Here is a 57,671-nt window from a genome sequence, read left to right as displayed (position 1 = left end):
ACCATTTCCACGAAGATCTAGAACTAAATCTGTCATTCCTTTAGTTAGTAATTTATTTAGAGAAGACTTAAACTCAATATAGGTGTTACGGGCAAAACGATCTAACTTTATATAACCAATACTATCGTTTAGCATATATGCAACATCAACACTTTTAATATTTACCTTACCACGATTAATGGTAATGTCAAAAATACTATCGTTGGTTTTTCTGTAAACTTGTAAGTTTACTTTGGTGTTTGGCTTCCCTTTTAAAGCTTTCATTATTTGGGAAGTTTGTAATTTCTTTCCGTACAGCGTATCCTTATCTGCAAGCAAAATTCTGTCACCTGCTTTAATACCAGCCTCAATACTTGGTCCGCCTTTAATAGGTTCAATAACTGTTATGGTATCACCAATCATTCTAAATTGAACACCAATACCAACAAAATTACCTTGCATGTTTTCGGTAACCAATTGTAAGTTTTCCTTTGGAATATATACTGAATGTGGGTCTAATTTACCTAACATTTCGGCAATCGCTCCATCTAGTAATTCATCAGTATTTACATCATCAACATAATCACTTTGAATATAGTCTATCAAGCGTTTTATTTTACGTTCGCTTGATGAGCTTTTTCCAATAAGGTTACTTGAATTTCCGTTGCTAAAAAAGGTTCCGATAAGAATACCGAAAATTACAGCAATAGATAAATATATAGGTAAATTATTCTTGTTCATAAGGTAAATACGTCAATTCAACACCTGCTTTTTCTAAAAAATCCAACCCTGATCGGTCTTTGTAAGCACTAGCATATACTACACGTTTTATTCCTGCTTGATGTATTAATTTACTACATTGCTGGCAAGGCGAAAGTGTAATATATAAGGTAGCACCTTTACATGATTGTGTTGAAGAAGCTACTTTTAAAATAGCATTGGCTTCGGCATGTAATACATACCATTTGGTGTATCCTTCTTCATCTTCACAATAATTTTCAAAACCAGAAGGAGTACCATTATAACCATCAGAAATAATCATTCGATCTTTAACAATTAAGGCACCTACTTTTTTACGAATACAGTGAGAAAGTTGTCCCCATTCATTTGCCATTTTTAAATAGGCAATGTCGTATTTTAATTGTTTTTTCTTCAAAATTTTCAGTGTGGTTTTTCTTAGATAAGCTAAGGTAGTTAGATTTGAGTTAGTTAGGCGTTAATTTTTTACCAAAAAACTCGGTCAAACATCATTTGTAAGGCAAACCCGATAACGATAGAAGACATGATTAAAATCCAATCGCGACGGTTTACACTAAAGATTGATTGTACTAAAGCACCAATTAATAAAATTCCTAATACAATAATAATTTGTGCTACTTCTACACCTAATGCAAATTCTAATAAAGGTAAAAATTTATCAGAAGTTTTTCCAATCATAATTTTAAAATAGTTGGAAAAACCAAGTCCGTGAATTAATCCGAAAAATAAAGCAAAAAATAAATTCTGATTTTCTTTTCCTACTGATGCCTTTTTAGCAGTTAATACATTCATTAATCCAGTAATAAAAATGGTTAATGGAATTAAAAATTCAATTAAATCTGCTCGGACATTTAATATTCCATAAGCTGAAAGTGCTAAGGTTATCGAGTGTCCAATAGTAAATAAAGTGATTAACCATAAAACTTTTGTCCACTGCTTAAATTGATATACAACAGCTAATACAATTAAGAATAAAATATGGTCATAGGCTTTAAAATCTAGTACATGAAACAAGCCTGTTTTAAAGTAGAAGATAAAATCGTTCATTCGGGGTTTTTAAATTTTTATTTGTCGATCTATTTGTTGGTCTAAAGATATAAAAGTTTCGGTTCTCGAAACCCCTTTTATGGTTTGAATATCCTTATTTAACAAATGCATTAAGTCTTCATTGTTTTTACACAGTATTTTAATGAAAATAGCATAGTTACCAGTAGTGTAGTGACTTTCTACAATCTCAGGAATTTCTTTTAAACGTTTAATTGCTGAAGAGTATAGGCTAGAAGAATCTAAAAAAACACCAACAAAAGCAGTAGTAGTGTACCCTAATGCTTTTGGGTTTAATATCATTTTATAACCATCAATTAAATCCGATTCGTCTAACTTTCGTAATCGTTGATGAATGGCAGCACCAGATATACCCACTTCTCGAGCAATGCTTAAAATAGGTGTACGTGCATCTTTAACAAGGCGTTTGATAATGATTTTATCAATTCCGTCAATTTTTAATTTTCTAACCATGAAACAAAAATAAGGAAAGTTAGTTAGAGTTCATTTTTTCAATATTCTGTACCTTTACAGTTATGTATGCGTTGGTAGATTGTAATAACTTTTATGCTTCTTGCGAACGGGTTTTTAATCCGAATTTGCAAGGAAAACCAGTAGCTATTTTAAGTAATAATGATGGTTGTGTTATTTCAATGAGTGATGAAGCAAAAAAGTTACAGCTTCCGTTTGGGGCACCAATTTTTAAGTGGGATCAGTTCTGTAAAAACAACAATATCTCGGTACTGTCCTCAAACTATCCACTATATGGTGATATGAGTGCTAGGGTGATGAAGATTTTAGAACAATTTTCTCCAGATGTAGAAGTATACTCTATTGATGAAGCTTTTTTACAATTCAAAGGTTTTGATGAGTATGATTTTAATTCCTACGGGAAAGAAATTAGAGAAAGACTATTGAAGTGGACGGGGATTCCAACCTGTGTAGGAATTGCACCAACAAAAGCGTTAAGTAAAGTAGCCAATAAAATAGCTCGTAAATTTCCAAAAGAAACAGGCGGAGTATATGTAATAAATTCCGAAGAAAAAAGAGTCAAAGCGTTGCAGTGGACTCCTATAGAAAGTGTTTGGGGAATTGGCAGAGGTATACAGAAGAGGTTGCTCGCCAAAGGATGTAAAAAAGCATACGATTTTACCCAGTTAGATGATAATTGGGTATTGAAAAATCTTTCTATAACAGGCTGGAAGTTAAAAAAAGATTTAGAAGGAGAGTCTAAAATAGAATTAGATGAATCTACTAATAAGAAAGCAATAGCAACAACCCGAAGTTTTGAATATACATTTTCTGACTTAGATAATATTAAAGAAAGAATTTCAACCTTTGCAGTGAGTTGTGCAGAAAAATTACGCAAACAAAACTCTAGTTGTCATATGGTGATTGTTTTGCTACGAAGTGATTATCATAAAAAAGATACTGAACAACATCGAGTAAGTAAAACAGTTGTGTTTCCATATCCAACAAACTCCACATTAACGATAAGTAAAAGTGCAGTACAAGCGGTAACAACTATATTTAAAGAAGGAATAAAGTATAAAAGAGCAGGAGTAATTGTAACAGGATTGGTTCCTTCAGATAATTATCAGATAGATATGTTTGCAAGCGAAAATCCGAAGCATACCTCTTTAATGAGTGCGATTGATAAAATTAATCAAACTTATAAAGCAGATAAGATTAAATTAGCCAATCAAGATTTACAACGTACTTGGAAGATGCGTCAAGAACGATTATCGCCCAAATACACTACAAATATTAACGATATTATTAAGGTAAAATAAGTTTAGTTAAATAACAAACAATAAGATGTTACGAAAATTAAAGCCAGTAAAAGCATCAGAGGCATTGACTTTTTTCTTACCAAAAGAGTTAAATGAAAGCAAAGGAGCTATTTTAATGGATACAGGTATTTCTGCAGGGTTTCCTTCACCTGCTGATGATTTCAGGGAAACGCGTATTTCGTTAGATGAAGAACTTATTAGAAATAAAGAAGCTACCTTTTTTGCAAGAGTAAGCGGACAGTCGATGATTGGTGCAGGTTTAGATGATAATGATTTATTGGTAATTGATAGAAGTATTCCTCCAACCAATAATAAAATTGCAGTATGTTTTTTAGATGGTGAGTTTACCGTAAAACGTCTGCGAGTAGAAGGTAGTGAAGTTTGGCTACAACCTGAAAATCCAGATTATCCAATTATAAAAATTACCGAAGAAAACAACTTTATTATTTGGGGAGTTGTAACTAATGTGATTAAGAAGGTGTAGCAGAGAACCAAGACCGCTTTGCTGTTAGACAGAAGAATCAAGACTTTTTTAGAAAGATCAAAGAGTCAATCTGAATTTTGTATGAAGAATCTCAAAATAAAAAAATCCAGCTATTTGCTGGATTTTTTGTCTTTATTCTAAAAATCTTGTGTCTTAAAAAAGATTAACAAAACTCTTTGTAAGCAGCGGCTAAATTCTGAGCAATAGCTTGTGCAGAACGTCCTTCAATATGATGACGCTCTAACATGTGTACTAAATTACCATCTTTAAATAAAGCAATTGCAGGAGATGATGGAGGGAAAGGAATCATATATTCTCTTGCCTTCGCTGTAGATTCTTTCTCTACACCTGCAAAAACTGTAGTTAAGTTCGTAGGAGTTTTATCTGCTCCTAAAGAAGCAATAGCACCAGGTCTTGCAGTACCTGCAGCACACCCACAAACAGAGTTTACCATTACTAACGTAGTTCCTTCTTTGGCTAAAGCATTGTCAACATCTTCAGCAGTATATAAAGCTTCAAAACCAGCATCGATTAATTGATCGCGCATTGGTTTTACTAATTCTTCTGGATACATATTTTTGAATTAAAAATTTAAGGCAAAGATACTTCTTTTCATGCCAACAATCAACTCGAAATAAGTATGGAGATAGATAGGTAATGTTTTATCTTTGTAGCCTCTAAAAAACAAACAATGGGAAAATTTGCAAAATGGCTTGGAGCTGGAGCTGGCTTTACATTAGGAGGGCCAATAGGAGCAATAATTGGGTTTGCTGTAGGAAGTCTTATTGATGGAATTTCTGTAGAAGATTTTGTACAAGAGCAGCAAGAATATCAAAAAAAGACTGGAGGTCAACCAAGAAGAGGGAGAGCTACATCAGGTGACTTTGAAATAAGTTTATTAATATTAGCATCAGTAGTTATAAAATCTGATGGAAAAATAGATAAGCGAGAGTTAGATTATGTTCGTGCTTACTTTGTAAAAATGTATGGTAAAGAACGAGCAAATCACGCATTCAAACTATTTAATGGAATTATAAAAAAACAAATATCTACACGCCAAGTTTGCTTACAAATACGTCAGTATATGTCGCATGCTACGCGATTACAATTATTACATTTTTTGTTTGGAATAGCAAAAGCAGATGGGCAAGTAACTAGTGTAGAGGAAGAAGAAATTAGAAAAATAGCAAGCTATTTATATATCAACGAATATGATTACTCATCAATAAAAGCAATGTTTTATGATGAGTCTGATGGAGCTTATAAAATGCTAGAGATAACGAAAGAATCGACTAACGATGAAGTAAAAAAAGCCTACAGAAGAATGGCTAAAAAACATCACCCAGATAAGTTACAAAACTTAGGAGAAGAGCATAAAAAAGGAGCTAAAGATAAGTTTCAAAAAATACAGGCTGCTTATGAACAAATTAAAAAAGAACGTGGGATTAGTTAATATGTTCATATAAAATTAAGAATTATGTAAAAAACACCTCAATTTTGAGGTGTTTTTTTATATCTCAAATTCAACAATTACAAGAAAATACGTAATTTCGCACATTCAATTAATAAACCGACAAAATGAGTAAGAAGTTTACTGAATACAAAGGATTGGATTTACCAAAAGTAGCAGAAGAAATATTAAACTATTGGGAGGAAAACAACATCTTTGAAAAAAGTATTACTACACGTGAAGGAAACGAACCATTTGTGTTTTTTGAAGGACCACCTTCAGCAAACGGTTTACCAGGAATTCACCACGTAATGGCACGTGCCATTAAAGATATTTTTTGTCGTTATAAAACCCAAAAAGGATACCAAGTTAAGCGTAAAGCAGGTTGGGATACGCATGGTTTACCTGTAGAATTGGGAGTTGAAAAAGAATTAGGAATCACTAAAGAAGATATCGGAACCAAAATTACGGTTGAAGAATATAACGAAGCATGTAAAAAAGCTGTAATGCGTTATACCGATATTTGGAATGACCTAACTCAAAAAATGGGATATTGGGTAGATATGGAAGATCCATATATAACCTATAAACCAAAATATATGGAATCGGTTTGGTGGTTGTTAAAACAAATCTATAATAAGGATTTGTTATATAAAGGGTATACAATCCAGCCATATTCACCAAAAGCAGGAACAGGATTAAGTTCGCATGAGTTAAATCAACCAGGAACGTATCAAGACGTTACAGATACTACAGTAGTAGCTCAGTTTAAAACGATAAAAGAAACATTACCAGACTTTTTACAAGTTGATGGAGATGTACACTTTTTAGCTTGGACAACTACACCATGGACACTTCCATCGAATACAGCATTAACGGTTGGGCCAAAAATAGAATACGTTTTAGTTAAAACATTCAACCAATATACATTTGAGCCAATTCAAGTGGTGTTGGCTAAAAACTTAGTATCAAAACAATTTGCTGGGAAGAAGTTTAATCAAGTTGAAGATGTAGAGGAATTAGCAAATTATGCTGAAGGAGATAAGCAAATTCCATATGCAATTGTAAAAGAATTTATAGGAAAAGATTTAGTAGGTATTAAATACGAGCAATTATTACCATTTGCTTTACCATATCAAAATCCAGAAAACGCTTTTAGAGTAATTTCAGGAGATTTTGTAACTACCGAAGATGGTACAGGTATCGTACATACAGCCCCAACATTTGGTGCTGATGATGCTTTAGTTGCAAAACAAGCAACTCCAGAAGTGCCGCCAATGTTGGTGTTAGATGAAAATGAGAATCCAGTTCCATTAGTAGATTTACAAGGGAAATTTCGCCCAGAAATGGGAGAATATGCAGGTAAATATGTAAAGAATGAATACTATACAGATGGGGAGGCTCCAGAAAAATCGGTAGATGTAGAATTGGCAATTCAACTAAAAACAGAAAACAAAGCCTTTAAGGTTGAAAAATATGTGCACAGTTATCCAAACTGTTGGCGTACGGATAAACCAATTTTATACTATCCATTAGATTCTTGGTTTATTAAGGTAACCGATGTAAAGGATAAAATGTTCGATTTAAACGAAACTATTAACTGGAAGCCAAAATCAACAGGAGAAGGACGTTTTGGTAACTGGTTAAAAAATGCGAATGATTGGAACTTATCACGTTCTCGTTTTTGGGGAATTCCATTACCAATTTGGCGTACTGAAGACGGAACAGAGCAAATCTGTATCGGTTCTGTAGCTGAATTAAAAGAAGAGATTCAAAAGTCAGTTAATGCTGGCGTAATGTCTGAAGATATTTTTGCTGATTTTGAAGTAGGAAATATGTCAGAAGATAACTATGATAAAATTGACTTACACAAAAATGTAGTCGATAAAATTATTTTAGTTTCTGCCTCAGGAAAACCAATGAAGCGTGAAAGCGATTTAATTGATGTATGGTTCGATTCTGGTTCTATGCCATATGCACAATGGCATTACCCATTTGAAAACAAAGAATTAATTGATAATAAAGAAAGTTATCCAGCGAATTTTATTGCAGAGGGAGTAGACCAAACTCGTGGATGGTTCTATACGTTACATGCTATTGGAACTATGGTGTTTGATTCTGTAGCTTATAAAAATGTAGTGTCTAATGGATTGGTGTTAGATAAGAACGGACAAAAAATGTCAAAGCGTTTAGGAAATGCTGTTGATCCGTTTACTACGTTATCAGAATATGGTCCAGATGCTACACGTTGGTATATGATATCAAATGCAAATCCTTGGGATAACTTAAAATTTGATTTAGCAGGAATAGAAGAAGTAAAACGTAAGTTCTTCGGAACTTTATATAATACCTATTCATTCTTCTCTTTATATGCAAACATTGATAACTTCACCTATAGTGAAGCTGAAATAGCTATTAATGAAAGACCGGAGATAGACCGTTGGATTTTATCTGAATTAAACACGTTAGTTCAAAAGGTAGATAAATTCTATGCAGAATACGAACCAACCAAGGCAACTAGAGCTATTTCTGATTTTGTACAAGATCATTTAAGTAACTGGTATGTACGTTTATGTAGAAGACGTTTCTGGAAAGGAGAATATGCGCAAGATAAAATTTCAGCATATCAAACGTTATACACTTGTATGTTAACGGTAGCTAAATTAGGTTCTCCAGTAGCACCTTTCTTTATGGATCGTTTGTATAAAGATTTAATAAAAGCTACAGGAAAAGAAAGTTTTGAAAGCGTACATATAGCAGAGTTTCCTAAATATAATGCTGATTTAGTAGATAAGTCGTTAGAGCGTAAAATGGAAAATGCACAAACAATATCTTCGTTAGTACTATCTTTAAGAGCTAAAGAAAAAATTAAAGTACGTCAACCGTTACAAAAAATTATGATCCCTGTATTGGATGCAACGCAGAAGGAAGAAATTTTAGCAGTAGCAGACTTAATAAAATCAGAAGTTAATGTTAAGGAGATAGAGTTATTAGACGATGCTTCAGGGATTTTAGTAAAACAAATCAAACCAAATTTTAAAGCTTTAGGGCCTAAGTTTGGTAAAGATATGAAGTTGATAGCTAATAAGATACAAGGATTTACACAAGATGATATCATCAAAATAGAAAAAGAAGGTGAAATTTCTGTGGAAATTAACGATAAATTGATTACTTTAGGAACCGCTGATGTGGAGATTTCATCGAAAGATATCGAAGGGTGGTTAGTAGCCAATGCAGAAGGGTTAACAGTTGCTTTAGATGTTACAATAAACGACGAATTACGCAAAGAAGGTGTGGCAAGAGAATTAGTTAATAGAATTCAAAACGCACGAAAAGACACAGGTTTAGAAGTAACCGATAAAATAAAATTAACCATTTTACAAGCTGATGATTTAAGAGAATCGGTATTGGCAAATGAAAACTACATTAAAGCAGAAACATTAACAAATGAATTAGTTTTTGTTGATGATTTAAAAAATGGTACAGAAATTGAGTTTGATGCCATTAAAAGTAGAATGTTAATTGAAAAAATATAGCATTATGGATGATGTTAAAATAAGATATTCAGATAGTGATTTACTAGAGTTTAAGGAAATCATTCAAAAGAAAATTGAAAAAGCTGAAGAAGACTTAAGATTGTTACAAGCATCGTATAAAAACGGTTCAGATAATGGAACCGATGATACATCGCCAACATTTAAATCTTTTGAAGAAGGTTCAGATACAATGGCTAAAGAAGCAAATATGCAGCTAGCTATTCGTCAAGAAAAGTTTATTCGTGATTTAAAAAATGCCTTAGTTCGTATTGAAAATAAAACGTACGGTATTTGTAGAGTTACAGGTAAGCTAATTCAAAAAGAACGCTTAAAGCTAGTGCCACACGCTACTTTAAGTATCGAAGCAAAACGAAAACAATAACTTTTAAAGTTAAAATAAATAGAGCCTCTTTTAGAGGCTTTTTTTGTATGAAAAAATATCTATTATTATATACCCTAATAAGTGTTCAATTTCTTTACTGTCAAGAAAAAATAATACAGAAGAGAAAAATGTTAGTAAACGAACTCGAAGTAGTTACTTACGGGTTAGACGATATTGTAATAGAAAATTCAAAGAGTAACGAGCTAGAAGTAATTTTACTTGATGAAAATCCACATACACATAATATATTGTTCAAAAAAGAAGGAGAAGTTTTTACAATAGCATTTGAGTTAAATATTCCAACACTAAAAAATGAAGTTTTTCGAAAATATATAACAAGAAGATTAGAAAGAGCTAGAGCGGTTATAAAAGTTCCTAAAAATAAACATATAAGCATACATGGAAAAACCATAGGAGTTAATTCAAAAAGTTACGCTGGAGATTTAGATGTTTATATTGAAAGAGGAAATATAAAACTGAATATTATTGAAAGGAGCGTAAATGTGCGTCTTTTTCAAGGAAATGTATTTGCGAAAATAACTTCAAAAAGTATGTTAGACTTAAAAACTAATAACGGAACCATTTTTATAAATGGAGAGAAAAAAGAATCTCCATTCTCTCAAGAAAACTTATCAACTTCTAAAAAACTTACCATAAATTCAATTCATGCCAACATAAACATAGAATTAGAGTAATTAACAAAATTTTATAATAATTACACGTAACAAAACATAAGTTATTTTGTCTAATGGTTAATTAAAAACTAAGAAATGAACAAAAGCATACTAACCGCAGCCATTGCAGCATTATTATTAATAAGCTGTAACTCCACAAAAAAAACAACAAACGATTTAGCAGTTCAAACCCCGATAGTAACAACCTTAGATTTAACAAAGGTTGATAATGATAAAGTACCGGTAACTGTTAACCCAGGTAGATTTACAGTTGAAAAAGTAACATATAGGTTACCAAGAGTAGTCCAAGGAACTTATTCTGTAAGTGATTTTGGTAAATATGTAGATAGTTTTAAGGCTTTAGATTATGAAGGAAACGAATTAGAAGCTACAAAAGTTGATACCAATACATGGGAAATTACCAATGCCCAAAAATTAGATAAAGTAACCTATTTGGTAAACGATACTTTTGATATGGAAGTTTCAGGAGGAATTGGAGGAGATACCCCATTTTCACCAGCAGGAACCAATATAGAATCTACTAATTATGTATTAAATCTTCACGGGTTTGTAGGGTATTTTGATTCTTTAAAAAATAATCAATATAAATTAGATGTTGTTTCGCCTACTAATTTTAAAAGAACTTCAGCATTACAAGAAGTAGGAACAAAAACAAGCGAAGATGGTTCAACTTTAACTTCAAGCTATTTTGCTCCACGTTATTTTGATATTACAGACAACCCGATGTTTTACGGAGAACTAGATGTAGAAGAGTTCAAAGTAGGTGATATTAAAATTGTATTAAGTGTATACTCTCCAAACAAAAAGCATTCAGCAGAAAAGCTTAAAAAAGTTATGGAGAAAATGATGCAAGCACAAAAAGCATACTTAGGAAGTGTTAACAGTACTGCTCGTTACGATATTTATTTATATCTATCCGATGGAACTGAAAAAGCACCTAAAGGATTTGGAGCTTTAGAACATCACACATCAACAGTAGTAGTATTACCAGAAGCAATGCCAGATGAAGCATTAGCAAAAAGTATGATAGATGTAGTATCTCATGAGTTTTTTCATATTGTAACTCCGTTAAGTGTACATTCAGAAGACGTACATTATTTCGATTACAATCAACCAACATTCTCAAAACACTTATGGATGTATGAAGGAATTACAGAATACTTTGCTACATTATTTCAAGTAAATCAAGGTTTAGTAACAGAAGACGAGTTTTACAGTAAAATTATGGGTAAAATTAAAACTGCATCTTCTATGAACGACTCTATGAGTTTTACTAAAATGAGTGAAAATGTATTAGACGAGCCTTATGCTTCTCAGTACTATAATGTTTATCAAAAGGGAGCTTTAATCGGTATGTGTATTGATATTTTAATGCGTGAAGAAAGTAATGGAAATAGAGGCGTGTTGTCATTAATGAAAGAATTATCATTAAAATATGGAAAAAATAAACCATTTGAGGATGATAAATTAATTGAAGAAATTACTGAAATGACATACCCTTCAATAGGAGCGTTTTTGAATACACACGTAGTAGAAGGTACACCAATTAATTATAATGAGTTTTTTGCAAAGGCAGGATTAGTGTTGAATGAATCAAAGGTAAAAACAAATTATATTCAAAATGATGGAGCTATGATTGTTAGAGCAGACCAAGCGACAAAAACAATCAGATTTTCAGAAGCAGTAAAAGATAATAGCTTTTGGGCTGAAAATGGAGCACAACCTAACGATGCAATTAAAGAGGTTGATGGAGTAGCAGTAACAAAGGAAAGTGCAAACCAGATTTTTACGAAAATGTTTATGTGGCAACCAGGAAACGAAGTTGAAGTAAAACTAGAAAGAGATGGTAAAGAGGTAATTATTAAAACAACTTTAACTCAATCATACACAAAAGGAACTAGTTTAAAAGATGATCCTAATGCAACACAAAAGCAAAAAGAATTAAGAAAAGCTTGGTTAAAAGGGTAGTTTCCTTTTTTAATCAATAATTTTAAGACCAATATGTCTCAAAGACTATTGGTCTTTTTCTTTCTATAAATCAGAAGAAAAACATAAAAATAGTTTTCTTATTTTTGTTTCCATTAAATAAAAAAAATGTCTAAAAAACACATCGCAATACTTACCGTAATTTTGGCAATTTTAATTGATCAAATCAGTAAAATTTATATCAAAACACATTTCCAATTAGGAGAAGAAGTTATTGTTTTCAATGATTGGTTTAGAATTCATTTTACAGAAAATAACGGAATGGCGTGGGGCTTTGAATTTGGTGGTAAAGCAGGTAAGTTATTCTTAACTTTATTTAGAGTTGTTGCCGTTACAGGTATTGTGTATTGGTTATGGCAATCTATCAAGAAAAAAGCGCATACAGCCGTTATTATTGCGATAGCGCTAATTTTAGCAGGAGCAGTAGGTAATATTATCGATTCTGTTTTTTATGGTGTAATTTTCGATTCTTCTTATCATAATGTTGCTACATTTTTTTCAGATAACCCATATGGAGAATTGTTTCACGGAAAAGTAGTAGACATGCTATATTTTCCTATTTATGAAGGAGAAAGTTTTACCTTTTTCAATGCTATTTTTAACGGAGCAGACTCTTGGATAACTATAGGAGTAGCTTTACTGTTTTTATTTAATAAGCAAGCATTTCCTAAAGAAGAAAAAGAAACAAAACCAGCTTCATAAAAACACTTTAAATACTTTTCCTATATTTATAGAAAAAGAAATTAATGCGTTTACTAAAATATTTTGCTGTTTTTGCTCTAGGGTTTTTAATTGCTAAATTCTGGTACGGAAAAAAGGAAAAAAAATATGAGCAAGAAGAAATTCAGGTGGTTTTAAACGGAATTCAGAATCTAAGTAAGTTAGTGGTTTCAGAAGGGGATTTTTCTGAAATGTATAGCTTTACTGATGCAAAAAAGTATTTCTATGGATACGTTACCTTTGAAAAGAAAGCAATGCTCTCAGTAAACGCTAAGGTTGAGGTGGGGTATGATTTATCGGAACTAGAAATTCAAATAGATAGTGTTGGTAAACAAATTATCATCAATAAAATTCCTAAAGAAGAAGTTCTAATTTCTCCCGACATTAAATATTTCGATTTACAACAGAGTCAGTTCAATACCTTCTCTAAACAAGAGCTAAATAAGCTGAATGCTAAAGCTATTGAAAAGATTAAATCGACAATAACAGTTTCTCGACTACAAAAAGATGCTAAAACTCGTTTATTTGAAGAATTATCAAAAATTTACCAACTCTCTAAAATTTATAATTGGAAAGTTGTGGATAATACTAATTCTGGTGTTTTTGAACCTTTACTATTGAAAAATTAAAGATTAGTGAGGTAATTTCTTACTTAATACACCATAAATAAAAGCTCCTATAAGAGCTCCTAAGAGCACAATAATCATTGGGAGTATTCCTTGTCCAATCAAAACAAAAATGGGAGCAGGACAAGCGCCTGCTAATGCCCAGCCTAATCCGAAGATAGTACCACCAACTAAAGTTCTAATAAAACCTTTCTTTTTCTCTTTGATGTTAATTTGGTTTCCTAAGTAATCTTTAATTTTTCCACTTTTAAAAAAATACATAAATACAGCAGAGATAGTTACAGCAGAACCAATAATACCATACATGTGGAAAGATTGAAACTTGAACATTTCATAAATTCGATACCAAGAAACCGCTTCAGATTTAGACAAAATAATTCCGAAAACTATACCTATAACTAAAAACTTAAAATTCTTCATTTTAACCAAATATTAAAGGGAATAGTACCCAAATCATAATTAAACCACCAATAAAAAAACCAATTACAGCAATTAAAGAAGGTAATTGAAAGCTGCTTAACCCTGTAATAGCATGCCCAGAAGTACAACCATCAGCATAACGAGTTCCAAAACCAATTAAAATTCCTGCAATTAATAAAATAGCAAAGCCTTTTAGGGTTAACATATTATCAATACTAAAGATTTCATTTGGTACATATGTTTTTCCTGCATCAGCAAACCCAAAATCAGCTAATTCATTTATAGTTGTAGGATTTAAGTCAACTCCTGATGTAGCAGATAAATAATTAATAGCGATATAACCTCCAATTAATAAACCAACTAAAAAGAAAATCGACCAGTCACGTTCTTTCCAATCTTTCTTAAAATAATCAGAAACTCTACCTGCACCAACCATGGTACACATAGTTTCTAAGTTCGTTGATACCCCAAAATTTTTTCCGAAGTAAAAAAACAAAAAAAGTACTATGGCAATAAGCGGCCCAGATACATACCAAGGCCATGGTTGTAATATAAAATCCATTATAATATGTTTTTTAAATAAGTGATAACGGTTTTTGTTGCTCCCACATTTTTTGAAATGTAATTGTGGTTAACTTTCCCCATTTGCTCTCTTAGTTTTTTGCCTGATTTCAATAAAGCAAAATTACTAGAAAATTCGTTAGTATTTGTAACGGTCTTTGCACCTCCTATTTCAAGTAAATCAATTGCTTCTTGAAACTTATTGTATTTATTACCACCAAAAATAACTGGAACACCATATGTCGCTGGTTCTAAAATATTGTGTAAACCAGTAGCGAGTCCACCACCTACGTAAGCTACATCAGCATAAGAGTAAATTTTGGTAAGCAACCCAATTGTGTCAATTATAAAAACTTGATAATTGGATAGTAGTTTTCCTTCTTTTTCAGAAAAAAGAATCGTTTTCTTATTGATTAAGCTCTGTAGTTCTTTAATCTGTTTTTGGTTGATGTTGTGTGGAGCAATAATAAACTTTTCGTCATCAGTAGCGTTATTATTAATGTAATTGATAATCAATTCTTCATCTTCTTTCCAAGTGCTTCCTGCAATTACGGTATACTGACTGTTTTTAAACTCAGAAATAAAACCTAAAGAGTTGTCTTGTTGTAAAATATCGTATACACGATCAAATCGAGTATCACCAGCAATAGTTACATTGTAAAAATCAATAGAATTTAATAGTTTTTTAGATGTTTCGTTTTGCACAAAAAAGTGATTAAACGCCGTCAATTTTTCACGCATAAAACCTCCATACCACTTAAAGAAGGGTTGTTTTTTTCTGAAAATTCCTGAAATTAAAATTGTAGGAACATCATGCTTTTTTAATTCAGAAAGGAGGTTAGGCCAAAACTCATATTTAATCATAATAGCCATGTCAGGATGCACTAGTTTGATGAATTTTTTAACGTTCGATTTAGTGTCTAAAGGTAAATAGCATATGACATCAGCTAGTGGATAATTTTTTCTTATCTCATATCCCGAAGGAGAAAAAAAGGTTACTACAGTTTTATAATCTGAATAGTGCTGTTTTAATTCTTCAATAATAGGTCTACCTTGCTCAAACTCACCTAAAGAAGCAGCATGAAACCAAATTACTTTATCGGTTTTGGAAATACTGTTGAGTTTAGAAAAAGTATCTTTTCTCCCTTCATAAAACAGCTTTATTTTTTTGTTGAATAAAGCTACAAATGGAAGTAAGATAGATACTATGGCAAGAAGTAAATTGTATAAAAAATTCATTATGCGAATTTATGAAATAAAAAAATCAGTGAAGTTACTCACTGATTTTTTTATTCTATGTTGAAATATGTTATTATTCCATTTCAAAATCTTCCATGAACTTAGTGGTATAATTACCAGCTACGTAATCTGGATGATCCATTAATTGTCTGTGGAAAGGAATAGTTGTTTTTACACCTTCAATAACATACTCATCTAATGCACGTTTCATTTTGTTAATCGCTTCTTCACGAGTTTGTGCAGTAACAATTAACTTAGAAATCATTGAATCGTAGTTTGGTGGAATCATATACCCCGCATATACGTGAGTATCGATACGAACACCATGACCACCTGGCGCATGATAAGAGGTTATTTTTCCTGGAGCAGGTCTAAATCCATTATAAGGATCTTCTGCATTAATTCTACATTCAATTGAGTGTAATTGTGGCTTGTAGTTTTTACCAGAAATTGGCACACCAGCTGCAACTAAAATTTGCTCACGAATTAAATCGTAATCAACAACTTCTTCAGTAATAGGGTGCTCTACCTGAATACGTGTATTCATTTCCATAAAGTAGAAATTACGGTGTTTATCTACTAAGAACTCAACAGTACCAGCACCTTCATACTTAATGTACTCAGCAGCTTTAACAGCAGCAGCTCCCATAGCATCACGTAATTCTTCTGTCATGAATGGAGAAGGAGTTTCTTCAGTTAATTTTTGGTGACGACGCTGTACTGAACAATCTCTTTCAGATAAGTGACAAGCTTTACCGTAAGCATCACCTACTACTTGAATTTCAATATGGCGAGGCTCTTCAATTAACTTCTCCATATACATATCATCGTTACCAAAAGCTGCTTTTGATTCTTGTCTTGCAGAATCCCAAGCATCTTTTAAATCTTCAGCTTTCCAAACAGCGCGCATTCCTTTACCACCACCACCAGCAGATGCTTTTAACATAACAGGGTACCCTGTTTCTACAGCGATTTTTTCACACTCTTCAAAAGTGGTGATTACACCATCACTACCTGGTACACATGGTACACCAGCAGCTTTCATGGTAGCTTTAGCATTTGCTTTGTCTCCCATTCTATCAATCATCTCAGGAGAAGCTCCGATGAACTTAATTTCGTGCTCTTCACATAATTTTGAGAATTTAGCATTTTCAGCTAAGAAACCATATCCTGGGTGAATTCCGTCAGCGTTTGTAATCTCTGCCGCAGCAATGATACGATCCATTTTTAAATAAGACTCGCTACTTGGTGCAGGTCCAATACAAACAGCTTCATCAGCAAATCGTACATGTAAACTTTCAGCATCTGCTTTAGAGTATACAGCTACTGTTTTAATACCCATCTCTTTACAGGTTCTAATTACACGTAGCGCGATTTCGCCTCTATTGGCAATTAATATCTTTTTAAACATGTCTTTTAGTTTATGAGTTTATTGGGTTTAGCTGTTTAAGAGCTTAGCTATGTGCTAAACTTCTAAACGTAAAACTTCTAAACCAAAAATTATGATGGGTCTACTAAAAATAATGGTTGATCAAATTCTACAGGAGAAGAATCATCCACTAACACTTTAACGATTTTACCAGATACTTCTGATTCAATTTCGTTAAATAACTTCATTGCTTCAATGATACAAACAGTATCACCAACTTTTACTTCTGTTCCTACTTCAGCAAAATTAGGCTTGTCTGGAGAAGGCTTTCTGTAGAAAGTACCAATGATAGGTGATTTTATAGTTACATATTTTGAGTCGTCTTCAGTGTTGGCAGGAGCAGCTGCAGCTGGTGCTGTTGGTTGAGCAGCAGGAGCAGGAGCCATCATTTGAGGAGCTTGAGCCATAGGAGCAGCAGCTTGAATAATAGTAGTTTCAGCAGCCTCGCTTCCAGTTTTAATGGTGATTTTAATATCTTCCATTTCTAACTTTACTTCACTTGCACCTGACTTAGCTACAAACTTTATAAGACTTTGAATTTCTTTAATGTCCATTTTCCTAAATTTTAGTTGTTTAGTTATGAGTTATATGCCCATTTTAAGTAGATAGCTCCCCATGTGAAGCCTCCACCAAATGCAGCAAAAATTAAATTATCTCCTTTTTTTAACTCTTTTTCATAGTCAGCAAGCAATAATGGTAAAGTAGCAGAAGTAGTATTTCCGTACTTATGAATATTCATCATTACTTTATCATCTTCTAAGCCAACTCTATTAGCAGTAGCTTCAATGATTCTTTTATTAGCTTGGTGTGGAACTAACCACTGAATGTCATCTTTTGTTAAGTTGTTTCTGGTCAACATTTTTTCAGAAACATCAGCCATGTTAGAAACAGCAAACTTAAATACAGTTCTTCCTTCTTGATGAACAAAGTGTTGCTTATTTTTAACTGTGTCTTCTGATGCTGGTAAAATTGACCCACCTGCATCAATCTTTAAGAATTCACGACCAATTCCGTCGCTTCTTAAATACTCATCTTGTAACCCTAAACCGTCGTTGTTAGGTTCAAATAAAACAGCACCCGCACCATCACCAAAAATGATACAAGTAGCTCTATCGCTATAATCAATAATTGATGACATTTTATCGGCACCAATTAACAATACTTTTTTATATCGACCACTTTCAATATAACTTGAGGCAGTGGACATACCATATAAAAAACTAGAACAAGCAGCTTGTAAATCATAAGAGAAAGCATTTACGGCTCCTATCTTAGACGCAGTATAAGCAGCTGTTGAAGCTACAGGCATATCTGGAGTAGCAGTTGCTACAATAACCATGTCGATATCTTCAGGTTTTGTGTTTGATTTTTGAAGTAAATCTTCTGCTGCTTTTATAGCCATGAAAGAAGTTCCAAGACCTTCACCTTTTAAAATCCTTCTTTCTTTGATCCCTGTTCTGGTAGTAATCCATTCATCATTGGTGTCCACCATTGTTTCTAGCTCTTTATTGGTTAGAGCATATTCTGGAATATATTTTCCTACCGCTGTTATAGCTGCAGTTATTTTAGTCATAGTTGTTTGTTTTGTAGTAAAACGAGTTTTCAAAGTAATGAAAATTATTTCACTTTTTTGTAGAAAAAAACATCAAAAAGAGTATTTTTTGATGTAAAAACATAAAAAAACCCTCAAAGTAGAGGGTTTTTTAATTTTTTAAACTAGTTTCTAAGCCTCAGCAGCAGCACTTTCTAATACTACTTGACCTCTGTAATAAAGTTTTCCTTCATGCCAGTGAGCTCTGTGGTATAAATGAGCTTCTCCAGTTGTAGGATCAACAGCTATTTGAGGTACAGAAGCTTTATAATGAGTTCTTCTTTTATCTCTTCTAGTTTTAGATATTTTTCTCTTTGGATGTGCCATTTTATGTCTTATTTATCTGTTAGTAAATCCTTTAATTTATCCCATCTAGGGTCTGTTGATTCTTCCTCAACAGTTTTTTCTTCGTTTATTCTTAATTCTTCTAATTTTCTTAAAGCATCTGATTGCATAGTGCCATCAACAACATCTGGATGTATCCTTTTGCTAGGTACTGATAACACAATTAACTCATATATGTATTGAGATACATTTACTTGATAAGCTTCGTGTGGAAGTATCAAAATTTCATCGTGTTCATCATTAAACTCAGGTCCAAACTTAACAACTAAATTTAAATTACCATTAATTGGTAAGTCAAATAACTCGTTAGTAATATCACAAGGAACATTAACTGTTCCGCTTATGTCAAAAGATAGCTCCAATAAGGTGCTTTTTTTAACAAGTGTAATATCAGCTTTTACATTAGCGTTGTTAAACTCATCAAACTGAAATGCTTCAAAGAACGTTTTGTCAATTTGATATTCAAACAAATGACTTCCTTCTTTTAAACCTACAAAAGGTATGTTGAATTGTTTTAAGTCTTTCATCTACAACTATCAATTTGAGCGTGCAAAGATATAAAAAATGTTTTTACTTTTATGTTTTGAGTAAAAAAAATGAACTATTTTGCTTTTAATGCGTTTTTTGTAAGTTCTTGATACTCTTTTCTGTTCTTAAATATTTGTAATGAGGTAAATAAGGCTTCTTTAAAAGACGTAGGATTAGCTTTGTTTTTACCTGCAATATCAAACCCAGTTCCATGGTCTGGAGAGGTTCTTACTTTACTTAATCCGGCAGTAAAGTTTACACCATTTCCAAAGGATAAGGCCTTAAAAGGAGCTAAACCTTGATCGTGATACATGGCTAAAACTCCGTCAAATTGTTCATAGGTTTTTGAACCGAAAAAACCATCGGCTGCATACGGACCAAAAACTAATTTACCTGACTCTTTAATTTCTATAATAGTTGGACGGATAATTTCGTCGTCTTCAGTACCAATTATACCATTATCACCACAATGTGGATTTAGTCCTAATACTGCAATTTTAGGCTTACTAATGTTAAAGTCTTGTTGTAACGAAGTATACATTGTTTCGACTTTAGACTTAATAAGTTCTGGAGTAATTGTTTCAGCAACTTTAGATACAGGAATATGACCAGTAATTAAACCAATACGTAATTCATCAGTCATTAAAATCATTAAGCTTTTTCCATCAAAGTTTTCTTCTAAATACTCTGTGTGACCTGGAAACTTAAACTCTTCAGATTGAATATTTTCTTTGTTAATAGGGGCGGTAATGATAAGATCTATTTGGTTCTTTTTTAAAGCACCAACAGCTGCTTGTAATGATTTTAAGGCGAATTTACCTCCATCTTCAGTTATCTTACCTAAATCTATTTTAACTTCTTCTTTCCAGCTATTTAATAAATTAACCTTTCCATGTACAAGTTTATCTAAAGAAGTAATTCCATGGATATTAGTATTAAGTCTTAAAGCCTTTTTATGGTATGAAATTAGTTTGTTTGAAGCAAATAAAACAGGAGTGCAAAAATCAAGCATTCGTTTGTCTTCAAATGTTTTTAAGATAATTTCGATACCAATTCCGTTGATGTCCCCAACCGAAATTCCGACAATAATTTTGTTAGCTTTATCCATAGTTTACTTTCGTAGGTAAAGTTGTATTTTTGATGCTAACAAAAGTAACTAAATTTTTATAGAATGTTTACCGGAATAATAGAAACTCTTGGAATTGTTAAAGGTATTGAGCGTGAAAAAGAAAATTTACACCTCACAATAAAAAGTACAATAACCAATGAATTAAAAATAGATCAGAGTGTAGCACATAACGGTGTTTGTTTAACAGTTGTAGCAATTGATAAGGATGAGTATACTGTTACAGCTATTAAAGAAACGTTAGATAAGACCAATATAGGTGATTTACAGGTAGGAGATGAAGTAAACCTAGAGAGAGCAATGAAGTTAGGAGCTCGATTAGATGGGCATATTGTACAGGGACATGTTGACGGAACAGGGACATGTAAAAGCATAGAAGATGCAGATGGAAGTACAGTGTTTACTTTTTCATATGATTTTGATGGTACAAATGTTACTATTGAAAAAGGTTCAATTACTATAAATGGAGTAAGTTTAACGGTGGTGAACTCTAAAAAGGATGAATTTAGTGTAGCCATCATTCCATACACGTATGAGCACACAACCTTTAAAAACTTTAAAATAGATACTAAAGTTAATTTGGAATTTGATGTAATTGGTAAATATGTTGCTAGACTTCATGGCTTAAGAGAATAGATTGAAATTATAAAAAGAATAAAATTGCACTAAAACTATGGAGGTATTTAAGTCTATAGCCTTATGTTTTTCAGGAGGAGGATATAGAGCAGCTTGTTTTTCTTTAGGAACATTATCGTTATTGGAAAAAGTAGGATTGTTAGAAAATGTAAAAGCAATTTCTACAGTTTCTGGAGGAACAATTACTGGGGTTAAGTACGCACAATCACAGATTGAAGGAAAAGATTTTCAGATTTTTTTTGATGAGTATTATAAATGGTTATCAAAGGATGAATTGACAAGCAATGCATTGAGTCATTTAAGATGGCAGTTAATTTGGAATCAGCCAGAGAATAAGCATAAGCGAAAGAATCCGATTAATGCCTTTGCTATTGAGTATAATAAACTAACAAATCAAGCAACATTAGGGCAAGTTCAAGAGGTAATTAGTCAAGGTAAAACACATTTAGAAAGGGTAGTTTTTAATGCTACTGATTTTGATAGTACACATCAGTTTAGATTTCAAAATATAAAAGGAAACCAAAAAAGGTTTGGAAATGGAAAAGTACATAGTAAATATAAAAGAGTAATAGATGATATAAAGTTGGGGGATGTAATTGCAGCTTCCACAGCTTTTCCAGGAGGGTTTGAACCCATGGGGTTTCCGTATGATTTTACCCCAAAGCATAATGATTTAGAAGAGGTAGGGTTGATGGATGGTGGTATTGTAGATAATCAAGGAGCTTCTGTTTTTGTGTCAGAAGCACAGAATCAATGTGAAGGGAAACCCGAACGTCATGATTTATATTTCTTGTGTGATGTTTCTTCACCATACCCTGGAGAAGGCTTTAAATTTGCTTCCGATTCATGGTTTAGTAAATATGTGTCTTATGTATCTAGTGCTTTTACTTTATTGTTAGTGTTGATAGCTACTGTATTTTTTGGAGTGCAAAAAATGATGGTTTGGTATACGATAAGTGTTGTAATATTAGCTTTTTTGATATTTATTCATTTTTTGTTTTTCTCATTATCCAAATTAATGCAAGATGAAACAGGTGTAGATCAAAGATTATATTTACCGCCAAGAAGAGTAGGCTTTTATATACTTAACAGAGCAAAATCTTTGGTTCGCATGGCAAGTGTGGTTTTTCTTAAAAATGATAGAAGACAACACGCAAATGCTATTTATAGTACTTTTCCTAATAAAATAATTACATCTACAGTGTATGAGTTACGATGTAAAGACGCTTCAGGGAATCAAACAACTCGACCAGAGAACGAGAGAGGTTGGGAAGAGATAATGAAGCATACAGGAGAAATAAGTAAGGCAATTATTAAAAATTCACATAAAAGTACATCATTTGGTACTACTTTATGGTTTACAAAAAAAGATAAGGAAAAAGATATGTTAAACACTGTTGTTGCTTGTGGAGAGTATACAGCCTGTTATAACTTATTATCATATCTAATTATTCAATATGGTGACAGAGCTACAGAAATGCCAGTTTTTAAAGAATTATTATCTCTTTGGAAGAAATTTCAAGAAAACCCCAAATTTTTAGTAGAAGAACGTCAAGGAAAAATAAAGACCATGAACAAATAAATATTCATGGTCTTTTTATGTTTAAAAAACTAAGACTTTTATCGTGTCAACAATAGTTTTAACAACTTTGTTTTTAAAATGCCCTAAGCTTATTTTTGATATTCCAACAGCTTGTAAAGTTTTCATTTTAAATAAGTCTTTTTGACTTTCTACTAGCCATTCAAAATCTTCTAGGGTAAGTTTACCTTGTGCGAGTAAAGAAGTCCATCTTTCTAGTTTGTCCTTTGATTCATTTAAAAATAGTTCAATGTCTTTTTTTGACTCTTGTGAAAACTCACCAAACTTTTCACTAAATAATGAGACTAATGATTTTTTTAATTCTTGTAATATTTTTTCGAAATCCATAGCAGATTAATTGTTTGAAAGAAGTTGTAATAATTGATTTTTAGTAGCAGGCTCTTTTTTACTTTCATACTGTAGTAAAAGGTTAAGAGCTTCAGCTATTTGTCCTTTAGCTTCTGTAATAAAAAAAGGTGAAAGTTTGTCTTTTTCTTTCCATCGTTTTAAAAAGCCAGCAAGTAAGTTTTTGTCTTGGTCTGCTAATAATAACCACATTTTATAGGTTATCTCGTTGTTAGGTTTGTATTTTTCGTACTCAACAATTTTGGCAATCTCATTTTGTAACTCTTCAACTTCCTTGCTGTTTTCCTGATAAGAGTTTTCAGCTTTTTCTATGAGTTGAGTAGCGTCTATTTTTATTTCAATAGTTTTTTGAAATGAGTATTGATCGTAAGGAGCTGTTTTAAGAATACTGCAAGAAGAAAGAAAAGCAGTAATAAGCATTAAAATAAAGAAGGGTTTGTTGTTTTTCATTTTTATAAGTTAGGTTAATTTTTAAAGCAAGTAAATTTAATACTTTACGAATCATATATGAGGGGAAAAAACACCCAGAAAAAAGAAGTGTTTTTCAGGAATAACTACTTTAATATATAGTTATTAGTTGTTTTTATGATAAAAGTCATGAAAATCAACAAGTTATATTCGTATCTTTGGGTAAGGTGTAAATCAATAAGTTATGGATATATCAGTCTTTTTACTAAAGTTCTGGGGGTGGTACTGTATTATTTTCTTTTTTATACTAAGTTTTAACCCTAAAAGAGTAAAACAAATAGTAGATAATTTACAAGATGCTCGGTTTTTAATTATTCTTTCATTGTTTGCTATTTTAATAGGTTTACTTAACGTGTTAGCTCATAATATATGGGAAGCAAATATTAAATTGTTAGTAACCTTATTTGGTTGGTTGGCTTTAATTAAAGGTATTATCCTATTTACTTTTCCTAAACAAACGATTAGTTTACTAAAACAAACCAATTTAAAATTTATACAAGCTATATATGTGTTGTTGTTTTTCTTAGGATTGTTTTTGTTGAATGAAGCTTATGGTATAGTTCCTTTTTAACCAAATCTAAATAGAAATGAAAAAAAAGATTTTACTACTAACCGATTTTTCTGAAGCATCATACAATGCAATTGAATATGCTTTGGAGCTTTTTAGGACAGAAAGATGTAGCTTTTATGTATTAAATGTTTTTAAAACAACATATAATTTAATAGAAGATTTAGTTCCTCCTCAACCAGGAGAAAAGGGGTATGATGAACCAAAGAAAAAATCATTAGAAGGACTTAATAGGATATCAAACTTAATAGCATCAAAAGAAGAAGGGAATCCTTTTCATGAGTTTGATTATATATCACAAAAAAATAAATCTTTATTGAATGCAGTCGAGGAAATAGTGGAGCAAAAAGATATAGAAATGGTTGTTATGGCGACGAAAGGATTAACTAATGATGGTAGTTCTGTATTTGGAAGTAATGCAATACAGGTAATGGAGAAGATTCGTAATTGTCCTGTTTTAGTAGTACCAAAACAAGCTAAGAAGCAAATACCAAAAGAGATTGTTTTTCCTACGAGTTATAAAACCCATTATAAAAAAAGAGAATTAGATTATTTAATAGATATAGTTGGAACTTGTAATGCATCTTTAAGAGTATTACATATTGCTAATAATGATGATATAGATAAAAATCAAAAGGAACATAAAGAGATGTTAAATGAATATTTTGAAGGATTAAATTATTCTTTTCACTCACTGTCTTGTGTTACAGTATCTACGGCTATAAAATGCTTTGTAGAAAGTAGAGAAAGCGATATGGTGGCTTTTATAAATAAAAAGCACGCGTTTTTTGATACTATATTTTCTAAACCATTAGTAAAAGAAATAGGGTATAAATTAAAGGTACCTGTGTTGGTGTTACATGATTTAAGAAACTAAAAAAACAAAACAATGAAAAACATAGGAGTTTGGTTAGACAAAGAGAAAGCTCTTGTTATAACCATTGAAAATGGAACAGAGAATATGAAGACGATACCTTCTAATATAGAAACGTTTCGCATTCATGGCGGATCAGGAACTCGATTTAAGGGAGGTCCTCAAGATGTAGTTCAAGATAGTAAGTATTTAGAGAGAGAAAAACATCAAACAAAAAGATATTTTAATAAGCTTGCAGAAGAGGTTAATAGTGCTGATTCACTAGCCATTTTTGGTCCTGCTGAAACTTTTGAAAAATTCAAGAAAGAGCTAGAAAGCTCTCATCAAGAATTAGATGCGAGGGTTAAAAAAGTGCAAAGAGTTGATAGTATGACTGACAACCAAGTAAAGGCTTTGGTTAGAGATTTCTTTAACAATGGAAACTAATCCAAATAAAATAACAATAGTAAAAGCTTCTGGTGAAGTTGCACAGTTCTCTTTAGCTAAATTAAAAAAATCACTTAAAAGAACTGGGGCAGATGATACTTTAGTATCAGAAATTATAGAAATAGTTCAAGGTGAATTGTACGAAGGAATAACAACTAAAGAAATTTATAATAGAGCCTTTGCTTTACTAAAGAAAAAAAAGAATGTATTTGCTTCAAAGTATAAACTTAAAAAAGCAATATACGAACTTGGACCTACAGGTTATCCTTTTGAATATTTTATAGCAGCAGTTTTAAAATACTCAGGGTATAAGGTGAAAGTAGGAGAAATTTTGCAAGGGGAGTGTGTACAACACGAGGTTGATGTGTTAGCTCATAAGAATAATGAAACTACTGTTGTAGAGTGTAAGTTTCATAGTGAACAAGGTTTTGTGTGTAATGTAAAAGTTCCTTTATATATACATTCCAGGTATAATGATGTTAGAAATTATTGGAATACTTTTAATAAGCATAAAACAACGCTAACTCAAGGTTGGGTAGTAACAAATACCCGATTTACAGAAGACGCTACACAATATGGTAATTGTGCAGGTTTGTATTTGCTAAGTTGGGATTACCCGAAAGAAAATAGCTTAAAAGATATAATTGATAGGCTGGGGTTATATCCAATAACGGTTTCTACACTCTTAACTAAAAGAGAAAAACAGTTTTTGTTAAATAGAGATGTGGTGTTATGTAGAGAATTGATAAAAGACAGCTTTTATTTAGATCATTTAGGTGTTTCAGACACTAGGAAAAGTAGAATTTTATTAGAAATACAACAATTATGTAGTGCTTAAAAAGGAAGGAATATGCTAAATTTTGCAAAAGTTCATTTTTTAGGAGCAGCTGGTACAGTTACAGGTTCAAAGTTTTTGATAGAAGCTTGCGGAAAGCAAATTATGGTTGATTGCGGTATGTTTCAAGGTCTCAAAGAACTTAGAGAATTAAATTGGGCAGAGCTTCCTTTTGATGTAAAAAAAATAGATGTTGTATTATTAACTCATGGGCACTTGGATCATGTGGGGTTTTTACCACGATTATATAGGCAAGGGTTTAGAGGCAGAATTATAGGAACAGCTCCAACATTAGCTATTGCGGGAATTATATTAAAAGATAGTGCTAAAATACATGAAGAAGAGGCGCAAAAAGCTGCCGAAGAAAATTATAGCAAACACAATCCAGTGCTTCCTTTTTATACAATTGCTGAAGCAGAAAGTACAGTAAGTTTATTTCAAGTTGAAGAAGAAGATAAATGGGTTTCTTTTTCTGAAGAAATCTCTTACAGGTTCCAGTACAATGGACACATTATAGGAGCTACTTTTATAGAATTAGATATAAATGAAAAAAGATTTGTGTTTTCTGGAGATGTAGGAAGAGTGAATGATTATTTGTTGGAAGCTCCCAAAAAGCCAGCATGGGCAGATTATCTTTTTGTAGAAAGTACATATGGTCATAAACTACACCCAAAAGAAGATATTGAAGAAATTCTATCAACGTTAATTAAAGAAACAATTGTAAATAAAGGAAATTTAATCATTCCTAGTTTTGCTGTTGAACGATTACAAATGTTAATGTATGTTTTATGGAAACTGTATAAGAAAAATAAAATACCAAGCATACCGATTTTTGTAGACAGCCCTATGGGAAATAATGTTTTAGAGGTTTTTAAAAGATATCCTCAATGGCATAAGTTACCTATGGATGAATATGATGCAATGTGTAATCATATAAATATTGTTGAATCATATAGGGAAACATGGGAAACTATAGATGATCCTAGGTCAAAAATAATAATCGCAGGAAGTGGAATGGTAACAGGAGGTAGGGTTTTAACCTATTTACAACAACTAATAGATGAACCAACAACAACAGTGTTATTAGTAGGGTACCAGGCAGAAGGAACAAGAGGAAGGCAGTTACAAGAAGGGTGTCATGAAATAAAGTTTTATGGAAAATATTTTCCTGTTAAAGCAAGAGTAGAAAGCATAGAAAGTTTATCAGCACATGCAGACCAAGGAGATTTATTAAGTTGGTTAAGTGATATTAAAAACATACCAGAAGAAGTATTTCTTATACACGGAGAACAAACAGCTTTAGACGCTTTTAGATTGAAAATACAAAAAGAAAAAAAATGGAACGTTTGTATTCCAAAACTATATGCTATAAAAGAGTTAATGATATAGAAGTTTAACTTAAAAACTAACTCGATGAAAACAAAAAAAACACAATTAAAATATGTTGAGTGGTTAAGTGCAGAAGATATGCACTTAACATCAAAACAATGGTTGTCTGAACTTTCGTTTTTAAAAGATGAACAGCTTTTTTTTGAAGACTTAATACGGAAATATATTTTCGAACTTATTACTCCAGATCAATTTAAAAAAACAACTAAAATAGTAGAATCGCTGAGTGACTCAAGAAAAAGAACTGAGGAGTTAATTAAACTTGTTGAAGCTCATGAAAGAGGATTAGAGGTTATGGTTGATGGAGTTGATGAGATGATAGAGGAAGAGGTGTATAAAAATGAACACAGAAGATTAATAGTAATGTTTAGTGAGTTTTTAAAAGAGTATAAAGATTTAAAGCAAACAATTTTTACTACGGTAAAAAAGATAGCCAAGTCTGAAAAAAAAAGATTAAATCAATAGGAAATAAAAACGGAGCTAAACATTTAGCTCCGTTTTTTTATAATTTTAAGAAGCGATATAACGCTTTACTACCCATAAAGGAACATGTAAATCATGAGTAAATAACTCTTCAGTAACACTTCCTACTAAAAGAGAAGTAAAGTTGTTGTGCCCTTTATCGGCAACAAACAAAATATCAGTTTTGTCTTTTTCGGCAACAGCTCTTATTTTTTCAGGAATGCTATCTTCTCCAGCTGAAGCTTTTATGGTTTCTATGTTTGTAGCTTTAGTTTTGTTAAGTAATTTTTCAAACTGTAATCCAACATGTTTTTCCACTTTTTCTCGAGCCTTATCTACTTTGATATATGGGAAAAATAATTGAGGAATTTTAAAAACATTTAGTGCTTTTAAAGTAGACTCTTTCTTTTTATTAATAGAAGAAGCCGTGTTAAAAGCTTTAAGAGAAGCTGAAGAAAAATCGGTTGCAACCATAAGGTTTTCTGGGTTTAGGTTTGCTTCCTTAGGAATAGAAAGAATGTTACACTTTGCCATTCGTAGCAGCTTTCCTGAAACTGATCCAGATCCTTTATAGGTGTTTTTATTACCTAAAACAATTAAATCAGCATGGTATTTATTAGCAACATAGCTAATTAAACTTTCAGTATAGGCATCATCAGAAACTAATAACTCATAATTACAATCAGCATCAAAATACTTACTAATGCTGTTGTCTAATTCTTCTTCAATAATATCTTCAATGCTTATATTTTCTAACTGTTCAGAAAATAAATTACTTATTTCATACTTTTTTACATTATGAATAAAATATACATTTTCTGTTTCATGGTTTTTAGCAAGCATGCTACAGTATTTAATAAGTGTAACATCTAGTTCAGAAAGGTCTAAGGCTACTAGTATATTTTTAATTTTCATAATTTAAGATTTTTGTTTTTTTGAATCTATTAATCTTTTCACAGTTTCCTGGTATTCTTCCTTCTCTTTTTGGTTTAAACGCTTAAGGTGTTCTTTGTAGTCTTCTCTCAATCCTTTAAAAAGAGAGTAACACATTAATAACAAAAGTAAGGTAAAAGGAAGACCTGTGGCAATAGAAGCTGTTTGGAGTGCTTTTAAACCTCCTCCTAATAATAAAACGGCAGCTACAGCACCTTCTGCAAGTGCCCAAAATATTCTTTGTCCTACAGGAGCGTCTATTTTTCCACCTGAAGTTAAGCTATCAACTACTAAAGAACCAGAATCTGATGAGGTAACAAAGAAACTAGCAATAAGTATAATAGCAACAATATTTAAAGCCATTGAAAAAGGGAAGTCTTCTAAGAAAACAAAAAGAGCGGTAGCAACATTATCATTTACGCCCTCTGCAATAGTAGGGTCTCCACCTAAAATTTCGTGTAACGAGGTTGCTCCAAAAGCAGTAATCCAAAACAAGGTAATTAATGTAGGAACAATTAATACTCCAAGAATAAACTCTCTAATGGTTCTTCCTTTAGAAACACGGGCAATAAACATACCTACGAAAGGAGACCAAGCAATCCACCATCCCCAATAGAAAATAGTCCATGAGTTTTGCCATTCCGTTCCAGTATAGGCTTCAGCCCAAGTGGAAAGATTAATTAAATCGTTAACATAGCTACCTGTGTTTTGTACAAATGATTTTAAGATGAAAATAGTAGGTCCTAAAATTACTACAGCGAGTAATAAAAGTACAGCAATACGCATGTTCATTTCACTTAAAAACTTTACTCCTTTATCAACTCCTGAAACTACAGAAATGGTAGCAATTAATGTAATTCCGACAATTAGCCATATTTGTAATGAAATACCTGAATCTAAACCAAAAACATGTTCTAAACCAGCAGCAACTTGCTTAACACCAAGCCCAAGAGAAGTTGCTAACCCAAAAACAGTAGCTAGAACAGCAAAAATATCTATAATATCACCAATTCTACCGTGAATTCTATCTCCTAAGAAAGGATAGAATACAGAACGAATTGTTAATGGAAGCCCTCTGGAGTATGTAAAATAAGCTAAAGATAAACCAACCAAAGCATAAATTCCCCAAGCATGCAATCCCCAGTGTAAAAAAGTAACATTCATGGCTTCTTTGGCGGCGGCTGCAGTATTAGGATCAGCTAATGGAGGAGAAGAAAAATGATAAACAGGTTCAGCAATACTCCAAAAGAGTAGTCCAATACCCATACCAGCACTAAAGAGCATTGAAAACCAAGAAGTTGTTGAGAATTCAGGTTTTGCTTTTGCTCCACCTATACGTAAACTTCCGTATTTACTAAAAGCTAAATAAAGCATAAATGTAACAAAAATGTTTACGGATATAATGAATAACCAACCAGTTTTGTTAGCTATAAAATTTTGTGCTGTATCAAAATATGATTGAGCTCTTTCTTTAAAAAGTAAAGTTAAAGCTACACTTAGTATTATTACTATTGAAGATGTGAAGAATACAGGCCCGTTAACTTCAAGTCCAAAGATTGATTTCCGTTCGTCACTTCTAATTATTTTTTTTGCTTTTTTCATGTGTTAATGTTTTGCACTATTTATTCTATTAAAAATAGTATCCGATATTTATGTTAAATCTCATGTCCCAATCAGCATTAGGTGTTCCGCTAGCTAAAGCATTTGTCCATACTGGGCCTAACCAAGGATGATCTTTTCCTGCTGCAAAATCTACATAAGTATAAACATTGCCGGCAGTTACTAAGAAGCCAAATACATTCATTAAGCTGTCTTCAAAATTTACAGCTGCTTTATCCATATAGCCAAAGTCATTATAAACTTGTATGCTAGAAATAGGTTTCCATTTCACAGGAAAAGTGTAAGCAGCACCTAAGGTATATGTTGTTGCCTCTGAAGCAGTAAGGTAAGGAGCTCCGTAAGCAGTTAAAGCAATAAGATTGCTATAGGTAGTGTTCTTAGTGTTGTATTTATAAGTAGAAACTTGAGCTTTAGCATCAAAGTTTTTAGCATTTAGTTGATAGTGTAAGGCAAAAGCATGATGGCTAGATGTATCTTCAGTATCTAAATTATAGAGACCTCCATATTGTGCAGAAAGCCCTATTTTGTGTTGAATGTTTTTATTACCGAAGTGATAATTTACTTTACCATTTAATTGATTTGTTTCCTTGTATCTTAAATCTAGATTACCATCTCCATCAATGTCTATAGAGGCAACATCGTACGAATATCGGCTATCAGAAACATCAGAGTTGCTTCCAAAATTTAGTTCTTCAGCATTTTTAAAAAAAGCCAAGGCGTATTCCCATTTTTCTCCTTTATGTGTAAATTTTACTCCCATATCATGATCGTCTTCTAGTCCTAAGTAGTAGTTAATACCAAAAAACCAACTATGAGAGTTGTATTGAGTAATACCAAAAGGCACTTGCGTTAACCCTAATTGGATATTGTCTTTTTCGTTAAAGTCATACCCTAACCAACCTTGTTTAAGCATACCGCCACCAAAACTTTGTGAATAAAAGCGGTATTCAGCATTTAGCTTTATTCCTTTATATTTTGCTTTAGCATTAATTCTGAAGACGTCGAAACCGAAATCGCCTCCACGCTTTTTTTGACCGTCTTTCCAAGAAGATAGATTGTAGTTAAATCGAAGTGCTCCGCCAATTTTAACCTCAGGCTTTTCTTGTGAAAACATAACTGTAACAAAAGAAAAAGCAACTAAGACTAGGCTTTTTTTTGTGAAATTCATTGTTGATATTAATAAATGTGAAGAAAGCGTACTCGTAAAAGCACATTTTCAAGTGAAAGGATAAGAGAAAACTCTTTCTAGCTTAAAAAAATGGTAATTATTTTGAAGGAGGAATGAATTTATCTGATTGATTCCTAAAAACTAAAAAGTTAAAACTGAATACTCGTTTATTCTTTTTGTCTTTGAGTTTTTTTATCATAAGACTGCAAAGTTACTAATTAAAATGGGGTTTTCAAAAAAAGAGAGTATTGGAGTGTTAAAATTTTTAACTAAAATTAGAGTTAGTGGTTCTCATATTTAATTCTATTTTTAGAATATGATAAACAAAACAAAAGTAGTATTAATACTACTTTTGTTTTACTTTTATTGGATTTCAATAATTTTTTTAGGTTTTTGTTTTGTTTCTTCCTTTTTATGAAGGTTTAGTTTTAAAATACCATTTTCGTAACTAGCCTTAATATCTTGCTCTGTGTTGATAGATTCAGGTAAGCTTAAAGATCTTTTAAACGAATTGTAACTAAACTCTTTACGTGTATAATCTTCTTCTTTTTCTTCAACTTCATGTTCTTTTTCTCCACAAACGTTAAGTACATTGTCATCAATAGTTATTTCAAAGTCTTTTTTTGAAAATCCTGGAGCGGCAAACTCGATTTCGAAGTTGTCATCCTGTTCCTTAACATTCATAGCGGGCATTAAACTATCTTCTTCAAAGAAGTTAGTGTTAAAAAAATCATCAATGTCTAAAACGTTTCTTAAACCTCTGTTAGTCCATAAAGGTAACCCTCTTCTTTTTTCGTTAAATTTAATAAGTGACATAATCGTTAATTTTTGTGTTAAACTTAATTTGGACAACTAAATTATGTATTAAATATTTTTTTTAAAATGATAATTGTCAGATTATTATATATTTTAGAGGAGGGTGGGATTTGTTTTTTAACTAGGGATAACTAAAAGAGGAATGTTTAAATGAAACCCTATTTGGTTAATTTTTGATTTGAAAAATAAATTTTCAAAAAATGAACGCTTATTATTAATCATTACCAATAAGTTTACGCGTATTTTTAATTGGAAGTTTTCAATGGCTCCTGTTACACTTTGATTTTTTATGTCATGAAAAAGGAGAGCTATATGCTCAAAAAAGGGTTCTAGCATTTTGCGATTTCGTTCTTGTTCTTCTGATAAATTATTTTCATATTTTACATTTAAAATATTAACTCTAGAATGATATGTAGAAGCAATATTTAGTATAGGTTGTATGTGTTTTTCTTGAAAATTAATTTCATAATCTGAAGGGAATAATATTTCATGAGGAGCTTCGAAAGAAAACTCACTAGGGATTGCTAGTACAGGGCATTTAGCGTTTTTTAAAACATGTATTGTGTTAGAACCAAACAAAACCTCCTTGACCCCAGAGGCACCCTTAGTCCCCATAACAATCATATCTATTGTATTATCACTACAAAGCTCATTAATTTCTAAGGGCAGTGTGTTAAATGCTGAAGAGGATAAAAAATGATGTTTAGGGTTATTAAATTGATTTTGAATTCTTTTTAAAACTTCTTTGAGTTTAGTTTCGGATACTTTTTTCATGGTATCAACTAACTTATACTGAGATGAGCTTACAGTTGTATAGTCGTATTGAAAAATAATTGGAGTATATGTGTTTAATAAATGAAAAGTACAGGTTTCATCCTTAAATAATTGTAAGGAATATACTATGGCATTCCACGCATTTTCTGAAAAATCTGTAGGAATTAATATTTTTTTCATGACATCATTTTTAAGTTATTTTACTAAAAATATATCATAAAATGAATGTAGGCAATGATATATATCAGATTAACTACACTAACAGTTTTTACTTGTGTTTAATTTACATTTTTGTAATACTTGATTGCTCTTAGATCCGTACCGATAAATGGTAATACCTTTAAGTTCATATTCCCAAGCTGTTTTATAAATTTTTGAAATCTCATTAACAGTAGTTTGTTCAGGTAAATTAATAGTTTTAGATACAGCATTATCGGTGTGTTCTTGATATTTTTTTTGATGTTTTAAATGGTATTGCCAAGGAATATCTAAGCTAGTTTGAAAAATAGCTTTAATTTGTAAAGGAATTGTGTCTGTATTTTGAATACTTCCATTTTTTAAAACTTCATTTTTTAGTTCATTGTTCCAAAGTCCTAATTTTTTCATCTTTTGAATAAATAGCTCGTTTATTTCAATTTGAGTTTGATTATCAAGAATACCAACTCTTTTGTATGCCAAAGCAAATAAAGGTTCAATAGAGTACGATGTATTAGCAATTACAGAAATAGTGCCAGTTGGAGCAATGCTATTACAGGTAGCATTTCTTAAAGGAATGTTGCTAAAAGTACTTTTACTCCAATTAGGGAATACACCTTTTTCTTTCGCTAAATTTTCAGAAGCTCGGTAGCTTTCCTTTTTAATGAAGAGCATAAGTGAATCTGCTAAATTTAATGCTTTTTCTGAAGCATAAGGAATTTCTAGTAAAATTAAGAGTTCAGCCCATCCCATGATGCCTAAGCCAATTTTTCTATTGTTTTTTACAATAGATTCAATTTCAGGGAGTAAATAATAATTAGTTGTAATAACATTGTCTAGAAAACGAATGGCAAGTTGAATGGTTTTTGATAAACTATTCCAATCTAAAGTGTAATAACTATTTTTTTTAATAACCATTTTAGAAAGGTTAATAGAACCTAAATTGCAACTTTCAAAACTTAATAAAGGTACTTCACCGCAGGGATTAGTAGCTTCTATACGTCCAATAGATGGAGTTGGGTTATGTTTATTTATTGTGTCTAAAAAAATGATTCCAGGGTCTCCTGTTTTCCAAGCTTCATTTATAATAAGATTCCAAAGAAACTGTGTAGGTACTGTTTTGGTAACTTTGTTTGTTCTAGGGTTAATTAATTCCCAACTTTGATTGTTCTTTAGAGCATGCATAAAAGCATCAGTAACTCCTACTGAAATATTAAAGTTTTCAATTGCTTTTTTTGAAGACTTTGATGTTATAAATTTTTCAATATCAGGATGACTAATATCAAGAATCCCCATATTTGCTCCTCTTCGTTTCCCTCCTTGTTTTACATATTCTGTAGCGGTGTCGTACATTTTTATAAAAGCGATAGGACCTGGAGAGGTTCCACTATTAGAGCTTACTAAATCTTTTTCAGGACGCAGTTTAGAGAAGTTAAAGCCTGTGCCACCACCACTTTGATGGATTAAAGCAGCATTTTTTAAAGTAGTAAAAATACTATCTAAGTTATCTTCAATAGGTAAAACAAAACAGGCACTTAACTGTCCTTGTCTTGTTCCAGCATTCATAAGTGTTGGAGAATTGGGTAGAAACTTTAAGCTTTTTAGAAGATGATAAAATTGCTTTCTGTAAAAAGTACTTTTTTTTTCACAACTTGAAATACATTGTGCTACCCGCATAAACATTTCATCAGGAGTTTCTATTAACTCTCCTTTTTTGTTTCTTAAAAGATAACGACTTTTAAGGATTTGAATAGCATTTTTTGTAAGTGCATCCATGTAAAAGTTTACTTTTAATACTAGGTAGCTAAAGATATTTATTTTATGTAGTATAAAGAATGATAAATATCAGTTCAAATAATAGAGTTTTTTAAGTGTTTAACTTTTGTTTATTCTTCGTGAAGAACAAGAAAAGGAATATTAGTATGGTAACTAATATGTTCTGTTTTAGAATGAAATAGAATTTGTTGGAAGTAATTTAAATTCTTTGCTACCATTGCAATAAGGTTCGTATTTCTGCTCTCAACAAAACACTGTATTCCTTTTTCTACCTTTGTATTGGTTAAATAATGATATGTGTAATTGAAACCATAAAAAAAATCACTTATAAGGTCTTTATGTGTTTTTTGATCTGTATTTAATTGTTCTTCTTTTTGACCGATATGTAAGATTCGTAAGGAAGAGTTGTTGTTCTTTAGAATATCTAAAATAGGCTGTAAAACACTTATTTCATAAGAAATAGCAAAATCTGTTGGAAAGGCAATTTCTTTTAATCCTGAATATGTTGCGTTTTTAGGAATTATTAGTGTAGAACATTTTACTTTAGTAATAACATCGCCTGTATTACTTCCAACAATATATTCTTTTAAAACAGAAGCTCCTTGAGCCCCCATAATTATTAAATCTATTTTTTTTTCTAAAACATGTTTGCGAACAGATTCTACAAAAAAACCGTAGTTGGTAAGTGTAAAAAACTTATGGTTTTTATTATGAAATAGCTCTCTGGATATTCGTTTTAATATTTCTTTTAAGCGTTTTTTTGTTGGTCTTGTATATAACTCTTCTAAGTCATTTTGTTTGGATAAAGGTAGGATGTTGTCTTTTTGAAAGTCAAGAATGTTGTTGTTAACATGTAGTATGTAAAAACTACAGTTTCTTTCAGCAAAAAAACTAATTCCGTATTTTAATGCATTCCATGAGTTTTCGGAAAAATCTGTTAGAAATAAGATATTTTTCATTTTAAACCTCTCTTAGCCTAAACAAACCTAAAAGGAAAAATACTCATAGGAAATGATATTGGTCATAACTGTGTAGAGGTTAAAAAGATTTTAAAATATGTTGGAGTTTTTGTAGATCTATAATTTTAATGTTTCGTCCTTCAATTTTAATTATACCTTGTTTTTTAAAGTTTGACATTGCTCTAATTAAGGTTTCGGTAGCGATTCCAGCAACACTGGCTAAGTCGCTTCGAGAAATGTTTATAGGATCTTCTGTTTTGTTGTTTAGTTTTTCAGCAAATTTAAGAATAGTTAAAGCGGTTTTTTTTTGCACAGAGCTATATGCCATTTGTAATAGTTGACTTTTCATTCCTTTAAGATCATTTGTTAAAAGTTCCATGAGTTCTAAAGTAACTTTATGGTTTTTATTTAGAATATCTTTAAGTTTACTTTTAGTGAGGCCTATTATTTGGGTGTCTTTTATAGCTGTTGCTGTTTCTTGATATGGAATATTATGAGTAAAAGAAGTGTAACCGAATAAGTCATTTTCTTTGTAAAGCGCCATAGTTAACTCTTTACCTCGCTCATCAAACTTATAAGATTTGACAACCCCTTTTATAACTAAAAAAATTAAGTTTGAATTATCTCCTTCTCTATAAATAATGTCGTCTTGCCTATAATTAAGGGTAGTGCCATTTTTTTTTAAAAAAAACTTTAACTCATTTAAGTTTTGTATTTCTTCTTTATTACATATTACACCCCCCTTAAGTACTTTTCTTTTGTCTTTTAATATTGCAGATTTTGCTATACGACTTTCTATTGTGTTTATAAGCTCGTCTTCATTAAAAGGTTTAGTAAGATAGTCGTCAGCTCCCATATTCATACCCTTTCTTATGTCTTGTCGTTCTGTTTTTGCAGATAAAAAAACAAAAGGAATATATTTAGTATTGCTTTGTTTTGCAAGCTCTTGAAGTACACTATAACCGTCTACTTCTGGCATTAAAATATCACAAATAATTATATCAGGAAGTGTTTCAATTGCTCTGTCTATACCGGTTTTTCCGTTAGAAGCTGTAATTACCTCATAGTTTGAGAGCTTTAGTAACTCAGAGGTGTTTTCTCTTAAAGTAGCATCATCTTCTATTAGTAACACTTTTTTCATAGTTTCAAAGTGTTAGGTAGTTCTATTGTAAAAATAGTTCCGTTTTGTTCTGTACTATCAAAGTAAATTTTACCATTTAAGTTTTCCATATGATTTTTGACAATGTTTAGCCCAATACCAGTTCCTTGAGTTAATAGAGCATTTTCAGCTCTGAAATAACGGTTAAATATGTTTTTTTGATCTTTAGCAGGAATACCTATGCCGTTATCTTTTACTTTGAATGTGGTTTTGGTATTATCTTGAGTAATACTAATATCTATTTGAGTATTTTCAGAAGAATATTTTATAGCATTATGTACTAAATTAGATAAAGCCAATTCTATAATTTTTTCATCTTGATATAAAGAGAAAGAATCAATGTTTTCTGGGTAATTTATTTTTTGTCCTTCTTTTAAGATCATATTAGCATTATAAACTACTTCATTTACTATTTTACTTAACTTAAATGTGCTTGGAGAGTATCTAATTTTACCTTTTTCTAGTTTGTCGATTGTTAAGAAATCATTTAAAATGTTGTTGAGGTAGTGTACTTTGTCAGATATGATTTTAATATGTTTATTGCGTTTATCTTGCTGTTCTGTCAATTTGTACTTACTTAATAATATAGCAGATGTTAAAATACCACTTAATGGAGTTTTGAATTCATGGGAAACTAATGATAAAAAGCCTGTTTTTAATTCGTTAAGTTCTTTTTCTTTTTTTAGAGCCAACTTAGTTTTTGCTTCAGCTTTAATACGTTTTTTATTTTCTGCTTCTAAAGCAAGAACCATGTTTTTTAATTCATGAGTTCTTTTTGAAACTTTTTCTTCTAAATTTTCATTTAATGATCTAATTTTTTGTTCTTGTTCTTTACGAGTTGAAATATCTATCACCAATGCCATGACATATTTTTCTTCATAAACAGAAAAAGGATTAAGTCCTGCCTCAACAGGAAATACACTACCATTTTTACGAACACCAAAAATATCCCTACCCTGACCCATTTGTCTTGATTCTTGTTGCTTCATAAAGTTTTTAACATGGTTCTGGTGCTCTTTATGGTAGTTTTTGGGAATTAAAATGTTAAGAGGTTGTCTTATAAGCTCTTCTTTGTCATAGCCAAACATTTTTTTAGTAGCATCATTTACTTCAACAATGTTTTGATGGCTATCAACTACTATAACACCCTCAGAAATAGAGCCTAGAAGAACTTCAAAAATATCTTTACCTTGTTGAAACATCGTAAGTTAAGTTAGCTTTTAAAGGTATTAAATTACTTAAAATTAAAGTAAAAGTCAAGATTCTTTTGAGGTAAGAGTTAGGTGGTTTTGTTTAATATGTAGATTTTTATTTGGCTTGTAAGTTTACTAAAGCGGATTAACTGAGAAAATAAAGCGATATAAAAGTAAAACTTTAATAGAAAATAGATATCTCTTTCTAAAAGATTATTTTTTTTGAAATTAACTTAAGTATCTGCTGAAAAAACTTTTGCGTAATTTACTCCTAGTGTCTTCTATTAATTTACTAATTTTTTCTTTAGTAATTCCCTTAATTGTAGATATCTCGTCTAGGTTAAACTTGTATTCAGAAGAAAGTTCAAAGACTGACTGCATGTTTGTTGGTAACTTATGCAGAATCATTTGTATATGTCTTTGGGTTGTAGCTTCATCCAATTCTTTATCAAGCTTATCAATATAGTTTTGTTCTTCATCTTTAACAAAAACATGATTTAATGTATAATTATTTTTATGGTAAGAATTGTCGTCAAGTTCATCCATCATTAATAAATCACCTCCAGCGTCAGCACTAAACTTTTCTTCCATCTCATTCCATTCAGGTTTAGAGAAATCGTCAATGTTCTTAAAAAAAAGTTCATCAAACTCTTCTTCTTCAATAGTGTTTTCAAGTAATTGGTCTGCTTTTTTAAATAGCCATAAATAAAAATTATCTGCTTTTTTTACTTCATTAATGTTTTCATAGACTTCTACAAATAACTGGTCGATAAAATCATTAGCATTGTATTTGTTTTTAGGAAAGTGTCCCTTGCTAATCGCAGCAACTAGCCTTTGATTAACATACTTTTTAATACTTGGTAAAATTTTTAGTATTAATGTGTTGAAAGTTTCTTTGTCTCCTTCTTCTTTTGATTTAATAAGGAGTGGAAATGCTTGTGCTACAAAGATGTGAAACTCTCGTTGCTGATAATTCATTTTAGTACTTTTCATCTGCTTTGTTAATTAGTTTAATTTTACTTTTATTGGTCAGGTCCTAATATTCTCTTATATTCTTCGTAGGTTTCTTTTGATATTTCACCTTTTGCAAAACGCTTTTTTAAAATATTTAACGGATTATCTTTTTTTGTTTTCTGAGTACTATATGATACTATGAAAAGTCTGATAATGAAAATAATCCATATGAACCACCATATGACATGTATGTCAAAGGTATATTTATAAGGAAGCATGATTTTTATTTTAAAATTATACTATTTTTTATTCATCCAAAACCTCTTTGGAGTTCATCTTTTTCATGCAAGATTGTATACATTCGTAATTAATCATTCCCCTTTGATGCATCATTTGTAACATTTTATCTACTTGAGTGCTATCATTCATTATTTGATGCATCATGTTTTTATTTCCGTGCATATTATTCATCATTATCCCTTTATTCATCATCATTTGCATAGCATACTCATTATTATGTGCTGTTTCCATAAACTCAGTCATGTAGTCATGATTTTCTGTAATAGCTTTGAATATTTCAGATTTTGTTTCTTGCTCTTTAAGTAGTTTTTCTACATCAGGTTTAGAGTTACAACTAACTAATATTTGTATTCCTAGAGTGAGTAAAAGAATTATTGATTTTTTCATGATATTAAAATTTCGTTAGTAATTATTTTATACTGTAAACCTGTAGAAGAAGGATGTTGAAAAGTAAAAAGAATTTTAGTTGTTTGAAATGATATATATCAGACTAAGAAAATTGGGAAAAAGAGATTAAGTTGATTAAAAATAGTGGTTTAATTGACGGTTGTCATTTTTTATGTTTTAAAATTCAATATATTAGTATGTTAAATATCATATGTAAATGAGAACTTCAATGGGAAGAAAAAACTTGTATGGCTATATCATAAACAGTATTATGGTTATAGTACTTGGTATTATTTATTGGAAACAAATGGATTATACTACTAATAGATTCTTGAATTGGGTTTCATTGGTACTAATAGTTCTCATTTTAGGAATGTTAACAATTGTTTTTTTGGTTTTAAAAACACAGATTAAAGCAAAAGAGAAATCGCAAGAAGAGCTTTTAAGGAATCAAAGATTATTACAATCAATAATAAACAACACAACCAATGTCATTTCTGTAAAAAAAATAAATGGTGAGTATATACTAGTAAATGAGAAGTACCAATTAATTTTTGGTAAATCAGAGGAAAGTTTAATAGGAAAAACGAACCATGATATTTTGCCAAAAGAAATTGCAGATAGATATCTTGAAGCCGATTTAGAGGCAATAAAAGCTGGAAAAGAAATTCAAATAGAAGAAGTAGTAGAACAGTCTGATGGACCACATATATATTTGTCTGTAAAATTTCCCTTATTTGATACTTCTAACAGGGTATATGCTATTGGAAGTATATCTACAGATATTACAGAAAGAAAGGCAATTATGGAGTCGCAAAAAGAAGCGGATACCTTTTTTAATATCTCTACAGATAGTCTGGTTATAGCATCTAATGAGAAATTTTTAAAAGTTAATACTTCGTTAAGTAATCTTCTAGGGTATACAAAAGAAGAGCTTTTAAGTGAGTCATTTGCTACTTATATTTTTCCTGAAGATCTTGAAAAGACAAATGAGGCTATTAAAAAGCTAGAAATGGGAGCGAACTTAGTAAGTTTTAATAATAGATGGATTTGTAAGGATAAAAGTATTAAGTGGTTATCTTGGAATGCTACTTCAGATAAGAATACAGGAACATTGTATGCTGTGGCTAGAGATATTACTAAAGACTTGTTGCTTCAAGAAGAGAGTGAAAAAAGAATGAATGAGCTGTATGAGAATCAGCAAAAATTGAATATGATTATAGAAAATATTAGTGATGGTGTGTTAGTTGCTAATACTGATAAGCAGGTTATATTGGCTAACGAGGTTGCTAATGAGCTTTTTGGTATAGAAGATGATTCAAAAATATCTGTTGACTTTTCTGATCATTTTAAAGTGATAAACTCATATGATGGAAAAGTTTTTCCTATTCAAAACCTACCAGCTGAACTAGCTTTAGAAGGTAAAATTACCAACGATATAGATGTGTTGTTGATGAATAAAGAGACGAATGAAATAAGGAGAGTATTGTTGAGTGGAAGACCTATAATTGATAATGAAAATTATATCGCTGCTGTAGTTGTAACTATTAAAGATATAAGTAGGTATAAGAGGTTAGAAGCAGAATTAAAAAGAAAAGACCAAGAATCAAGAAGAAGAATTGGTTTCAAAAAAAATGATTCAAAAAAGAAAGAATAAAATTGTTAGAAAAGTTAAGAGGGAGTTATTTATTCTTTTCAGCTTTTTTCTTTTCTTTTTCTAATTTTCTAAAATATCCTCGAGTTAAAAAATTGTGTTTAAAAGCTTCCATGTTTTCATTAAACTTTTCTGTTCCTTCGTTTATATTTTGAAGTGTAGATTTTAGACTATTAACCAAAGAGGTATCTTTTGTAATATAGTTAAGAGCTCCTTCACTAGAGTTAAAATTATCAACTAGAACATTAATATTTCCTATAAGGCTATCAATTTTTACACTTGAAGCATCGATGTTATGTACAATAGATTTTAATTTTTTACCAGAAATAGAATCATTAATTAACATGCCTAAAACAGTGTTATCATCTGTTTTTAATGAAGTTATTATATGGTTTAATTTGTTAATAGTGTTTGATGCTTGGTAACTTATTCTTTTTAGGTTTTTAACAGACTGTTTCATGTCTTTTGCCATAATTGTGTCGTTTAGTAAAACACCTAAAGTTCCTTTGCCCTCTAATAGTTTGTCGGTTATTTTTAAAAGATCAGCTGTAAGTATTGCTGCATTTTCATTAGTAACACTTAATGTGTTTAAAATATCATCTGTTCCAATTTTACTATAAGAGCTAATAACATCTCCATTTTTAATTAATGCTTCTGTTTTTTTTCCTGGAACTATATTTACAATCATATTTCCTACTAATCCGTCAGAACCTATAGTAGCAACAGCATTCTTCTTTATATGAATGGCTATTTTTTTGTCAATAACCATGTTTACTTTTATAGTGGAATCATTAATCATAGTTATATTTTTTACAGTTCCTATGTTTATTCCTGAATAACGAACATTATTTCCGTTTTGCAATCCGTTAACATTTTGAAAATAAGCGCTGATGGTAAAGTTTTCTTGAAACATGCTTTGGCGTTGCCCGATGAGGTAAATAGCAAAAACAAAAATAATTGTACCTATAGATACAAATAGTCCCAATCTAAATTTTTGTGAGTTTGTTGTTTTCATAATACCTATTTAAAAAAAGCTTTAATCTTTGGGTCTTCAGAGTTAGATAATTCTTTAAATGTTCCTGTAGCATAGTCGATGCCATCAATAAGTAATATCATTCTATCTGAAATAACTCGAGCACAATCAACATCGTGAGTAATAATAAGTGACGAGGTATTGTATTTTTTTTGAATATTTTGCATTAAGATAATAATTTCTTTCGCAGTAATAGGGTCCAGTCCACTTGTAGGTTCGTCATATAAAATAATTTTTGGCTGTAAAATAAGGGTTCGTGCTAAAGCAATTCGTCGTTTCATACCTCCAGACAATTCAGAAGGCATCATGTCTATTGTGTGTGTCAATCCAACATTGTCTAAAGCTTCAATAACCAGTTTTTCAGTATCAATTAATTTTTTATTTTTTCTTGTACGGCCTCGCAATGGAAATTCTAAATTTTCACGGACAGTCATAGAGTCATATAGCGCACTACCTTGAAATAGAAAACCTATGTCGGTACGTAAAATATCTAATGCTTCTTGGTCTAGTTTAGTTATATCATGATGCATCACTGAAATAATACCTTTATCAGCTTCCATTAATCCTACTAAACATTTAATCATAACCGATTTTCCAGACCCTGATTTTCCCATGACTACTAAATTTTCGCCTTCATAAAGCTGCATATTAAACCCATTAAGCACATGGTTATCTCCAAAGGCTTTGTATAAGTCTTTAATTTCTAGAACTACTTTTTTCTTAAGGGTATTTGTCATAATTCAAAAAAGATATCAGTTACAAAAACAGCTATAAAATCAATAATAAAAAGTAATAAAGAAGCAGTTACTACAGCTGTGTTTGTAGCTTTACCAACACCAGCGGTTCCTTTTTTACAGTTATACCCCTTAAAGCAACCAATAATTCCTATTGCAGCTCCAAAGAAAAACGACTTTATTGTAGCTGGAACTACGTCTCCAAACTTTATAGCATCAAATACTTGATTAAAATACAAAATAAAAGAGACATCTCCTTTTGTGCTTTCAACTAAAAAAGACCCAAACAAAGCAACAGTGTCAGCTATAATTACTAGTAAAGGGAGCATGAGAGTAACGGCTAAAACTCGAGTAACTACTAAGTATTTAAAAGGATTTATGCCAGAAACTTCCATAGCATCTATTTGTTCGGTAACACGCATAGAACCTAATTCGGCGCTAATACCAGAACCTATTTTTCCTGCACATACTAAAGCAGTGATGATAGGGCCTATTTCTCTTATAATTGAAATACCAACCATAGAAGGCATCCAAGATACAGCACCAAATTCCATTAAAGTTGGGCGAGTTTGCAAAGTAAGAACCAAACCTATTATAAAACCAGTAATACTAACTAATAGTAACGAACGATAACCTATTTGATAACATTGCAACATTAACTCCTTAAACTCAAAAGGTCGTTTAAAAGCCTCTCTAAAGAAACGAGCGGTAAAAAAAGCTAACTCACCAGTTTCTATAAAAAAAGATTTCAACTGCTTAATCATTAAATTAAAACGTAGCATAAATTGAGTTTAATGTTGTAATTGAATGTATATCAATTAATTATTATTAAAAATAATGAAAATTATACTATAAAAATGATAATTATCATCTAAAATCTCTAACTATAAACATATCTTTATTACGAAATATGTAAACACAAACAAAACTTGAAAATGCTTAAGATTATTAAATTGGCTTTAGTTCTTATCTTTTTGATTGTTTTAAAAGAATACTATCCCGAAAAGAAAAGAGAGGAAGAAAGGATGAGTACTAAAGTTTTGGTTCAATCTATTTTACCTATTAAGGTAAAAATTGATCGTAATATTATTGTAGAAAACTACTTTGAGTACTTAGACTCCATTGTTGAAAGGTATGATTCTTTAGTATCATATAAATTGACTGAACATCTTTTAGTTCGAACTAATTCTTGGATAATAGATACACTTCAAAATACCGATTATTATCGAAAGAAAGCTTTAGATTCTTTTGTTTTTAGTCAAAAAAAAATGATTGTATTGCCAAAAGGAGCATCGATAATTATTCCTGATTCTATAACCGCAAAAGAGATGCTTGATTCTTTTCAGAAAACTAGAATAGATATTAATATTCCTGAATTTAAACTTAGAATATATGAAGATTCTTTAAAATTGTATGATTTTCCTGTAAGAGTAGGGAGAAATGAAAAAAAGTACTTAAAAATGTCTGATAGGGTTGAGGATTTAAAAACCAAAACAGGGAAAGGTTTTATTATAAATTATGAACGTAAGCCGCGATATGTAAATCCAGTAAATAATCTTGAATATTTAACAACAAGAAGAGATGATAATAAAATAACTAAGTTACCTCAAATTCCTTTTATTGAAACCGAGATAAATGGTTTGCGTAATGGTCAAATGATACATCCAACAACTAATCCCATAACTTTAGGAAAGGCATATTCTAATGGTTGTATAGGAACAAAAGAGGCTGATGCTTGGGTTATTTATTACCACGCGCCAATTGGCACCAAAATAAAGATAAGATACGATTTAGAAATTTTAGATAAAAAAGGAGGTAAAAAGTATTTAAAGAACATTTATAAGAAATAAGCCTTTTATTTAAAAAGTATTATAACTGAGTTCATTTTCTGTTGTTCTTCCGTTGTTCCAACGGCTTAGATTATAAATGGTGGTATTAGCAATGTTGGTTATAGCTTCATAGGTTAAAAAGGCATGATGACCTGTAATAAGTACGTTTGGCATTGCTATTAATTTTACTAAAAGATTATCCTTTTGTGCTTTTTTAGAGTTATTATTAAAAAAAATACCTTTTTCTTTTTCGTATACATCAATACCTAAAGCACCAATCTTTCCGTTTTCTAATCCTGCTATTATGTGCTCTGTATTTATAATGGCACCTCTAGCTGTATTGATAATTATGACGCCTTCTTTCATTTTAGAGATTAAATCATTGTTAATTAAGTGATAAGTTTCGGTGGTTAAAGGAGTATGCAAAGAAATAACATCTGCTTTTTTACATAAAGTATTTAAAGTTACATATTGTAGCTGATAAGAATCCGCTAACTCTTTATTTTCTTTAATATCATATCCCAATAATTTGCATCCAAACCCATGCATAATTTTACACATAACAGAGCCTATTTTTCCTGTTCCAATAATGCCTATTGTTTTATTGTTTAAATCAAAACCAATAAGGTTTTCTTGAGCAAAATTAAAATTACTAATACGTTTGTTAGATTCAATCAACTTTCTATCTAAAGCTAACAAAAGCGCGGTAGCATGTTCAGCGATAGCATAAGGAGAATAAGCAGGTACATTAGCTACCTTAATATTGAGGTTTGAGGCAGTTTTTAGAGCTACATTGTCGTATCCTGCCGATCTTAAAGTTATATACTTAATTCCTAAACTGTCCAATTTTTTTATGATAAGGGAATCAGCTTCATCTGCTGCAAATATAGATATGGCATCATACCCTTTAGCCAATGTTACTGTTTTTAATGATAAAGCTTCTTTTATGAATGTTAGTTGAAACTTCTCTTTATTTGCTTCTTTTAAGTGAGGTATTTCAAAACTTTTGGAACTATATACAAGTACTTTCATGATAAAAACAATTAATTAAGTTGAAGCTAAAATATTGATTTATAGGTTTGTTTTCAATGATATTTGTCATTTTAAAAGAGTGAGTTTAACATAAAACGTTTAGTTTTTTTAGTGAAAACGAAAGAATATAAACTTTTATTAAAAACTTAAACATTAGCAAAAAAGAGCACTATAATTAAAATAAGAAGTCCTATTAAAAAACTACTATAGGCCAGTTCTAAATAAAAATACCCACGTTTCATTTCTTTTTCTAATAAAAACATAGTTCTAACTTGATTCCCTATTTGTAATTCTTGACTATTTAAAACTTTGTTGTAAGCTTTTTCATATTCTTCTAAAGTTTTACCGCTTGACATACCAATCATAAAAAGGTTTTCTTCTCTTTTCTTGTATTTAGAAACAACATCTTTTTTAAATCTCTTGTAGAAAGCCAAGCTATTTGGTTTAGAAGCTAATATGGAGAATATTAAAGATGTAAACGATGTTATAATTAAAATAATGGCAATTTTAATACCGAAGTTAATTTCAGTAATATAGTTAAAGAAAATAACAGAGGCTGAAAGTATTGTAGCGTTTACTTTTAACATAATAGCTGCTTTTCTATCAATTAAGTTTAAAGTGCTGAGGTAGAATTTATTTTGATTTCTTTGATAAGTAGCGAAAGACTTCCTGGGCTCTTTTTTTGTAGCAAACAAGCCTATACTTTCTTTAAGTTCGATTTCTTTAGTAGTCATCTCTATAAAGTTTGCGCGATAAAGGTTTACTAAGAGTGCTGTAACTAATGAAGAGTTGTAAATGTTAGTTTTGTTTCATTCTATCTGTTTGTTGATGATTAATTCAACACGTTGGTTATGTTGTAAAAATTAAATCGCTAGTAAATTGATAATTTATTTATTCTTAGAAAAAATATTTTCGAGGAGTGACTTAAAGATACGAAAAAAATATGTGTTTTTATTTCTTGAGTATTGAAAATGAGCTGTCTGTAGGTTTTGGTTTTGAAGATGATTGAAAAAAAGATAAATTAAAAATTAATAGAATCCCCTTTAAGTAATTAGTAAAAAACAAAAAAGCACCAACTAAATGTTGATGCTTTAAAGGTGGTCCCACATGGACTCGAAGTAATTGTTTGTTGTTGTGTGTGAAAATTCAAAAACCCAATAAAATATAGGTTTTACAAGGGTTTGTTGTGTGTTTTTGTTTTGTGTAAATACAGTTAAAAATAGTTTTTCTTTCCCGTTCTCTTTCCCTTTTTGTTATATTTGGGAAAAATTGTAATTATGTATTTTTATCTTAAACAACCCAAGTCAGACAAAGCTACAGTAATTGATTTAATTTATCATTTAAAAGCTGAAAAGAAAAACTTCAAATACAGTACAGGACAAAAAATAATTCCTGCGGATTGGGATTTCTCTGCCCGATACCCAAAATTAAAACGTGGAGCATCTGGAAAAAAGAATAAACAAATAGCTCTTGTTTTGGATAATTATAGGAAACATTTAGAAGATGCGATTTCTGATTTTAAAATTCAAAACCGACATTTAACAAGAGAAGATTTAAAACTAATTTTTGAGAAAAAATTTAATGCAAATTATAAGGATGATAAGATACCTTTTAATGTTAAAGATGCTATTGAAGTATTTATTGAAAATAAGAAAAAAGGAGGTGGAGTGTCGGATAATTGGAAGAAGAAATATACCAATTTAAAGAATAAGATAACCTTATTTGATGTTTATAAGAAAAGGCAAACAGTTTTTACAGATTTAAACGAAAATTGGTTAGATGCTTATTGCGGTTTTTTACGTGATTTCCCGAACTTGGTAGATAAGAAAAAAGCTAAAGAAATAAAGTCTATAGTTCCAAAAGTAGGTCAATCAGACAATACATTATATAGGCATGTTAATTTATTATTCACATTTTTAAAATGGGTAAGAAAAAATTATAAAATTGAAATTCAGGAATTAACAAATCCAGTTGATGAATACGATACCGATGATATTCATTTGACAGACGAAGAAATAAAGAAAATAGAAAGGGTTTATTTAAGAAGTGAAGTTTTACAGAGAGCTAGAGATATTTTTTTGATAGGTGTATATTCAGGACAACGCTTTTCGGATTATTCTGTTTTTGAAAAAGAAGATATAGTGCAAACTAAAAAAGGAGAAATAATAATCAAAAGGGCAGATAAAACAGAAAAAGAAAGTTTTATTCCCTTGCATAATAAATTAAGGGTATTATTGGATAGGTTTGATTGGAAAATACCTCAAATGTCTACACAAAAATTTAATCCATACATTAAGGAAGTGTGTATGAGGGCTAAAATTAATAATATAGTAAAGAAAACTACGCATAGAGGGAATAAAAAAGAAGTTGAGTATCAGGAAAAGTGGAAAATGGTAGTCAGCCACACAGCGAGAAGAACGTTCATAACATTATCTTCGGAAAAAGGAATGCCCGACCACATCATTATGAAAATTACAGGGATAAGGAATACAGAAACTTTAGCCAAGTATAAAAAAACAAGTCAAGACTCTGTATTTGATTATATGAATATTACTTGGGGTTAAAACGTTCTTTTAATCACTTTAAAAATTTGATACACTTCATTAAGGTCTAACTCAAAATCTGAATACTCGGGGCTTTTATTTCTACTATGGCAAATAATCGTCCCGTTTTCTTTATCCAGTCCGATAATATCCTTGTGAAAAACATTCTGCTTAGAAAGAATAATCCATCCGTATAAAGTAGGATTGAATCCATCCATCCAATGATGGCGTCCAAGTTCTCTACCCAACACCAAAGCTCTATTAGGGGTATCATTAATTCCGCCACCGTTCATACTATCATTTTTAGTCCTAAACGCTTCGTAATTACCACGACCGTACTTCTCTACATTAAAAGTTACTTCCTCCCATTCATAAATCACATTTGCATCATCTAGTGTTTCTAAAAAAGAAGAATAGGCATCAAAAGGAATCAATCGTGTAGTTACGTTAAAACTACCATCAGGTTTTTCTACAAAAACATTTCCATTTGCATTGACCATAGTATCCTTGTTGACAAGTTCCCCCTCTCCTGTAAGCAAATACATATAGTTAATCTCTTTATATCTATTAGTAATCGCTTTGGCAAGCTTTGGACTTATTTTACTTCTTCCATTTCTTACATAGTAGATACGAGAATTGCTATTATCTCCAATCTCTACTGATAAGCGGTTTGCTTTGATACCTAAATGGTCTAATAACTCCTGTAAAATTTCCGAACTGGTTTTCAACATCTTATCAATTTCTTTAAATTATTTTGTCCACAATTTATTCTAAAAGTTGACAATTGATTTTATTTTTGTGTCATAATTATCCACAAACATAACAATTAACGATAGATTATTGGTATTTGTGAGCAAAAAATAAAAAATAGCACAAAAATTTAAAAATTGAATATGACCCAAGCAGACTTATTAAAAGTAAACCTTAAAGCCTTAACCATTTTTAATGCCAATGATACGATGCTTACTGTAGATGGTTGCGCAAAGTATTTAAAGGTACACCCTAATACGGTTAAAAACCGCATCCATAAAAACACCATTCAAGCAATCTTTCAAGACGGTAAATACCATATCCCTAAAATTCAATTTTTAGAAAAGATAGTAGAGAGTTTTGAACAATAACCATGAAAAAGAAAGCGCAAAAAAACGCAAAAAGCGCAAAAACACCACAGCGATAAGTAAGCACTTATTGTAAGTAACTCACAACATTCAGGTTGTGGGTTACTTAAAAAAAAGCTTTAAAGATGCAAAAAAGAGTAAACCATTTTATTATGAATTACTCTTTTTATTAAAGTTTAATGATTAGTTTTTTATAACACTAAAGTAGTGTTATAAACATCTTTATCGCATATGCAATTTATGAAAAAAATATTGATTTACAGTATATTGTAACAATAGGCTAAAAAGTTTAGTGATTAGCTCCTTTACTAACCACCAAACTTATATTCACAACATAAAACTTAGTATTATAAAAATATTGTGCAATGTTAAAAGCACTTACTAAGTATTAGAAAAACAAAGGTACAAAAAACGGTTAGCTGTCACTAACCGTTTAAAAAATTGCTATGAAAAAGAAAAAAATTCTGCAAGGACGCAGAACCTTTTAAGAACTACGAAGATATGAAAAAAAATAATACATCGCTCACAGCGATAGGATTGTACAATCAAAAAGTACATGAGTATTTACAAAACACAACGTTGGATTCCATTACCCAACTAACCATCAAGCTATTTAAAGACAATGCGCAACGCAATAAGCTAAACGATGCGCAATATAACAAAGCCGTAGAGGAATTTAATACCCAACACGGTTATTTGCTCTTAAAAAAAGGAAAAGAGTATGAAAAAGCGATAAGTAAACACTACAACTATATCAACTATCCTTTTTTAGATAGAAGTGCTATGAAAAGCACGATGGATAACTACCGTCAATATGTACATACTTACAATCAACAAGCTATCGAGTACAACAAAGCTATAGCCGAATATAACAAAACGGTCATAAGCCCCAATACTCCAACACTAGCCCAACAAGTGGCAGACTTTACAAAGAAGCACCGTAGTGAATTTGCTACTATCTACAACAAAGGGGTAGCAAAATTCAATGCGCAAAAAAACGCAAACTATATCGCAAAAAAGCGCAAACCAACCATCAAGTACACCACCGAGCTTTTATTTAATGTCTTGGTAGGCTTTTATATCGCCCAATTAAAACAACGCAATTCATATCTCTTAGAAATGAATCGTCCAACTAGTGTCTTAAAAAATGCCTTACCAAAGCTAACCATAGACCACCGCAAATTAGCGACACACACCATTGCAGAGATACCAAGACTTGCTATTTGCAAAAAGACAGCGCAAAACCACATTAAACGACTTAGAGAAGCCAACATCTTAATCAACTATACATATATTAACCAGTACAAACCCATAACGGTTAATTTTCACCCTGAAATTCTAACAATTTTAGACGGAAATCCACCAAAACCCAAAAGAATTGAAAACCAATTTTTTAAACAGGAGAACTGGAAAGAATTACCAGATAATAATGATACTACTAGAACCTTTTTATTAAAAGAAAAAAAAATAAAAGACTGTGTAAATAACACAGGATTTCAAAAGGAAGAATTTATATGTCCTGCGGACGGCTTCTACAAGAACACCACAGTGATAAGTAAGAAAACAACCACTCGCCCGCGCCAAACTTCCGAAGCAGTCAAAGCCCTGTTGCCTGATTTTTTAAAGCAAGAAAAACCAAGCCAAGGCACAAACAGCCCGCTTACGCATAATTTTTTAGCTCGATTGCAAGACGATAGAGAACTAGCGCAACAATTGGCAGACGGTGTGTATGATAATTACAAAGGATTGCGTTATGACTATTTGCAAAAAATAGAACTCTACGCCAATGTAACGACTGAAGAATTTAAGGCAATTTTAATACAGGATTGTATCAAAACATCTGCAAAACTGTGGAAACAGCACAATGTATATGTAGGTGAATGGAAAAAAGCCATCAATTATCTAAACAACGAACTGTTTACAAACATCACTCAAAAGACAACCCTGATTCAAAAGCTCAAAGAATACCGTTGGAAACTAGAATTTGCTCGCAAGTGGTTTATCAAATCACAAGTAACCGCATTGTATCCCTCGTTGTATTTTGATAAAACACGTACCCAAACCCATGAAATAGGCTTTTTCGGCTTGCATAAAGTATGGAAAACCCATGTAAAGTATCAGGAAAAAAAGGCAATAGAAAAAGCGAAACAACAAACGCAAGAAAACGCAAGAAAACGCAAAGCCACCTATCAAAAGAAAATTACAACAGCCATCAAGAAATATGAAAAAGGCAATTATACAGCAAAACAGCTATATACCTATGTACAAACCAACCTACCACATAGCTATCTGTCAGTATTGCCAACTATGATAACCCATAAACATCAAAACAGAACTTAAAAGCAAGTTGTAACCTTATACTAAGATTAACATAAAAATGTGTAAACTTATTTTAAGACACACTCTATATAAAACTAAAACACTTAATTAAAAATATGTTATCAATGGATTTTAGAATGACTCATAAATTAACTAATACAAATTACTTTTTTTCTATATAGAAATATGATCTTCTGTTTAGTTGGTGTTCTTTTTCGGTACACTTATTTTGATTTAAGTCATTACAGTTGTTTAACAGCTGTTCTTCGCCATAACCAATAGCACTTTTTATTCTTTTAGAAGAAATACCTCTTGATAATATATAGTCTCTTGTAGATTTGGCTCTTTTGTCTGATAATAATTTATTATATGTTTGCGATCCTCTACTATCTGTATGAGACTCAATTCTTAAACTTATATCAGGGTTGTCTTTTAATACAGAAACGATATGTTCTAATTCATATTCGGCGTCTTCACGAATATTATACAGGTCAAAATCAAAGTAAATAGGATTTATAATAATTTGATCATCTATTATTAAAGATTCAAGTTGGATGTTCTCAGTAATTAACCTTTTGTTAATGTCAAGTGTTTTTGTGTTTTTTTGAGAATTTCGGTAATCTTTTTTTGAGGCAACGACTACAAAACTTTTTTCACAATCTACTTTTTCAAATAAATAACTACCATCTTTATTGGTTGTTTTAGTCAAAATGGGCTTTCCTTGTTTGTTTATAAGCTGAACGATAGCATTGGGAATAGGTGTACCTGTTCTTGAGTCTGATATAACTCCTTTAATATTCTCTTTACAGTCGTATATTTTAAAACTATAAATATCATCATCTCCCTTACCTTCTTTTCTGTTGGAAGAAAAGTAACCTTGAGTATGTTTGTCGTTAATAATGAAAGCAAAATCATCAAAAGGACTATTTACAGGGCTTCCTAAATTTACTGGTTTTGTATAAGAGTTATTCGTGATTTTTACCTCAAAAACATCTAAACCTCCTAAGCCAATATGTCCATCAGAAGAAAAATACAAAACATTATCATTTCCTATAAAAGGAAACATTTCTTTGCTTTCTGTATTAATAGTCTTACCAAGGTTTTCAGGTTTTCCAAAAGCATCATTTTTCAAAATTGCTATTTTATAAATATCGGTGCCTCCGTAGCCGTTAGGCATATCAGAAACAAAGTAAAGTGTTTTTTCGTCAGGGCTGAGGGCGGGATGTCCGCAAGAAAAATTATTACTATTAAAAGGAAGTTCTTTCACCTCACCCCAAATATTTCCTTTTTTAGTAGTCTTATAAATTTTAAGATGGGAAATATTATTTTCATCTCCAACTAATCGCTTACCATCAAAATTGTCTCTAGTAAAATAAGCTGTTTTTCCATCTTTAGAAATAACAATGTTTGATTCGTGATATTTAGTGCTTAACCCTTTAAGAAGGATAGGTTTCTCTACATCCAAAATTTTAATAGAGTCGGTACTTTGTTTTGCTTTATAAATGTTTAAATATGGTTGTTTATTCCATCTATAGAGTTTTTTGTCTTTTTCTGTTTTAGGTTGAGTTGAAGAAAAGTATAAATAATTACCATAAATAGACCCTCCAAAGTCTGAATAAGAAGTGTTGCTAGATAGGTTGTGAATATTTATATATGTTTTGTCTCGATTAGAGTATTCAACAAAATAATTAGTATTTTCTTCTAGAGCTTTTACTCGACTATCATTTTTATTTAGCTTTAATAACCATTTGTCAGATTCTTTTACCTTACTATTGGTTTTTAAAACCTGAGCATACCTAAATATATGTTGGGGTTTGGCAGTGTCTTCGTATAATTTCATTAGCTCTTGATAGTTTTTTTCTGCCAAAGTGTACTCAAAATTAAAGTAATACGAATCTCCCAATCTACTTAATACAGTATAAGAATTATCTCCTTTATTGTAAATAGTTTGATATAATTCAGCAGATTTTTTATAAGAAAACTCTTCAAAATACTTATTGGCAGCATACTTTCGCTGACCGCTAATAGTGGTCGGTATAAATGCTATTATAAGTAAAAAATATATTGCTTTTTTCATCTTATTTATATGTAATTTAAAAAAACCTAGGAGATTTCATTGCAGGTTCTTTGAAAATTTCCCACTTTATCATTAATTCATAGGTTCCAGAGTTGTAGTTGCTGTAATTAGAGGTGGTGAGGTCATAAGCCAATCCTATGTGTAAATTTCTGGAAGCTTGAAGACCTATTAGAGCACTAATAGAATCGTCCCATCTCCAAGCGATACCAGCTGTAAATTTTTCATTGAAAAGAAAGTTAGCAGATACATCTAATGATAGAGGTGCTCCACTTACAATTTTCGTTAAAAATGCAGGTTTAAACTTAATACTTTCGTTTAAATTAAATACATATCCACCAATTAGAAATAAGTGTATTCGTTCTTTTGCAATATCCCCTCCATTATTAGAATCATCATAATGATCAGTACTAATAAAGTTAGGGATAGCAGCTCCTAAATACCAGTTGGAAGTGTAATAATAAATACCTGCTCCAATGGTTGGTAAAAGTTTATTAATATTACCCGTTAAGCTCTTATCATCTCTGTCCTTAACAAGCCCCTTGCTCCAGTCAACATTTAAATGCCTTCCTCCAAGTTTTAATCCAAAAGCCAAATTACCCTCATCACTGGTACGAACTGTATAAGAAGCATTAATATCTAAAAAAAATTCATTAGCAGGCCCTATTCTATCGTTAGTTAGATTAATACCTAGTCCAACTCCGCTAAAACCTAACGGAGTGTCAAAACTTAATGTTTGGGTGTTTGGAGCCCCTTCAACACCAACCCATTGAGTTCTTGCGAGTGCATTTATTATAGTATGTCCGCTTGATCCAGCATATGCAGGGTTTACACTCATTGTGTTATACATATATTGGGTGTATTGAGGGTCTTGTTGAGCATTTGCATTTATTAATATTTGAACTAGGAATATTAATGTGCATAAGTGTTTTAATTTCATATTATTTTTTTTATCTATTAATGTATAACCAGCCTACTTTTGGTTTTGATCCATCACCTAAATCGATAACATAAAAATAGGTGCCTGAAGGTAATTTTTCATCAACATTAATTGTTGTTCGTCCATTAGATATCCCTTTAAAAACAATATCTCTATTATTATAGCCAGAAGCTTTGTATACAGTATTTCCCCATCTATTAAAGATTTCAACAGTATTGTTACTGTATTCAGGTCTATCTACACAAGAGATAAAGAAAATATCATTATCACCATCACTACCAGGAGTCATGATATTATAGGGAGTACCACAGGGTTTTGTATTAGGGTCTAGGTAGTCAGGAATACCATTATCATCGGTGTCAAGAGCATCGTTAGTTGTTGGGTCAGGGTCTCCGGGATTTTCATCTGAAGTATTAATACCGTCGTTATCATCATCAATATCTTGAAAATCTGGAATACCATCTCCATCATTATCAGGAATGTCTACAGGAGTGCCTCCGTTATCTGTGTCATAAGTATCATCCAAACCATCTCCATCTGAATCATTGCCAGAAGGAAGGCTGTCAGGTACTCCATCACTATTACTATCATTTCCTTCAATAACATCAGGAACTCCATCATTATCACTATCGCTATCAAGACTATCAGGAATCCCGTCTTCATCAGTATCTGTGTTGCCATCCCCTTCATCAATATCCAAAATTCCATCATTATCATCATCAATATCGGTGATGTCTGGAACTCCATCATTATCAGAATCTAATAAACTGTATAGATGAGTATCTGTAGCTGAAGCAGTATTTCCAGTAGTATCTATTGTCGTAACACTTGCTTCTACAGTGGTATCAGGATCGGCTGCTAATTCTGAACCTGGCACACTAATACTGTAATTTCCACTAGCGTCTACGGTACCAGTATAGGTATTTCCGTTGATTGTTAGAGTTACCGTGTCTCCTGTATTAAAATCTCCACTTACAGTTCCGGTTACTGGAATGTTCATTCCTGCTTCTGTTGCGTCAATGATATTGTCTGGAGTGATGTCATCAATAACAATAGAAAGGGTAGGAGCTGTGGTATCTACATTGTACAGATGAGCATCTGTAGCTGAAGCAGTATTTCCAGCAATATCTGTTGTCGTAACACTTGCCTCTACAGTGGTATCTGGGTCGGCTGCTAATTCTGAACCAGGGACACTGATGCTATAGTTTCCACTAGCGTCTACGGTACCGGTATAGGTATTCCCGTTAATTGTTAGGGTTACGGTGTCTCCTGTATTAAAATCACCTCCTACTGTTCCGGTTACTGGAATGTTCGTTCCTGCTTCTGCTGCATTGATAATATTGTCTGCCGTTATGTTGTCTACACTAATGGTAGGTACTGGAGCGGTCGTGTCTATATCATAAACATGATTCGTGTTGGCGGAGCAAGTTGCATATGACAGGAAACTAGCCTCTACAGTGATATCTGGGTCGGCTGCTAAGTCTGATCCTGGGACATCAATGCTGTAGTTCCCACTGGCATCTACCGTTCTGGTATAGGTGTTTCCGTTGATTGTTAATGTTACGGTGTCGCCTGTGTTGAAGTCGCCTCCTACGGTTCCGCTTACTGGAATAGTTGTTCCTGCTTCTGCAGCATTGACAATATTGTCTGCGGTGATATCATTTATAGCTAAGTTAACTACTCCTCCTACAGTAATAGTTGCAGTTGCAGATCTCACTTCCGCACACGCTCCACTTTGTACTACTGCACGATATTGTGTGGTAGCCGTTAGGTTGGTCGCTGTTAAGGTAGTGGTGGTATTGGCGATATCGGTATCAGTGGTAAAGTTATCGGTAGAACTCTCCCAACGGATGATGTTTCCTGTA

General features: G+C 31.4%; 59 protein-coding genes (1 of these 59 running past the window's edge). 22 read left to right on the top strand and 37 right to left on the bottom strand.

Annotated elements, in window-relative coordinates:
• The 4 genes from VBY68_RS07900 to VBY68_RS07885 form a co-directional block, all read right to left on the bottom strand.
• Positions 1–720, bottom strand: the 5' end (the start) of a protein-coding gene (locus VBY68_RS07900) for a S41 family peptidase (protein WP_099214654.1). It extends 852 nt beyond the left edge of the window; only the first 720 of its 1,572 coding nucleotides appear in the window; it begins with the start codon at positions 718–720; the stop codon falls past the left edge of the window.
• The gene (locus VBY68_RS07895) at positions 707–1,138 is read right to left on the bottom strand and encodes a deoxycytidylate deaminase (RefSeq protein ID WP_099214653.1); all 432 of its coding nucleotides are present in this window, start codon (positions 1,136–1,138) and stop codon (positions 707–709) included. The genes VBY68_RS07900 and VBY68_RS07895 overlap by 14 nt, the downstream gene beginning before the upstream one ends.
• A 65-nt stretch (positions 1,139–1,203) precedes the next feature.
• Positions 1,204–1,785 carry a HupE/UreJ family protein gene (locus tag VBY68_RS07890; protein WP_099214652.1) on the bottom strand — a complete coding sequence of 194 codons (582 nt, stop codon included), beginning with the start codon at positions 1,783–1,785 and terminating at the stop codon, positions 1,204–1,206.
• Positions 1,786–1,794: 9 nt separating this feature from the next.
• A complete protein-coding gene (locus VBY68_RS07885; protein ID WP_047789927.1) occupies positions 1,795–2,256 on the bottom strand; it encodes an Lrp/AsnC ligand binding domain-containing protein in 462 nt (153 codons plus the stop codon).
• A gap of 62 nt (positions 2,257–2,318) precedes the next feature.
• On the opposite strand from VBY68_RS07885, the gene VBY68_RS07880 reads away from it, so the two are divergent.
• Positions 2,319–3,575: a Y-family DNA polymerase gene (locus VBY68_RS07880; protein ID WP_415269404.1), complete on the top strand. Its 1,257-nt coding sequence runs from the start codon at positions 2,319–2,321 to the stop codon at positions 3,573–3,575.
• A 25-nt stretch (positions 3,576–3,600) separates the two neighbouring features.
• Positions 3,601–4,059: a LexA family protein gene (locus tag VBY68_RS07875; protein WP_415269403.1), complete on the top strand. Its 459-nt coding sequence runs from the start codon at positions 3,601–3,603 to the stop codon at positions 4,057–4,059.
• A 163-nt stretch (positions 4,060–4,222) separates the two neighbouring features.
• On the opposite strand, the gene VBY68_RS07870 is transcribed toward VBY68_RS07875, so the two are convergent.
• On the bottom strand, positions 4,223–4,633 hold the full coding sequence (locus tag VBY68_RS07870; protein WP_415269402.1) for a BrxA/BrxB family bacilliredoxin: 411 nt from the start codon (positions 4,631–4,633) through the stop codon (positions 4,223–4,225).
• A 117-nt stretch (positions 4,634–4,750) separates the two neighbouring features.
• Here VBY68_RS07870 and VBY68_RS07865 point away from each other — a divergent pair, with 117 nt between their 5' ends.
• The 7 genes from VBY68_RS07865 to VBY68_RS07835 all read left to right on the top strand — a co-directional run bounded on the left by VBY68_RS07865 (position 4,751) and on the right by VBY68_RS07835 (position 13,457).
• Positions 4,751–5,512: a TerB family tellurite resistance protein gene (locus tag VBY68_RS07865; RefSeq protein WP_099214648.1), complete on the top strand. Its 762-nt coding sequence runs from the start codon at positions 4,751–4,753 to the stop codon at positions 5,510–5,512.
• A 125-nt stretch (positions 5,513–5,637) separates the two neighbouring features.
• Positions 5,638–9,045 carry an isoleucine--tRNA ligase gene (gene ileS, locus VBY68_RS07860; protein WP_415269401.1) on the top strand — a complete coding sequence of 1,136 codons (3,408 nt, stop codon included), beginning with the start codon at positions 5,638–5,640 and terminating at the stop codon, positions 9,043–9,045.
• A 4-nt stretch (positions 9,046–9,049) separates the two neighbouring features.
• Positions 9,050–9,427 (top strand): TraR/DksA family transcriptional regulator, encoded by a 378-nt coding sequence (locus VBY68_RS07855; protein WP_121148680.1) that lies wholly within the window; start codon positions 9,050–9,052, stop codon positions 9,425–9,427.
• A gap of 47 nt (positions 9,428–9,474) precedes the next feature.
• Complete coding sequence (locus VBY68_RS07850) at positions 9,475–10,122, top strand: hypothetical protein (RefSeq protein WP_415269400.1); 648 nt, start codon at positions 9,475–9,477, stop codon at positions 10,120–10,122.
• Between the two features lie 75 nt (positions 10,123–10,197).
• A complete protein-coding gene (locus VBY68_RS07845; protein WP_415269399.1) occupies positions 10,198–12,090 on the top strand; it encodes a M61 family metallopeptidase in 1,893 nt (630 codons plus the stop codon).
• Between the two features lie 126 nt (positions 12,091–12,216).
• Positions 12,217–12,810, top strand: a complete 594-nt coding sequence (locus VBY68_RS07840) for a lipoprotein signal peptidase (RefSeq protein ID WP_121148620.1) — start codon at positions 12,217–12,219, stop codon at positions 12,808–12,810.
• 44 nt (positions 12,811–12,854) lie between these two features.
• Positions 12,855–13,457, top strand: coding sequence for a DUF4230 domain-containing protein (locus VBY68_RS07835; protein ID WP_415269398.1), 603 nt, complete (start codon positions 12,855–12,857; stop codon positions 13,455–13,457).
• Between the two features lie 3 nt (positions 13,458–13,460).
• On the opposite strand, the gene VBY68_RS07830 is transcribed toward VBY68_RS07835, so the two are convergent.
• From VBY68_RS07830 to pdxA, 9 genes are all read right to left on the bottom strand, one after another.
• Complete coding sequence (locus VBY68_RS07830; RefSeq protein ID WP_121148624.1) at positions 13,461–13,874, bottom strand: DUF6691 family protein; 414 nt, start codon at positions 13,872–13,874, stop codon at positions 13,461–13,463.
• Between the two features lies 1 nt (position 13,875).
• Complete coding sequence (locus VBY68_RS07825) at positions 13,876–14,436, bottom strand: YeeE/YedE family protein (RefSeq protein ID WP_415269397.1); 561 nt, start codon at positions 14,434–14,436, stop codon at positions 13,876–13,878.
• Positions 14,436–15,674 (bottom strand): 3-deoxy-D-manno-octulosonic acid transferase, encoded by a 1,239-nt coding sequence (locus VBY68_RS07820; RefSeq protein WP_415269396.1) that lies wholly within the window; start codon positions 15,672–15,674, stop codon positions 14,436–14,438. Before VBY68_RS07820 ends, VBY68_RS07825 begins: the two co-directional genes overlap by 1 nt.
• Before the next feature lie 73 nt (positions 15,675–15,747).
• The gene (gene accC, locus VBY68_RS07815; protein ID WP_415269395.1) at positions 15,748–17,085 is read right to left on the bottom strand and encodes an acetyl-CoA carboxylase biotin carboxylase subunit; all 1,338 of its coding nucleotides are present in this window, start codon (positions 17,083–17,085) and stop codon (positions 15,748–15,750) included.
• Between the two features lie 89 nt (positions 17,086–17,174).
• Positions 17,175–17,657, bottom strand: a complete 483-nt coding sequence (gene accB / locus VBY68_RS07810; RefSeq protein WP_099214637.1) for an acetyl-CoA carboxylase biotin carboxyl carrier protein — start codon at positions 17,655–17,657, stop codon at positions 17,175–17,177.
• Between the two features lie 23 nt (positions 17,658–17,680).
• Entirely contained in the window at positions 17,681–18,676 is a 996-nt protein-coding gene (locus VBY68_RS07805; RefSeq protein ID WP_099214636.1) for a beta-ketoacyl-ACP synthase III, read from the bottom strand.
• A 150-nt stretch (positions 18,677–18,826) separates the two neighbouring features.
• Complete coding sequence (gene rpmF / locus VBY68_RS07800; RefSeq protein ID WP_047789948.1) at positions 18,827–19,021, bottom strand: 50S ribosomal protein L32; 195 nt, start codon at positions 19,019–19,021, stop codon at positions 18,827–18,829.
• Positions 19,022–19,029: 8 nt separating this feature from the next.
• Positions 19,030–19,566 (bottom strand): YceD family protein, encoded by a 537-nt coding sequence (locus tag VBY68_RS07795; RefSeq protein ID WP_099214635.1) that lies wholly within the window; start codon positions 19,564–19,566, stop codon positions 19,030–19,032.
• 74 nt (positions 19,567–19,640) lie between these two features.
• Positions 19,641–20,675: a 4-hydroxythreonine-4-phosphate dehydrogenase PdxA gene (gene pdxA / locus VBY68_RS07790; RefSeq protein WP_121148630.1), complete on the bottom strand. Its 1,035-nt coding sequence runs from the start codon at positions 20,673–20,675 to the stop codon at positions 19,641–19,643.
• Between the two features lie 63 nt (positions 20,676–20,738).
• Here pdxA and VBY68_RS07785 point away from each other — a divergent pair, with 63 nt between their 5' ends.
• Together VBY68_RS07785 and VBY68_RS07780 are read left to right on the top strand one after the other, a co-directional pair.
• Complete coding sequence (locus VBY68_RS07785; protein WP_415269394.1) at positions 20,739–21,329, top strand: riboflavin synthase; 591 nt, start codon at positions 20,739–20,741, stop codon at positions 21,327–21,329.
• 37 nt (positions 21,330–21,366) lie between these two features.
• Entirely contained in the window at positions 21,367–22,911 is a 1,545-nt protein-coding gene (locus tag VBY68_RS07780) for a patatin-like phospholipase family protein (protein WP_415269393.1), read from the top strand.
• A 21-nt stretch (positions 22,912–22,932) separates the two neighbouring features.
• On the opposite strand, the gene VBY68_RS07775 is transcribed toward VBY68_RS07780, so the two are convergent.
• Together VBY68_RS07775 and VBY68_RS07770 are read right to left on the bottom strand one after the other, a co-directional pair.
• Positions 22,933–23,256, bottom strand: a complete 324-nt coding sequence (locus tag VBY68_RS07775) for a hypothetical protein (RefSeq protein WP_099214631.1) — start codon at positions 23,254–23,256, stop codon at positions 22,933–22,935.
• A 6-nt stretch (positions 23,257–23,262) separates the two neighbouring features.
• Positions 23,263–23,724, bottom strand: coding sequence for a hypothetical protein (locus VBY68_RS07770; RefSeq protein WP_099214630.1), 462 nt, complete (start codon positions 23,722–23,724; stop codon positions 23,263–23,265).
• 202 nt (positions 23,725–23,926) lie between these two features.
• Between VBY68_RS07770 and VBY68_RS07765 the strand changes: the two genes are divergently transcribed.
• Genes VBY68_RS07765 through VBY68_RS07740 form a run of 6 tightly spaced genes read left to right on the top strand, consistent with a single transcriptional unit; the run spans position 23,927 to position 28,299 of the window.
• On the top strand, positions 23,927–24,313 hold the full coding sequence (locus VBY68_RS07765; RefSeq protein ID WP_124589608.1) for a hypothetical protein: 387 nt from the start codon (positions 23,927–23,929) through the stop codon (positions 24,311–24,313).
• Between the two features lie 16 nt (positions 24,314–24,329).
• A complete protein-coding gene (locus VBY68_RS07760) occupies positions 24,330–25,187 on the top strand; it encodes a universal stress protein (protein WP_099214628.1) in 858 nt (285 codons plus the stop codon).
• A gap of 12 nt (positions 25,188–25,199) precedes the next feature.
• Positions 25,200–25,610 carry a hypothetical protein gene (locus tag VBY68_RS07755; protein ID WP_099214627.1) on the top strand — a complete coding sequence of 137 codons (411 nt, stop codon included), beginning with the start codon at positions 25,200–25,202 and terminating at the stop codon, positions 25,608–25,610.
• Positions 25,600–26,448, top strand: coding sequence for a restriction endonuclease (locus tag VBY68_RS07750; RefSeq protein WP_099214626.1), 849 nt, complete (start codon positions 25,600–25,602; stop codon positions 26,446–26,448). Before VBY68_RS07755 ends, VBY68_RS07750 begins: the two co-directional genes overlap by 11 nt.
• Before the next feature lie 12 nt (positions 26,449–26,460).
• Positions 26,461–27,834 (top strand): MBL fold metallo-hydrolase RNA specificity domain-containing protein, encoded by a 1,374-nt coding sequence (locus VBY68_RS07745; protein WP_415269392.1) that lies wholly within the window; start codon positions 26,461–26,463, stop codon positions 27,832–27,834.
• Positions 27,835–27,858: 24 nt separating this feature from the next.
• Entirely contained in the window at positions 27,859–28,299 is a 441-nt protein-coding gene (locus VBY68_RS07740) for a hypothetical protein (RefSeq protein WP_124589602.1), read from the top strand.
• A gap of 45 nt (positions 28,300–28,344) precedes the next feature.
• On the opposite strand, the gene VBY68_RS07735 is transcribed toward VBY68_RS07740, so the two are convergent.
• From VBY68_RS07735 to VBY68_RS07680, 12 genes are all read right to left on the bottom strand, one after another.
• Positions 28,345–29,211 carry a universal stress protein gene (locus VBY68_RS07735; protein ID WP_124589600.1) on the bottom strand — a complete coding sequence of 289 codons (867 nt, stop codon included), beginning with the start codon at positions 29,209–29,211 and terminating at the stop codon, positions 28,345–28,347.
• A gap of 3 nt (positions 29,212–29,214) precedes the next feature.
• Entirely contained in the window at positions 29,215–30,831 is a 1,617-nt protein-coding gene (locus tag VBY68_RS07730) for a BCCT family transporter (protein WP_099214622.1), read from the bottom strand.
• Positions 30,832–30,859: 28 nt separating this feature from the next.
• On the bottom strand, positions 30,860–32,017 hold the full coding sequence (locus tag VBY68_RS07725) for a hypothetical protein (protein ID WP_415269391.1): 1,158 nt from the start codon (positions 32,015–32,017) through the stop codon (positions 30,860–30,862).
• A gap of 363 nt (positions 32,018–32,380) precedes the next feature.
• Complete coding sequence (locus VBY68_RS07720) at positions 32,381–32,833, bottom strand: Hsp20/alpha crystallin family protein (RefSeq protein ID WP_415269390.1); 453 nt, start codon at positions 32,831–32,833, stop codon at positions 32,381–32,383.
• Positions 32,834–32,950: 117 nt separating this feature from the next.
• Positions 32,951–33,787 carry a universal stress protein gene (locus VBY68_RS07715; RefSeq protein WP_415269389.1) on the bottom strand — a complete coding sequence of 279 codons (837 nt, stop codon included), beginning with the start codon at positions 33,785–33,787 and terminating at the stop codon, positions 32,951–32,953.
• 78 nt (positions 33,788–33,865) lie between these two features.
• Entirely contained in the window at positions 33,866–35,578 is a 1,713-nt protein-coding gene (locus VBY68_RS07710) for an adenosylcobalamin-dependent ribonucleoside-diphosphate reductase (RefSeq protein ID WP_415269388.1), read from the bottom strand.
• Between the two features lie 110 nt (positions 35,579–35,688).
• Positions 35,689–36,537, bottom strand: a complete 849-nt coding sequence (locus VBY68_RS07705) for a universal stress protein (RefSeq protein WP_415269387.1) — start codon at positions 36,535–36,537, stop codon at positions 35,689–35,691.
• Positions 36,538–36,616: 79 nt separating this feature from the next.
• Positions 36,617–37,678 carry a response regulator gene (locus VBY68_RS07700; RefSeq protein WP_415269386.1) on the bottom strand — a complete coding sequence of 354 codons (1,062 nt, stop codon included), beginning with the start codon at positions 37,676–37,678 and terminating at the stop codon, positions 36,617–36,619.
• Positions 37,675–38,898, bottom strand: coding sequence for a PAS domain-containing sensor histidine kinase (locus VBY68_RS07695; RefSeq protein ID WP_415269385.1), 1,224 nt, complete (start codon positions 38,896–38,898; stop codon positions 37,675–37,677). Before VBY68_RS07695 ends, VBY68_RS07700 begins: the two co-directional genes overlap by 4 nt.
• A 219-nt stretch (positions 38,899–39,117) precedes the next feature.
• Complete coding sequence (locus VBY68_RS07690; RefSeq protein WP_415269384.1) at positions 39,118–39,882, bottom strand: sigma-70 family RNA polymerase sigma factor; 765 nt, start codon at positions 39,880–39,882, stop codon at positions 39,118–39,120.
• 29 nt (positions 39,883–39,911) lie between these two features.
• Positions 39,912–40,121 (bottom strand): SHOCT domain-containing protein, encoded by a 210-nt coding sequence (locus VBY68_RS07685; RefSeq protein WP_415269383.1) that lies wholly within the window; start codon positions 40,119–40,121, stop codon positions 39,912–39,914.
• A gap of 28 nt (positions 40,122–40,149) precedes the next feature.
• Positions 40,150–40,530, bottom strand: a complete 381-nt coding sequence (locus VBY68_RS07680) for a hypothetical protein (protein ID WP_415269382.1) — start codon at positions 40,528–40,530, stop codon at positions 40,150–40,152.
• Positions 40,531–40,759: 229 nt separating this feature from the next.
• On the opposite strand from VBY68_RS07680, the gene VBY68_RS07675 reads away from it, so the two are divergent.
• Positions 40,760–42,187 carry a PAS domain-containing protein gene (locus VBY68_RS07675; protein ID WP_415269381.1) on the top strand — a complete coding sequence of 476 codons (1,428 nt, stop codon included), beginning with the start codon at positions 40,760–40,762 and terminating at the stop codon, positions 42,185–42,187.
• Positions 42,188–42,212: 25 nt separating this feature from the next.
• On the opposite strand, the gene VBY68_RS07670 is transcribed toward VBY68_RS07675, so the two are convergent.
• From VBY68_RS07670 to VBY68_RS07660, 3 genes are read right to left on the bottom strand one after another with little or no spacing between them, the layout of a single operon-like run.
• Positions 42,213–43,199 (bottom strand): MlaD family protein, encoded by a 987-nt coding sequence (locus VBY68_RS07670; protein WP_415269380.1) that lies wholly within the window; start codon positions 43,197–43,199, stop codon positions 42,213–42,215.
• A 5-nt stretch (positions 43,200–43,204) separates the two neighbouring features.
• Positions 43,205–43,954, bottom strand: coding sequence for an ABC transporter ATP-binding protein (locus VBY68_RS07665; protein WP_415269379.1), 750 nt, complete (start codon positions 43,952–43,954; stop codon positions 43,205–43,207).
• Positions 43,951–44,733: an MlaE family ABC transporter permease gene (locus VBY68_RS07660; RefSeq protein ID WP_028892235.1), complete on the bottom strand. Its 783-nt coding sequence runs from the start codon at positions 44,731–44,733 to the stop codon at positions 43,951–43,953. The genes VBY68_RS07665 and VBY68_RS07660 overlap by 4 nt, the downstream gene beginning before the upstream one ends.
• Positions 44,734–44,886: 153 nt before the next feature.
• On the opposite strand from VBY68_RS07660, the gene VBY68_RS07655 reads away from it, so the two are divergent.
• Positions 44,887–45,801: a L,D-transpeptidase gene (locus VBY68_RS07655; protein WP_415269378.1), complete on the top strand. Its 915-nt coding sequence runs from the start codon at positions 44,887–44,889 to the stop codon at positions 45,799–45,801.
• A gap of 9 nt (positions 45,802–45,810) precedes the next feature.
• On the opposite strand, the gene VBY68_RS07650 is transcribed toward VBY68_RS07655, so the two are convergent.
• On the bottom strand, positions 45,811–46,812 hold the full coding sequence (locus VBY68_RS07650) for a 2-hydroxyacid dehydrogenase (protein ID WP_415269377.1): 1,002 nt from the start codon (positions 46,810–46,812) through the stop codon (positions 45,811–45,813).
• Positions 46,813–46,958: 146 nt separating this feature from the next.
• Positions 46,959–47,546 carry a hypothetical protein gene (locus VBY68_RS07645; RefSeq protein ID WP_415269376.1) on the bottom strand — a complete coding sequence of 196 codons (588 nt, stop codon included), beginning with the start codon at positions 47,544–47,546 and terminating at the stop codon, positions 46,959–46,961.
• Between the two features lie 543 nt (positions 47,547–48,089).
• On the opposite strand from VBY68_RS07645, the gene VBY68_RS07640 reads away from it, so the two are divergent.
• Complete coding sequence (locus tag VBY68_RS07640) at positions 48,090–49,376, top strand: tyrosine-type recombinase/integrase (RefSeq protein WP_125065981.1); 1,287 nt, start codon at positions 48,090–48,092, stop codon at positions 49,374–49,376.
• On the opposite strand, the gene VBY68_RS07635 is transcribed toward VBY68_RS07640, so the two are convergent.
• A complete protein-coding gene (locus VBY68_RS07635; protein ID WP_125065980.1) occupies positions 49,373–50,086 on the bottom strand; it encodes a hypothetical protein in 714 nt (237 codons plus the stop codon). The genes VBY68_RS07640 and VBY68_RS07635 overlap by 4 nt on opposite strands.
• Before the next feature lie 162 nt (positions 50,087–50,248).
• Here VBY68_RS07635 and VBY68_RS07630 point away from each other — a divergent pair, with 162 nt between their 5' ends.
• Entirely contained in the window at positions 50,249–50,476 is a 228-nt protein-coding gene (locus VBY68_RS07630) for a helix-turn-helix domain-containing protein (protein ID WP_099214612.1), read from the top strand.
• A 498-nt stretch (positions 50,477–50,974) separates the two neighbouring features.
• Positions 50,975–52,813: a hypothetical protein gene (locus VBY68_RS07625; RefSeq protein ID WP_415269375.1), complete on the top strand. Its 1,839-nt coding sequence runs from the start codon at positions 50,975–50,977 to the stop codon at positions 52,811–52,813.
• A 142-nt stretch (positions 52,814–52,955) separates the two neighbouring features.
• On the opposite strand, the gene VBY68_RS07620 is transcribed toward VBY68_RS07625, so the two are convergent.
• From VBY68_RS07620 to VBY68_RS07610, 3 genes are all read right to left on the bottom strand, one after another.
• On the bottom strand, positions 52,956–54,869 hold the full coding sequence (locus VBY68_RS07620; RefSeq protein ID WP_125065978.1) for an OmpA family protein: 1,914 nt from the start codon (positions 54,867–54,869) through the stop codon (positions 52,956–52,958).
• 16 nt (positions 54,870–54,885) lie between these two features.
• A complete protein-coding gene (locus VBY68_RS07615; RefSeq protein ID WP_415269374.1) occupies positions 54,886–55,806 on the bottom strand; it encodes a PorP/SprF family type IX secretion system membrane protein in 921 nt (306 codons plus the stop codon).
• Positions 55,807–55,816: 10 nt separating this feature from the next.
• On the bottom strand, positions 55,817–57,671 hold a 1,855-nt coding region (locus VBY68_RS07610; RefSeq protein ID WP_415269373.1), incomplete at its 5' end, for an Ig-like domain-containing protein.

It is taken from the genome of Tenacibaculum ascidiaceicola (assembly GCF_047470925.1).
Lineage (GTDB): Bacteria > Bacteroidota > Bacteroidia > Flavobacteriales > Flavobacteriaceae > Polaribacter > Polaribacter discolor.
This window is presented reverse-complemented; position numbering and strand designations above follow the sequence as displayed.

What these genes read in the sequence shown, in the direction of transcription:
- VBY68_RS07650 (WP_415269377.1), bottom strand. Translation starts at nt 46,812, where the DNA reads ATGAAAGTACTTGTATATAGTTCCAAAAGTTTTGAAATACCTCACTTA.
- VBY68_RS07755 (WP_099214627.1), top strand. Translation starts at nt 25,200, where the DNA reads ATGAAAAACATAGGAGTTTGGTTAGACAAAGAGAAAGCTCTTGTTATA.
- VBY68_RS07855 (WP_121148680.1), top strand. Translation starts at nt 9,050, where the DNA reads ATGGATGATGTTAAAATAAGATATTCAGATAGTGATTTACTAGAGTTT.
- VBY68_RS07630 (WP_099214612.1), top strand. Translation starts at nt 50,249, where the DNA reads ATGACCCAAGCAGACTTATTAAAAGTAAACCTTAAAGCCTTAACCATT.
- VBY68_RS07665 (WP_415269379.1), bottom strand. Translation starts at nt 43,954, where the DNA reads ATGACAAATACCCTTAAGAAAAAAGTAGTTCTAGAAATTAAAGACTTA.
- VBY68_RS07795 (WP_099214635.1), bottom strand. Translation starts at nt 19,566, where the DNA reads ATGAAAGACTTAAAACAATTCAACATACCTTTTGTAGGTTTAAAAGAA.
- VBY68_RS07655 (WP_415269378.1), top strand. Translation starts at nt 44,887, where the DNA reads ATGCTTAAGATTATTAAATTGGCTTTAGTTCTTATCTTTTTGATTGTT.
- VBY68_RS07700 (WP_415269386.1), bottom strand. Translation starts at nt 37,678, where the DNA reads ATGAAAAAAGTGTTACTAATAGAAGATGATGCTACTTTAAGAGAAAAC.
- VBY68_RS07875 (WP_415269403.1), top strand. Translation starts at nt 3,601, where the DNA reads ATGTTACGAAAATTAAAGCCAGTAAAAGCATCAGAGGCATTGACTTTT.
- VBY68_RS07785 (WP_415269394.1), top strand. Translation starts at nt 20,739, where the DNA reads ATGTTTACCGGAATAATAGAAACTCTTGGAATTGTTAAAGGTATTGAG.
- VBY68_RS07835 (WP_415269398.1), top strand. Translation starts at nt 12,855, where the DNA reads ATGCGTTTACTAAAATATTTTGCTGTTTTTGCTCTAGGGTTTTTAATT.
- VBY68_RS07675 (WP_415269381.1), top strand. Translation starts at nt 40,760, where the DNA reads ATGGGAAGAAAAAACTTGTATGGCTATATCATAAACAGTATTATGGTT.
- VBY68_RS07850 (WP_415269400.1), top strand. Translation starts at nt 9,475, where the DNA reads ATGAAAAAATATCTATTATTATATACCCTAATAAGTGTTCAATTTCTT.
- VBY68_RS07820 (WP_415269396.1), bottom strand. Translation starts at nt 15,674, where the DNA reads ATGAATTTTTTATACAATTTACTTCTTGCCATAGTATCTATCTTACTT.
- VBY68_RS07825 (WP_415269397.1), bottom strand. Translation starts at nt 14,436, where the DNA reads ATGGATTTTATATTACAACCATGGCCTTGGTATGTATCTGGGCCGCTT.
- VBY68_RS07780 (WP_415269393.1), top strand. Translation starts at nt 21,367, where the DNA reads ATGGAGGTATTTAAGTCTATAGCCTTATGTTTTTCAGGAGGAGGATAT.
- VBY68_RS07740 (WP_124589602.1), top strand. Translation starts at nt 27,859, where the DNA reads ATGAAAACAAAAAAAACACAATTAAAATATGTTGAGTGGTTAAGTGCA.
- VBY68_RS07720 (WP_415269390.1), bottom strand. Translation starts at nt 32,833, where the DNA reads ATGTCACTTATTAAATTTAACGAAAAAAGAAGAGGGTTACCTTTATGG.
- VBY68_RS07660 (WP_028892235.1), bottom strand. Translation starts at nt 44,733, where the DNA reads ATGCTACGTTTTAATTTAATGATTAAGCAGTTGAAATCTTTTTTTATA.
- VBY68_RS07640 (WP_125065981.1), top strand. Translation starts at nt 48,090, where the DNA reads ATGTATTTTTATCTTAAACAACCCAAGTCAGACAAAGCTACAGTAATT.
- ileS (WP_415269401.1), top strand. Translation starts at nt 5,638, where the DNA reads ATGAGTAAGAAGTTTACTGAATACAAAGGATTGGATTTACCAAAAGTA.
- VBY68_RS07620 (WP_125065978.1), bottom strand. Translation starts at nt 54,869, where the DNA reads ATGAAAAAAGCAATATATTTTTTACTTATAATAGCATTTATACCGACC.
- VBY68_RS07745 (WP_415269392.1), top strand. Translation starts at nt 26,461, where the DNA reads ATGCTAAATTTTGCAAAAGTTCATTTTTTAGGAGCAGCTGGTACAGTT.
- VBY68_RS07715 (WP_415269389.1), bottom strand. Translation starts at nt 33,787, where the DNA reads ATGAAAAAAATATTAATTCCTACAGATTTTTCAGAAAATGCGTGGAAT.
- VBY68_RS07680 (WP_415269382.1), bottom strand. Translation starts at nt 40,530, where the DNA reads ATGAAAAAATCAATAATTCTTTTACTCACTCTAGGAATACAAATATTA.
- VBY68_RS07770 (WP_099214630.1), bottom strand. Translation starts at nt 23,724, where the DNA reads ATGAAAAACAACAAACCCTTCTTTATTTTAATGCTTATTACTGCTTTT.
- VBY68_RS07750 (WP_099214626.1), top strand. Translation starts at nt 25,600, where the DNA reads ATGGAAACTAATCCAAATAAAATAACAATAGTAAAAGCTTCTGGTGAA.
- VBY68_RS07635 (WP_125065980.1), bottom strand. Translation starts at nt 50,086, where the DNA reads ATGTTGAAAACCAGTTCGGAAATTTTACAGGAGTTATTAGACCATTTA.
- VBY68_RS07840 (WP_121148620.1), top strand. Translation starts at nt 12,217, where the DNA reads ATGTCTAAAAAACACATCGCAATACTTACCGTAATTTTGGCAATTTTA.
- VBY68_RS07805 (WP_099214636.1), bottom strand. Translation starts at nt 18,676, where the DNA reads ATGACTAAAATAACTGCAGCTATAACAGCGGTAGGAAAATATATTCCA.
- VBY68_RS07870 (WP_415269402.1), bottom strand. Translation starts at nt 4,633, where the DNA reads ATGTATCCAGAAGAATTAGTAAAACCAATGCGCGATCAATTAATCGAT.
- VBY68_RS07760 (WP_099214628.1), top strand. Translation starts at nt 24,330, where the DNA reads ATGAAAAAAAAGATTTTACTACTAACCGATTTTTCTGAAGCATCATAC.
- accC (WP_415269395.1), bottom strand. Translation starts at nt 17,085, where the DNA reads ATGTTTAAAAAGATATTAATTGCCAATAGAGGCGAAATCGCGCTACGT.
- VBY68_RS07730 (WP_099214622.1), bottom strand. Translation starts at nt 30,831, where the DNA reads ATGAAAAAAGCAAAAAAAATAATTAGAAGTGACGAACGGAAATCAATC.
- VBY68_RS07615 (WP_415269374.1), bottom strand. Translation starts at nt 55,806, where the DNA reads ATGAAATTAAAACACTTATGCACATTAATATTCCTAGTTCAAATATTA.
- VBY68_RS07735 (WP_124589600.1), bottom strand. Translation starts at nt 29,211, where the DNA reads ATGAAAATTAAAAATATACTAGTAGCCTTAGACCTTTCTGAACTAGAT.
- VBY68_RS07885 (WP_047789927.1), bottom strand. Translation starts at nt 2,256, where the DNA reads ATGGTTAGAAAATTAAAAATTGACGGAATTGATAAAATCATTATCAAA.
- VBY68_RS07645 (WP_415269376.1), bottom strand. Translation starts at nt 47,546, where the DNA reads ATGACTACTAAAGAAATCGAACTTAAAGAAAGTATAGGCTTGTTTGCT.
- VBY68_RS07710 (WP_415269388.1), bottom strand. Translation starts at nt 35,578, where the DNA reads ATGGATGCACTTACAAAAAATGCTATTCAAATCCTTAAAAGTCGTTAT.
- VBY68_RS07725 (WP_415269391.1), bottom strand. Translation starts at nt 32,017, where the DNA reads ATGAATTTCACAAAAAAAAGCCTAGTCTTAGTTGCTTTTTCTTTTGTT.
- VBY68_RS07830 (WP_121148624.1), bottom strand. Translation starts at nt 13,874, where the DNA reads ATGAAGAATTTTAAGTTTTTAGTTATAGGTATAGTTTTCGGAATTATT.
- VBY68_RS07625 (WP_415269375.1), top strand. Translation starts at nt 50,975, where the DNA reads ATGAAAAAAAATAATACATCGCTCACAGCGATAGGATTGTACAATCAA.
- VBY68_RS07705 (WP_415269387.1), bottom strand. Translation starts at nt 36,537, where the DNA reads ATGAAAAATATCTTATTTCTAACAGATTTTTCCGAAAACTCATGGAAT.
- VBY68_RS07670 (WP_415269380.1), bottom strand. Translation starts at nt 43,199, where the DNA reads ATGAAAACAACAAACTCACAAAAATTTAGATTGGGACTATTTGTATCT.
- VBY68_RS07695 (WP_415269385.1), bottom strand. Translation starts at nt 38,898, where the DNA reads ATGTTTCAACAAGGTAAAGATATTTTTGAAGTTCTTCTAGGCTCTATT.
- VBY68_RS07685 (WP_415269383.1), bottom strand. Translation starts at nt 40,121, where the DNA reads ATGCTTCCTTATAAATATACCTTTGACATACATGTCATATGGTGGTTC.
- accB (WP_099214637.1), bottom strand. Translation starts at nt 17,657, where the DNA reads ATGGACATTAAAGAAATTCAAAGTCTTATAAAGTTTGTAGCTAAGTCA.
- VBY68_RS07880 (WP_415269404.1), top strand. Translation starts at nt 2,319, where the DNA reads ATGTATGCGTTGGTAGATTGTAATAACTTTTATGCTTCTTGCGAACGG.
- VBY68_RS07845 (WP_415269399.1), top strand. Translation starts at nt 10,198, where the DNA reads ATGAACAAAAGCATACTAACCGCAGCCATTGCAGCATTATTATTAATA.
- VBY68_RS07865 (WP_099214648.1), top strand. Translation starts at nt 4,751, where the DNA reads ATGGGAAAATTTGCAAAATGGCTTGGAGCTGGAGCTGGCTTTACATTA.
- VBY68_RS07775 (WP_099214631.1), bottom strand. Translation starts at nt 23,256, where the DNA reads ATGGATTTCGAAAAAATATTACAAGAATTAAAAAAATCATTAGTCTCA.
- VBY68_RS07765 (WP_124589608.1), top strand. Translation starts at nt 23,927, where the DNA reads ATGGATATATCAGTCTTTTTACTAAAGTTCTGGGGGTGGTACTGTATT.
- rpmF (WP_047789948.1), bottom strand. Translation starts at nt 19,021, where the DNA reads ATGGCACATCCAAAGAGAAAAATATCTAAAACTAGAAGAGATAAAAGA.
- pdxA (WP_121148630.1), bottom strand. Translation starts at nt 20,675, where the DNA reads ATGGATAAAGCTAACAAAATTATTGTCGGAATTTCGGTTGGGGACATC.
- VBY68_RS07890 (WP_099214652.1), bottom strand. Translation starts at nt 1,785, where the DNA reads ATGAACGATTTTATCTTCTACTTTAAAACAGGCTTGTTTCATGTACTA.
- VBY68_RS07690 (WP_415269384.1), bottom strand. Translation starts at nt 39,882, where the DNA reads ATGAAAAGTACTAAAATGAATTATCAGCAACGAGAGTTTCACATCTTT.